48 protein-coding genes (2 of these 48 only partly in view) are annotated in these 57,109 nt (G+C 69.1%); 26 read left to right on the top strand and 22 right to left on the bottom strand.

Features of this window, described 5'->3' with window-relative positions; genetic code table 11:
- Positions 1-741, bottom strand: partial view of a glycoside hydrolase family 15 protein gene (locus ACV22W_RS24060; protein ID WP_448022195.1) — the start only. It extends 1,089 nt beyond the left edge of the window; only the first 741 of its 1,830 coding nucleotides appear in the window; its start codon is at positions 739-741; the stop codon falls past the left edge of the window.
- Positions 742-906: 165 nt separating this feature from the next.
- Between ACV22W_RS24060 and ACV22W_RS24055 the strand changes: the two genes are divergently transcribed.
- Positions 907-2,154: a lactonase family protein gene (locus ACV22W_RS24055; RefSeq protein WP_448022194.1), complete on the top strand. Its 1,248-nt coding sequence runs from the start codon at positions 907-909 to the stop codon at positions 2,152-2,154.
- A gap of 103 nt (positions 2,155-2,257) precedes the next feature.
- On the opposite strand, the gene ACV22W_RS24050 is transcribed toward ACV22W_RS24055, so the two are convergent.
- On the bottom strand, positions 2,258-7,126 hold the full coding sequence (locus tag ACV22W_RS24050; RefSeq protein WP_448022193.1) for a DNA translocase FtsK: 4,869 nt from the start codon (positions 7,124-7,126) through the stop codon (positions 2,258-2,260).
- 180 nt (positions 7,127-7,306) lie between these two features.
- Positions 7,307-7,852: an META domain-containing protein gene (locus tag ACV22W_RS24045; protein ID WP_448022192.1), complete on the bottom strand. Its 546-nt coding sequence runs from the start codon at positions 7,850-7,852 to the stop codon at positions 7,307-7,309.
- A 216-nt stretch (positions 7,853-8,068) separates the two neighbouring features.
- Between ACV22W_RS24045 and purT the strand changes: the two genes are divergently transcribed.
- The 4 genes from purT to ACV22W_RS24025 all read left to right on the top strand — a co-directional run bounded on the left by purT (position 8,069) and on the right by ACV22W_RS24025 (position 11,931).
- Positions 8,069-9,283 carry a formate-dependent phosphoribosylglycinamide formyltransferase gene (gene purT / locus ACV22W_RS24040; RefSeq protein ID WP_448022191.1) on the top strand — a complete coding sequence of 405 codons (1,215 nt, stop codon included), beginning with the start codon at positions 8,069-8,071 and terminating at the stop codon, positions 9,281-9,283.
- Between the two features lie 18 nt (positions 9,284-9,301).
- A complete protein-coding gene (locus tag ACV22W_RS24035; protein WP_448022190.1) occupies positions 9,302-9,496 on the top strand; it encodes a DUF6726 family protein in 195 nt (64 codons plus the stop codon).
- 82 nt (positions 9,497-9,578) lie between these two features.
- Positions 9,579-9,962: an MliC family protein gene (locus tag ACV22W_RS24030; protein ID WP_448022189.1), complete on the top strand. Its 384-nt coding sequence runs from the start codon at positions 9,579-9,581 to the stop codon at positions 9,960-9,962.
- Between the two features lie 433 nt (positions 9,963-10,395).
- Positions 10,396-11,931, top strand: coding sequence for a DEAD/DEAH box helicase (locus ACV22W_RS24025; RefSeq protein ID WP_448022188.1), 1,536 nt, complete (start codon positions 10,396-10,398; stop codon positions 11,929-11,931).
- Between the two features lie 244 nt (positions 11,932-12,175).
- Here ACV22W_RS24025 and gluQRS read toward each other — a convergent pair whose 3' ends face one another.
- Together gluQRS and ACV22W_RS24015 are read right to left on the bottom strand one after the other, a co-directional pair.
- Positions 12,176-13,069 carry a tRNA glutamyl-Q(34) synthetase GluQRS gene (gluQRS, locus tag ACV22W_RS24020; protein WP_448022187.1) on the bottom strand — a complete coding sequence of 298 codons (894 nt, stop codon included), beginning with the start codon at positions 13,067-13,069 and terminating at the stop codon, positions 12,176-12,178.
- A gap of 22 nt (positions 13,070-13,091) precedes the next feature.
- Positions 13,092-13,946 carry a sulfurtransferase gene (locus ACV22W_RS24015; RefSeq protein ID WP_448022186.1) on the bottom strand — a complete coding sequence of 285 codons (855 nt, stop codon included), beginning with the start codon at positions 13,944-13,946 and terminating at the stop codon, positions 13,092-13,094.
- A 222-nt stretch (positions 13,947-14,168) separates the two neighbouring features.
- Here ACV22W_RS24015 and dnaE point away from each other — a divergent pair, with 222 nt between their 5' ends.
- The 3 genes from dnaE to ACV22W_RS24000 all read left to right on the top strand — a co-directional run bounded on the left by dnaE (position 14,169) and on the right by ACV22W_RS24000 (position 20,529).
- Positions 14,169-17,702 (top strand): DNA polymerase III subunit alpha, encoded by a 3,534-nt coding sequence (gene dnaE / locus ACV22W_RS24010; protein ID WP_448022185.1) that lies wholly within the window; start codon positions 14,169-14,171, stop codon positions 17,700-17,702.
- Between the two features lie 325 nt (positions 17,703-18,027).
- A complete protein-coding gene (locus ACV22W_RS24005) occupies positions 18,028-19,116 on the top strand; it encodes a glycosyltransferase family 9 protein (protein ID WP_448022184.1) in 1,089 nt (362 codons plus the stop codon).
- A gap of 234 nt (positions 19,117-19,350) precedes the next feature.
- Positions 19,351-20,529 carry a glycosyltransferase family 9 protein gene (locus ACV22W_RS24000; protein ID WP_448022183.1) on the top strand — a complete coding sequence of 393 codons (1,179 nt, stop codon included), beginning with the start codon at positions 19,351-19,353 and terminating at the stop codon, positions 20,527-20,529.
- A gap of 143 nt (positions 20,530-20,672) precedes the next feature.
- Here ACV22W_RS24000 and ACV22W_RS23995 read toward each other — a convergent pair whose 3' ends face one another.
- The 3 genes from ACV22W_RS23995 to ACV22W_RS23985 all read right to left on the bottom strand — a co-directional run bounded on the left by ACV22W_RS23995 (position 20,673) and on the right by ACV22W_RS23985 (position 23,810).
- Positions 20,673-21,953, bottom strand: coding sequence for an O-antigen ligase family protein (locus tag ACV22W_RS23995; protein ID WP_448022182.1), 1,281 nt, complete (start codon positions 21,951-21,953; stop codon positions 20,673-20,675).
- A gap of 134 nt (positions 21,954-22,087) precedes the next feature.
- Complete coding sequence (locus ACV22W_RS23990; protein WP_448022181.1) at positions 22,088-22,930, bottom strand: glycosyltransferase family 2 protein; 843 nt, start codon at positions 22,928-22,930, stop codon at positions 22,088-22,090.
- 127 nt (positions 22,931-23,057) lie between these two features.
- Positions 23,058-23,810 carry a glycosyltransferase family 2 protein gene (locus tag ACV22W_RS23985; protein ID WP_059527280.1) on the bottom strand — a complete coding sequence of 251 codons (753 nt, stop codon included), beginning with the start codon at positions 23,808-23,810 and terminating at the stop codon, positions 23,058-23,060.
- A gap of 223 nt (positions 23,811-24,033) precedes the next feature.
- On the opposite strand from ACV22W_RS23985, the gene msbA reads away from it, so the two are divergent.
- Both msbA and ACV22W_RS23975 read left to right on the top strand, forming a co-directional pair.
- Complete coding sequence (gene msbA, locus ACV22W_RS23980) at positions 24,034-25,785, top strand: lipid A export permease/ATP-binding protein MsbA (protein WP_448022203.1); 1,752 nt, start codon at positions 24,034-24,036, stop codon at positions 25,783-25,785.
- Positions 25,786-25,873: 88 nt separating this feature from the next.
- Positions 25,874-26,269 carry an RcnB family protein gene (locus tag ACV22W_RS23975; protein ID WP_448022180.1) on the top strand — a complete coding sequence of 132 codons (396 nt, stop codon included), beginning with the start codon at positions 25,874-25,876 and terminating at the stop codon, positions 26,267-26,269.
- Between the two features lie 58 nt (positions 26,270-26,327).
- Here ACV22W_RS23975 and ACV22W_RS23970 read toward each other — a convergent pair whose 3' ends face one another.
- From ACV22W_RS23970 to upp, 13 genes are all read right to left on the bottom strand, one after another.
- Positions 26,328-26,906 carry an FUSC family protein gene (locus ACV22W_RS23970; RefSeq protein WP_448022179.1) on the bottom strand — a complete coding sequence of 193 codons (579 nt, stop codon included), beginning with the start codon at positions 26,904-26,906 and terminating at the stop codon, positions 26,328-26,330.
- A 31-nt stretch (positions 26,907-26,937) separates the two neighbouring features.
- Positions 26,938-28,197, bottom strand: coding sequence for an MFS transporter (locus ACV22W_RS23965; RefSeq protein WP_448022178.1), 1,260 nt, complete (start codon positions 28,195-28,197; stop codon positions 26,938-26,940).
- Positions 28,194-29,159 (bottom strand): PRC-barrel domain-containing protein, encoded by a 966-nt coding sequence (locus tag ACV22W_RS23960; protein ID WP_448022177.1) that lies wholly within the window; start codon positions 29,157-29,159, stop codon positions 28,194-28,196. Before ACV22W_RS23960 ends, ACV22W_RS23965 begins: the two co-directional genes overlap by 4 nt.
- 325 nt (positions 29,160-29,484) lie before the next feature.
- Complete coding sequence (locus tag ACV22W_RS23955; protein WP_448022176.1) at positions 29,485-29,820, bottom strand: YggL 50S ribosome-binding family protein; 336 nt, start codon at positions 29,818-29,820, stop codon at positions 29,485-29,487.
- Positions 29,821-29,941: 121 nt separating this feature from the next.
- The gene (gene rng / locus ACV22W_RS23950; RefSeq protein ID WP_059820640.1) at positions 29,942-31,411 is read right to left on the bottom strand and encodes a ribonuclease G; all 1,470 of its coding nucleotides are present in this window, start codon (positions 31,409-31,411) and stop codon (positions 29,942-29,944) included.
- A gap of 8 nt (positions 31,412-31,419) precedes the next feature.
- Positions 31,420-32,052, bottom strand: coding sequence for a Maf family protein (locus tag ACV22W_RS23945; RefSeq protein WP_448022175.1), 633 nt, complete (start codon positions 32,050-32,052; stop codon positions 31,420-31,422).
- 51 nt (positions 32,053-32,103) lie between these two features.
- Positions 32,104-32,574 (bottom strand): 23S rRNA (pseudouridine(1915)-N(3))-methyltransferase RlmH, encoded by a 471-nt coding sequence (rlmH, locus tag ACV22W_RS23940; protein WP_044844705.1) that lies wholly within the window; start codon positions 32,572-32,574, stop codon positions 32,104-32,106.
- 19 nt (positions 32,575-32,593) lie between these two features.
- Positions 32,594-33,040 carry a ribosome silencing factor gene (rsfS, locus tag ACV22W_RS23935; RefSeq protein ID WP_448022173.1) on the bottom strand — a complete coding sequence of 149 codons (447 nt, stop codon included), beginning with the start codon at positions 33,038-33,040 and terminating at the stop codon, positions 32,594-32,596.
- Between the two features lie 4 nt (positions 33,041-33,044).
- Positions 33,045-33,803: a nicotinate-nucleotide adenylyltransferase gene (locus ACV22W_RS23930; protein ID WP_448022202.1), complete on the bottom strand. Its 759-nt coding sequence runs from the start codon at positions 33,801-33,803 to the stop codon at positions 33,045-33,047.
- On the bottom strand, positions 33,800-34,720 hold the full coding sequence (gene hemF / locus ACV22W_RS23925) for an oxygen-dependent coproporphyrinogen oxidase (protein ID WP_448022171.1): 921 nt from the start codon (positions 34,718-34,720) through the stop codon (positions 33,800-33,802). Before hemF ends, ACV22W_RS23930 begins: the two co-directional genes overlap by 4 nt.
- Positions 34,721-34,838: 118 nt before the next feature.
- Positions 34,839-36,119, bottom strand: coding sequence for a phosphoribosylamine--glycine ligase (purD, locus tag ACV22W_RS23920; protein ID WP_448022169.1), 1,281 nt, complete (start codon positions 36,117-36,119; stop codon positions 34,839-34,841).
- Positions 36,120-36,224: 105 nt separating this feature from the next.
- Positions 36,225-36,953: a YebC/PmpR family DNA-binding transcriptional regulator gene (locus ACV22W_RS23915; protein WP_044844700.1), complete on the bottom strand. Its 729-nt coding sequence runs from the start codon at positions 36,951-36,953 to the stop codon at positions 36,225-36,227.
- Positions 36,954-37,170: 217 nt separating this feature from the next.
- Positions 37,171-37,821, bottom strand: coding sequence for a uracil phosphoribosyltransferase (gene upp / locus ACV22W_RS23910; RefSeq protein ID WP_006478229.1), 651 nt, complete (start codon positions 37,819-37,821; stop codon positions 37,171-37,173).
- A gap of 216 nt (positions 37,822-38,037) precedes the next feature.
- Here upp and ACV22W_RS23905 point away from each other — a divergent pair, with 216 nt between their 5' ends.
- From ACV22W_RS23905 to ACV22W_RS23830, 16 genes are all read left to right on the top strand, one after another.
- Positions 38,038-38,817 (top strand): SDR family oxidoreductase, encoded by a 780-nt coding sequence (locus tag ACV22W_RS23905; protein ID WP_448022167.1) that lies wholly within the window; start codon positions 38,038-38,040, stop codon positions 38,815-38,817.
- 55 nt (positions 38,818-38,872) lie between these two features.
- The gene (locus ACV22W_RS23900; RefSeq protein WP_059533273.1) at positions 38,873-39,265 is read left to right on the top strand and encodes a methylglyoxal synthase; all 393 of its coding nucleotides are present in this window, start codon (positions 38,873-38,875) and stop codon (positions 39,263-39,265) included.
- Positions 39,266-39,437: 172 nt separating this feature from the next.
- Positions 39,438-40,412 (top strand): quinone oxidoreductase family protein, encoded by a 975-nt coding sequence (locus ACV22W_RS23895; protein ID WP_448022165.1) that lies wholly within the window; start codon positions 39,438-39,440, stop codon positions 40,410-40,412.
- A gap of 308 nt (positions 40,413-40,720) precedes the next feature.
- Positions 40,721-40,813, top strand: coding sequence for a K(+)-transporting ATPase subunit F (gene kdpF, locus ACV22W_RS23890; RefSeq protein ID WP_006752209.1), 93 nt, complete (start codon positions 40,721-40,723; stop codon positions 40,811-40,813).
- Entirely contained in the window at positions 40,810-42,615 is a 1,806-nt protein-coding gene (gene kdpA / locus ACV22W_RS23885; RefSeq protein ID WP_448022163.1) for a potassium-transporting ATPase subunit KdpA, read from the top strand. The genes kdpF and kdpA overlap by 4 nt, the downstream gene beginning before the upstream one ends.
- A gap of 54 nt (positions 42,616-42,669) precedes the next feature.
- Positions 42,670-44,754 (top strand): potassium-transporting ATPase subunit KdpB, encoded by a 2,085-nt coding sequence (gene kdpB, locus ACV22W_RS23880; protein ID WP_448022161.1) that lies wholly within the window; start codon positions 42,670-42,672, stop codon positions 44,752-44,754.
- Between the two features lie 27 nt (positions 44,755-44,781).
- A complete protein-coding gene (gene kdpC, locus ACV22W_RS23875; protein WP_059689394.1) occupies positions 44,782-45,363 on the top strand; it encodes a potassium-transporting ATPase subunit KdpC in 582 nt (193 codons plus the stop codon).
- A 147-nt stretch (positions 45,364-45,510) separates the two neighbouring features.
- Positions 45,511-48,354 (top strand): DUF4118 domain-containing protein, encoded by a 2,844-nt coding sequence (locus ACV22W_RS23870; protein ID WP_448022158.1) that lies wholly within the window; start codon positions 45,511-45,513, stop codon positions 48,352-48,354.
- Positions 48,347-49,045 carry a two-component system response regulator KdpE gene (kdpE, locus tag ACV22W_RS23865; protein ID WP_448022157.1) on the top strand — a complete coding sequence of 233 codons (699 nt, stop codon included), beginning with the start codon at positions 48,347-48,349 and terminating at the stop codon, positions 49,043-49,045. The genes ACV22W_RS23870 and kdpE overlap by 8 nt, the downstream gene beginning before the upstream one ends.
- Before the next feature lie 158 nt (positions 49,046-49,203).
- Positions 49,204-49,488, top strand: a complete 285-nt coding sequence (locus tag ACV22W_RS23860) for a putative hemolysin (RefSeq protein ID WP_448022155.1) — start codon at positions 49,204-49,206, stop codon at positions 49,486-49,488.
- Between the two features lie 180 nt (positions 49,489-49,668).
- Positions 49,669-49,989: a quaternary ammonium compound efflux SMR transporter SugE gene (sugE, locus tag ACV22W_RS23855; protein WP_059533257.1), complete on the top strand. Its 321-nt coding sequence runs from the start codon at positions 49,669-49,671 to the stop codon at positions 49,987-49,989.
- Positions 49,990-50,211: 222 nt separating this feature from the next.
- On the top strand, positions 50,212-50,829 hold the full coding sequence (locus ACV22W_RS23850; protein ID WP_040144699.1) for a DUF4126 domain-containing protein: 618 nt from the start codon (positions 50,212-50,214) through the stop codon (positions 50,827-50,829).
- 107 nt (positions 50,830-50,936) lie between these two features.
- Positions 50,937-53,441: an ABC transporter permease gene (locus ACV22W_RS23845; protein WP_448022201.1), complete on the top strand. Its 2,505-nt coding sequence runs from the start codon at positions 50,937-50,939 to the stop codon at positions 53,439-53,441.
- Between the two features lie 42 nt (positions 53,442-53,483).
- Positions 53,484-53,894 carry a group II truncated hemoglobin gene (locus ACV22W_RS23840; protein ID WP_059533253.1) on the top strand — a complete coding sequence of 137 codons (411 nt, stop codon included), beginning with the start codon at positions 53,484-53,486 and terminating at the stop codon, positions 53,892-53,894.
- A gap of 103 nt (positions 53,895-53,997) precedes the next feature.
- On the top strand, positions 53,998-54,729 hold the full coding sequence (locus ACV22W_RS23835; protein ID WP_448022153.1) for an alanyl-tRNA editing protein: 732 nt from the start codon (positions 53,998-54,000) through the stop codon (positions 54,727-54,729).
- Positions 54,726-55,343: a DUF924 family protein gene (locus ACV22W_RS23830; protein ID WP_448022151.1), complete on the top strand. Its 618-nt coding sequence runs from the start codon at positions 54,726-54,728 to the stop codon at positions 55,341-55,343. Before ACV22W_RS23835 ends, ACV22W_RS23830 begins: the two co-directional genes overlap by 4 nt.
- 100 nt (positions 55,344-55,443) lie before the next feature.
- Here the strand turns inward: ACV22W_RS23830 and ACV22W_RS23825 are convergent, their stop codons facing one another.
- Positions 55,444-57,109, bottom strand: the 3' portion of a protein-coding gene (locus tag ACV22W_RS23825) for an ArnT family glycosyltransferase (protein ID WP_448022149.1). The gene runs 230 nt beyond the window's last position; only the last 1,666 of its 1,896 coding nucleotides appear in the window; its start codon lies off the right edge, out of view; the stop codon is at positions 55,444-55,446.

Genomic DNA, 57,109 nt, shown 5'->3' with positions numbered 1-57,109 from the left:
GGTGGGCGCCGCGACGATCCCGCCGGTCGGCTCGTACGCGAGCGCCTTCAGCGTGATCAGCGAGCGGCGCACGGCGGCCGCGTAGCGCCCCTGCACCTGGCAGCGGCCCGACCATTCGAGCCAGTAGTTCTCGGTGCGGGCGAGCATCGACAGCGGATCGCGCGCAGGCGGCAGCCGCAGGTGCGACGCCGCGTAGCTGAGCGAAAACGGCACGCGTTCGTCGGCGCTCACCGTGAATTCCGCGAGCGTATGGAGGTTCTTGCCGGTGAGCGGCACGGGCGTGCGCAGCACGACGGTATCGGGGCCGGCGATTGCCTTCATGCCGTCCTCGCGCGTCAGTTGCGTGACCCACGGGATCGAGAAACCGTAGTCGAAGCGCAACACCAGTTCCATGCGCATCTTCATCGTGCCATGGCGGCCGACGACGATCCGCACCAGTTCGGACCAGCCGTTGCCGGGCGGCATGAAGTCGATCACGGTGACGGCGCCGTCGGCGCTTTCATAGTCGGTCTCGAGGATCAGCGTGTCGCCGCGATAGCGGCGCGTCGTGTGCGTGATCGCGGCGTCGGCGGCCGGCGCGAGCAGCCAGCGGCCGTGCTCGGGCGTGCCGACCAGCGCCGCGAAACAGGCGCCCGAATCGAAGCGGGGCCAGCACAGCCAGTCGACGGAGCCGTCTTTCGAGATCAGCGCGGCGGTGTGGCCGTCGCCGACGAGGGCGTAGTCTTCGATCAGGGCGGGCATGGGCAAGCGGTCCTTGGGTATTCGAGTTCACTATGCAGGCTGCGGCGCCCAGGCTTCACGCGCCGGCGTCGCGCCCCGTATACTCGGCCGGGCGGCGGAGCGCATGAACGGCCGGCGTTTCGTCCTATCTCAACACTTGAAGCGACTCGATGCAAGGAGGATTCAATGCCCAGCCGTTTACGCGAGCGTGACGCACGCGCTTCGACACGAGGGTTCCCGCTTAGGCTCGCTCACTGGATGAAAGGTTTCGCGATCGTGCTGTCCTTGTCCGCGACCCATGCCTTCGCTCAACAATCGCCGGCAACGGCCGACGGTGTCTACAACCTGCTCGTCGGCACCTATACGGGGCGCGGCAGCGACGGGATCTACGTTTACCGCTTCGATACGAAAACGGGCAGTGTCGCACCCGTGTCGTCGGCGAAGACCGTGAACCCGTCCTACCTGTTGCCGAGCCGCGACGGTCGCACCGTCTACGCGGTCAATGAACTGCCCGGCGACAACGGCCCGGCGACGCAGCGCGGCGGCATCAGCGCGTTCGGCTTCGATCCGAAGACGGGCGCGCTCACGTTCATCGACCGCGTGTCGTCCGAAGGGAACGATCCTTGCTATCTCGCGCTGTCGCCGGACGGCAAGTACCTCGTCACGGCCAACTACTCGGTCGCGGCCGATCCGGGCGGCAGCTTCGCCGTGTTCCCGGTCCGCGACGGCGGTGCGGTCGGCCCGGCCGCGCTGACGGTGCATCACGAAGGCACTGGGCCCGTGAAGGGGCGTCAGGACGGCGCGCACGTGCACTCGACGGTGTTCTCGCCCGACGGCCGTTACCTGTTCGTGCAGGATCTCGGCGCGGACAAGATCTACGGCTACCGCTACACGGTGGACGGCAGCCGCGGGCTGATCAGCCCGACCGACACGCGCTACACGCCCGTGAAGGCCGGCTCCGGCCCGCGTCACATGGTGTTCGGCGCCGACGGCCGGTTCGCGTACGTGACGAGCGAGCTCAACGCGGCGGTCGAGGTGTTCGGCCACCACGACGGCAGGCTGACGCCCGTCGAGACGCTGCCGATGACGGTGCCGGGCTTCAAGGGGAAGGTCGGTGGCGGTGCGATCCACTTGTCGCCGGACGGCCGCTTCCTGTACGCGAGCAACCGGGGCGACGTGAACGAGATCGTGATCTACGCGGTGAACAAGGCCGATGGCCGGCTGAAGACCGTCGGGCGCCAGTCGAGCCTCGGCAAGACGCCGCGCGAATTCCTGATCGATCCGACCGGCAAGTGGCTGATCGTCGGCAACCAGGACAGCGACACGTTCTACGTATTCAGTCGCGACGTCGAAACGGGGCAGCTCGGCCCGAATCCGCAGAAGGTGGCGGTCGGCAGCCCGGTCGACTTCAAGCTGGTGCCGGTGGCGCAGTAAATGGAGAAAGGGCGCTGCCTCGGCAGCGCCCTTTTTTCGTTCGGGCGGCCGCTTGCGCGGGGCGCCCGTATCGCGGTTGTCGCCGGCCGCGCGGCCGCAGTTCTCAGTCGGCCGCGGCCGGCACGAGCACCTCGCGGCTGCCGTTGATGCCCATCGGCGACACGAGCCCGGCCGCCTCCATCTGCTCGACGAGGCGCGCGGCGCGGTTGTAGCCGATGCGCAACTGGCGCTGCACCGACGAAATCGACGCACGCCGCGTGCGCACGACGAAAGCGACCGCTTCGTCGTACAGCGGATCGGCTTCGGCATCCGGCGCGTCGCCGAACAGGTCCTGCGTCGCACCATCGGCCGCCGGGCCATCGAGAATCCCTTCCTCGTACTGCGGCTCGCCGAACTGCTTCAGGTATTCGACGATCCGATGCACTTCCTCGTCCGCGACGAACGCGCCGTGCACGCGCTGCGGGTAGCCCGTGCCCGGCGGCAGGAACAGCATGTCGCCCTGGCCGAGCAGCGATTCGGCGCCCATCTGGTCGAGGATCGTGCGCGAGTCGATCTTCGACGACACCTGGAACGCGACGCGCGTCGGGATGTTCGCCTTGATGAGGCCGGTGATCACGTCGACGGACGGGCGCTGCGTCGCGAGGATCAGGTGGATGCCGGCCGCGCGCGCCTTCTGCGCGAGGCGGGCAATCAGCTCCTCGATCTTCTTGCCGGCGACCATCATCAGGTCGGCCAGCTCGTCGATCACGACGACGATCAGCGGCAGCTTCGACAGCGGCTCGGGATCGTCGGGCGTCAGCGAGAACGGGTTGCCGATCTTCTTTTCCTTCGCCTCCGCGTCGCGGATCTTCTGGTTGAAGCCCGCGAGGTTGCGCACGCCGACGGCCGACATCAGGCGATAGCGCTTCTCCATTTCGCCGACGCACCAGTTCAGCGCGTTCGCCGCGAGCTTCATGTCGGTGACGACCGGCGCGAGCAGGTGCGGGATGCCTTCGTACACCGACAGCTCGAGCATCTTCGGGTCGATCATGATGAGCCGCACGTCCTCGGGCGTCGCCTTGTACAGCAGCGACAGGATCATCGCGTTGATCGCGACCGACTTGCCCGAACCCGTCGTGCCGGCGACCAGCATGTGCGGCGCCTTCGCGAGATCGGTGACGACCGGGTGGCCAGTGATGTCCTTGCCCATCGCGATCGTCAGCTGCGATACCGAATGCTGGTACTGGCGCGATTCGAGGATTTCCGACAGACGGATCATCTGGCGTTTCGCGTTCGGCAGCTCGAGGCCCATGCAGGTCTTGCCGGGAATCGTCTCGACGACACGGATCGACGTGAGGCCGAGGCCGCGCGACAGGTCCTTCATCAGGCCGACGATCTGGCTGCCGCGCACGCCGAGCGCGGGTTCGATCTCGAAGCGCGTGATTACCGGACCCGCTGATGCGCCGACCACGGTCACCGGCACCTTGAACTCCTGCAGGCGCTGCTCGATGACCTGGGCGGTCTGCGCGAGGTGTTCCTCGGTGATCGTTTCGACATCGTCGGAGGCGGGCTCGAGCAGGTCGAGCGTCGGCAGTTCGACGTTGAACGACGCGGGTGCGTGGAATTCGAACGCGTTCGGGCGTGGCTGGCGCGCGGGTGCGGCCGATGCGTCCGGGGTCGGGGCGCTCGATTCCGCCGGTGCAGGCGGCAGGGTGGCCTCGGACAGCGTCGTGTCCGGCGGCGGCGCGGTCGTGACGGCCGGGATGGCGATGCCGGTTGCCGCGGGCATCGTGCCGGTGCCGGGCATGGACCAGCTCGCCGATGCAGCAGCCGGGGCCAGCGGGGTGGTGAACGACTGGGCCTGCGGCGCCGGTGCGGGCGCGATGGGTTGTGCCAGGGTCGCCGTGTCGATGGATCCGCCCGGTGTGGAGAAGGTCGGCATTGCCGACACAGACGCGGTCGCGAAAGCCGGGGACGCGGCCGATGCCGTCGCGGGGGCGATCGTGGCGAAGGAGGCCGGCGCGCCCCCCGTTGCTGCAGGCTCGCCGCCGAACGCGGCGGGTGCAGCGGTGACGATCGTGCTCGTCGGGGCGAGTGCGCCGGAAGACGGCGCCGGGGTGACCGCAGCGGCGGCGGCAGGCGCGATGCCGGGTGCCGCCGCCGCTGCTCCGGGCGGCGTGGCCTGCGTGGCCTGCGTGGCCTGCGTGGCCTGCGTGCCGGTCGACCAGCCGTCAGGCGTGCGGTTCGTCGGTGCTGCCGAAGGCGTCGCCGATGCGGTCGACGTTGCGGTAAATGCGCTGCCGGACGGGGCGCCAGACGCGACGTCAGGCGACACCTGCGTGCTTTGCGCCGGATGCGATCCGGTTGCGCTGAAGGACGTGCCGGTCGATGCGGGTGCGGTCGCGGCTGCCACGGTCGGCGCGGTCGCGGCCGGCTGCAATGTGGCCGGACCGGAAGCATTCATTGCGGGCGTCGGGGCAGACGCCGCCGCCACGCCTGACGCGGCCGCAGACGGTTGTGTCGCGGTCACCCCGGAGGCTCCGGTCGCAACCGTCTGGGCAGACGTCACCACGGATGCGGACGGCCGCGCGGCGGGCAGGACGGCGGCACCGATCGAAGGCGTGTGGGCGGGTGCCGGCGTGACCGCGGCCGATGCCGCAGCCGGCACGTGACCGCTGGAACCGTGTGCGGCCTGCGTGGCGCCCACCGGCGCGTGCAGCTCAACCGATACAACGGGCGCCGCCGATGCGGAGGGTTGCGACGGCGACCGGGAGGCCGTGTTCGTCATGCCGGAGAACGAAGGCGTCGCGGCGGCCGGTGTGCTGTTCGACGTGTTCGCCGGTGCAGGTGCCGGGGCAGCGGAACCCGGTGTGGTCCCGGCGCGCGACGACGCGGAAGTTGCCGGGATCGTCTGCGCAACAGAGGAGGTTTCCGCGGACGACGGCTTCGACCACGGCGCGGACGCTGATTCGGCAATCGCGGAGGTCGACGCCGCCAATGCGGGCGGCATGACGCGTTGCGTGCCCGCAGGCGACGGTGTGGATTCTGCAGCGTGCTTTGCTGCTGCATGCCAGGCCGTTCCCGTCACGGCGCCGGCCGGTGCGGTGGACGACGTGTCCGAGGCCGCCGGCGTCGCTGCCACGACGGGCATGGCATCGGCAAGCGGCCACGTCGGCGTAGCCGCGATCGACGAAGCGGGGAGGGGAGTGGTCGGCGCGACCTGCTGGACAGGCTTCACGACGTCCTGAGTCGCGTGCGTGTCCGGTTTCGTGTCGACCGATACGGTGGTATCGGCCGGCGGTGTGGATCGCGACTGGACCTGACCGACCGCCCCTGCGGCCGTTGCCGCATCCTTCGCGTCGGCGGTGCGGCCCATGCCGCTTGCCGTCGACGTGACGGTGGCCGAATGCGAATTGACCGCCTCGCGCGTCGCCCCGGACTCATCCGCATCGGACAGCGGCGTGGCTATCGGGCTTTCATGCGACGCGCCGAGTCCGGAAACGAGCGGGCTGACGATGTCTTCCCACGGTGCGAAGTCGATCGGTGAATCGAATGCCGGCGCGGCGGGAGCATCGGCCTCGTGCCGATGCTCGCCTTCCGCATGACGCGTCGGTGCATCAGTCTCGACACCGGTATCCGGTGTGGCATGCCGTGCAGTTTCACCGAAGGCCGGAGTGCTCGTGCCAACATCGACAACGGGCATGCGCGCGCTCGGCTCGGCCGGCATGAATGCATCCAGCACGATCGGTGCGTCGTCGTATGCCGGCGTGGCTTCGTGCATGTCCGGAAGGCCTGCGTCGCTGGGCGCGGCCTGAAGCGCGCTCGCAACGACCCCGGCGGGTACGGCCGTCGATGCAGAGGCCGACGCCGCGACGCTCACTGCCGCCGCAACCGCGAAGGCCGTCGCCGGCGCCGCATCGGGCGCGCGCACATCGTCCAGCGTCGCCCACTGCGCGGTGCTGGCCTCGATCGAGCGCAGCGTGTCGTGAACGCTCGGCGCCGGCGTGATCGGCTCCGCGGGCTGCTGCACCCATGCGTAGAGCGGCGCGCGCGCGGGGACCGGTGGCGTGGGGCGGCGCCGTGCGGCGTCCGGCGACTGGCCAGCGGCGGCGGCGCCCGTCGCAGGGCGCGCGGGCGTGCGCGGCGGTGTCGCGGCGGCCGGGCGCGGCGTGGCCGGCTGCTTCATTGCGGCTGCGGCCGGTCGCGCGGTGGTCGGTTGCGGCCGAACGGGCTCGAACCCGGCCGGAAGCGGGGCCGGATTCGGGCGCGGCACCTGTGCATTCGCTGCCGCTCGCGCGAGGCTGGCGGTGCTGCCGGTCGTCGGCGGCGGCATGGCGCTCGTCGTGCCCGGTGCGGGCGGCGGGGGCATGCGGCGAGCCGACGTCGGCTTCAGCCAGCCCGACGGCGCGACCGGCTCCGCGAGCGGACGCGGCGCTGCGTGGCCGCGCGGCTTCGGCCGTGCCTGCGGATCGGGTTTCCACAGCGTTGGGCGCGAATAGCGGCCGTTCTGCCGCGGCGCCATCGAGTTGACGGTGTGTGCGGTGGTCGGCTGCACGATGTCGTCGTCGCGATGCAGCGCGCTGCGCGGCAGGTCGGCGACGCCGCGCACGTCGTCGTCGTCGACGTCGCGCGCGAGCTTGACGCCGAACGACGTGTCGACCCACGCGGCGAACTGCCGCCAGCCGATGCCGGTCAGCCACGGCAGGCCCGCGAAGAAGAGCACGACCATCGCGACCGGCGTGCCGATCGGCCCGAGCACATGCGCGAAGCCGTTCGAGAGCGCGTGGCCGAGCGCATTCGTGTCGGGGCCCGACAGCGGGCTCGTCAGCGCGCAGCTCGCGACGAACACGGCCGCGAAGCCGAGCCACAGGCGAATCGAGCCGCGGCCGGCGAGTCCGCCGCCGCCGGGCAGCATCGCCTGAACGAGACGCCAGATGAGAAGGAGGAACCAGACGGCGGAGATGCCGAACCAGCCGAAGACAACCGTGTGCATGCTTTGATGAAACAGGAAGAGGGCGGGGAGCGCGGTGCGCGACCCGCCGAGTTTAACCGGCCGGCGAACAGGACTCTAAGGCAGCATGAAGGCGCCGACGCGCTTCCAGGCCGCGGGACGTATGCGTCCGGGATTCGCGCGTGGCGAAGGCGGCCGGTCGGCCTTCGCCCGCGCGCGGCATCAGGGGCTCCGGCGCGTGAAGGTCAGCGTCGCGCCGGCTTCGGTCACGATCTGCAATTGCTGCGGCTCGCGCATCTGCACGCCGGTCTTCTCGATATGTGCGAGTGCATCGAGGTACGCGTGTTCGAGCTGGCCGCCAAGTGCGTTCGGGCATGCCATGCGCGTGCCGGCCAGCGGGCCGAAGCTCAGCAGGCCGTTCTTGATCGCGTAGGTGCCCATGTAGCGGTTGCAGCCGGAGAAGCCGCTGGCGCGCCGGACGCCCGATTCGGTGGACAGCGCGAGCTTGATCGGCTCGCCGTTGTCGCCGTGCGGAATCGCGCGCGGCGTGCCGTCGGCGTTCACCCAGCTCGTGAGCTCCCAGCTCGTGTCGTCGAGCAACTGGACGGCGGCGGGGTTGTACGGGTCGGGTGCGGGGGCGGCGGAATCGGAGTGGGTCGGCATCGCGCAGGCGGCGAGAAGCGTGGCAAGCGTCAACGCGCAGAGCGGCGCGCGCAACGGGCGAAGCAGGCCGGTGCGTGCGCGTGCGGCGGCGGACAGGTGGGACATGAGCCTCGTTCCTCTTCGGATTCTGATCAAGGCGTAAGAGTAACGCACCCGCCCCGCGCGAGGCGAGCCGACACTTCGCGCGTGAAAACGTTCGCAACCCGCCCACGGGCCTCGCGCGGCGACGCGGGGACGCGGCGAAACCGGCCGGACCGGCGCGGGTGCGCGTGTTAACATCGAAGCCGTTTTCGTCCTCCAACAGAACCAGCGGGAAATCACATGCAGATCGGTCAGCGGCTCGGTACGCCGCTTTCACCCTCGGCCACGCGCGTCATGCTGCTCGGCGCGGGCGAACTCGGCAAGGAAGTCGTCATCGCATTGCAGCGTCTCGGCGTCGAAGTCGTCGCGGTCGACCGTTATCCTGATGCGCCGGGCCATCAGGTCGCGCATCGCGCGCACGTGATCGACATGACCGACGCCGCCGCGCTGCGCGCGGTCGTCGAGGCCGAGCGCCCGCACCTGATCGTGCCGGAGATCGAAGCGATCGCGACCGATGCGCTCGCGGCGATCGAGGCGGCCGGCCTGGCCGAGGTGATCCCGACCGCGCGCGCGACGCAGCTCACAATGAATCGCGAAGGCATCCGCCGCCTCGCGGCCGAGGAGCTCGGGCTGGCGACTTCGCCGTATGCGTTCGCCGAGTCGTTCGACGCGTTCAGCGCGGCCGTCGCGAAGATCGGCATGCCGTGCGTCGTGAAGCCGGTGATGTCGTCGTCGGGCAAGGGGCAGTCGGTCGTGCGGACCGAGGCCGACGTGAAGCCCGCCTGGGATTACGCGATGGCGGGCGGCCGCGTGAACCACGGCCGCGTGATCGTCGAGGGCTTCATCGAATTCGACTACGAGATCACGCAGCTGACCGTGCGCGCGATCGATCCGGCGACGCTCGAGACGCGCACCTACTTCTGCGAGCCGGTCGGGCACGTGCAGGTGGCGGGCGATTACGTCGAATCGTGGCAGCCGCAGCCGATGAGCGCCGTCGCGCTGGAGAAGTCGCGCGAGATCGCGCACAAGGTGACCGAGGCACTCGGCGGGCGCGGGCTGTTCGGCGTCGAGCTGTTCGTGCGCGGGGACGAAGTCTGGTTCTCCGAGGTGAGCCCGCGGCCGCACGACACCGGTCTCGTCACGCTCGCGTCGCAGCGTCAGTCGGAGTTCGAACTGCACGCGCGCGCGATCCTTGGGCTGCCGGTCGATCCGACGCTCGGCTCGCCGGCCGCGTCGGCGGTGATTTATGGCGGGCTCGACGAGCGCGGCATCGCGTTCGAAGGCGTGCGCGACGCACTGGCCGTGCCGGGCGCCGACCTGCGCCTGTTCGGCAAACCGGAAAGCTTCGCGAAGCGGCGCATGGGCGTCGCCCTCGCGACCGGCGCGACCGTGGACGAAGCCCGCGAACGCGCGAAGCGTGCGGCGGCGGCCGTGCGGCCCGTGTCCGCGCGCTGACCGGATCAGGAGAGCGCGATGGCCTCGACAGGGCGGCGGATCGGACGTATCGGCAAGGTGGGCGCCGCGCTGGCGCTGGTCGCGAGCCTCGCGGGGTGCGGCCTCGCGGCCGCGCCGTGCCGGGTCGCATCGGCCGGGCTGAAGATCGTGCCGGTCGTCGGCCATGTCGCGGCCGCGCCGACCGATGCGTGCGCCGACGTCATCGATCCCTGAGCGACGAACGCTCAATCCATGACCAACGATAACCGCGCGTCCCGCGAGGGCGTGCTTCCACCCGTCTCGTGAGAGGACCTGCATGATTCGCCAAACCTTCGCCGCGCTCGCGCTGGCCGGCGCCGCCGTTTCCGTCGCGCATGCCGCGCAACTGACCGTCGAGGAGATCGACGCCGATTCGCGCCAGCAGGCCCTCTATCAGTGCGCGAACCAGAAGCAGCCGGTGCGCGTGTCGTACTGGCGCGCGGGCAACGGCCAGAGTTTCGCGCTGGTGCCGGTCAACGGGCAGCAACTGCTGTTCGTCGATACCGTTTCGGCGTCGGGTGTGCGCTACCAGGCCGGACGCTATACGTGGTGGACGAAGGGCAAGGAAGGGACGCTGCGCGACGAGATCGCCGACCAGAATGCGGCACCGCTGCTGGGTGACTGCGTGCAGGTCGAGAAGAAGAAAAAGAAGAAGGGCTGAGCGCCGCGCGCGATCGGATAGGGCGTGCCGGCGTGTCGATTGCCGCGTTCGATGCGGGCAGCCTCGTTCGACCTCCAGCCGGGTCGCGGGGCATGCGGCCCTCGGGCTCGTCGGCCGCTTGCCGATTTCCCGAGGCATACGCCTGTAATTCGACCCCTATTTATGTCGATCAGCCGATCGGGGATGGCCCGGTCGCTCGACGCATGCCCCCGCGCACGGCCTGCGGGAGCTCGCCGCGAACCGCCACCGTGGGCATTCGCGGCGTTGTCACGGACAGATTGCTGCGCAGTGCTACAATACGGCCCTTTCCGCCGGCATTCGCGCCGAACGGAGTCCGCACGGCCTGTGGCGCCCGATGTTCGAAATGAACCGGTCCCAAGCGCCAGAGCGGCGCCGCGCGGCGCGCCGCGGCTCCGTCTACTTCCGAATTGTGATGAGCGCAGGCCCGGCCGGCCTGACGCACGATGTCCCCGCCGCGCCTTTTGAGCGAAACGCCACCATGTCCGATTCTGTCGCCAAGCCAGTCGACGCAACCTTCGATCAATTCGGCCTTGCCGCCGATATCCTGAAAGCCATTGCGGAGCAGGGTTATACGACGCCGACGCCGATCCAGGCGCAGGCCATTCCGGTCGTGCTCGCCGGCCGCGACGTCATGGGCGCCGCGCAAACGGGCACCGGCAAGACCGCGAGCTTCTCGCTGCCGATCCTCCAGCGGCTGCTGCCGCAGGCCAACACGAGCGCATCGCCCGCGCGCCACCCGGTGCGCGCGCTGATCCTCACGCCGACCCGCGAGCTCGCCGACCAGGTCGCCGCGAACGTTCATGCGTACGGGAAGCACACGCCGCTGCGCAGCGCGGTGGTGTTCGGCGGCGTCGACATGAACCCGCAGATGGCCGAGCTGCGCCGCGGCGTCGAGATCCTGATCGCGACGCCCGGCCGCCTGCTCGACCACGTGCAGCAGAAGACGGCAAACCTCGGGCAGGTGCAGATGCTCGTGCTCGACGAGGCCGACCGGATGCTCGACATGGGCTTCCTGCCGGACCTGCAGCGCATCCTGAACCTGCTGCCGAAGGAGCGCCAGACGCTGCTGTTCTCGGCCACCTTCTCGCCGGAAATCAAGAAGCTCGCATCGACCTACCTGCGCAACCCGCAGACGATCGAGGTCGCGCGCAGCAACTCGACCAACGCGAACGTCACGCAGATCGTCTACGACGTCGCCGAAGGCGACAAGCAGGCCGCCGTCGTGCAGCTGCTGCGCGATCGCGGGCTCAAGCAGGTGATCGTGTTCTGCAACAGCAAGATTGGCGCAAGCCGGCTGGCCCGCAACCTCGAGCGCGACGGCGTGGTCGCGTCGGCGATCCACGGCGACAAGACGCAGATCGAGCGGATGCAGGCCCTCGACGCGTTCAAGCGCGGCGAAATCGAGGCGCTGGTCGCAACCGACGTGGCCGCGCGCGGTCTGGACATCGCCGAACTGCCGGCAGTGATCAACTTCGACCTGCCGTTCAACGCGGAAGACTACGTGCACCGGATCGGCCGCACGGGCCGCGCGGGCGCGACGGGCGATGCGCTGTCGCTCTGCAGCCCGAACGAGCGCAAGCAGCTCGCCGATATCGAGAAGCTGATCAAGCGTCCGCTCGACGTGCAGACGCTCGCGCTCGACAAGCCGGCGCGCCATCGTCACGACGAGCGTGGCGGCGATCGCGGGGGTGAACGCGGCGGCCGCCGCGAGCGCGACGAGCATCGCGGTGCGTCGGGGCGTCGTTCGGGCGGTTCCGAGCGTGGCGGCCACCACCGTCGTCACGAGGCGCCGATCGACGATTTCTTCCTGAAGCCATACGAACCGTCGGCGCCGGCGAAACAGCCGGAAGAGACGAAGTCCGCGCAGCAGCCCGAGAAGAAGGGGCCGAAGCGTCAGGTCGCCGCGCTGCTCGGCGGCTTCGGAATGCCGCGCAAACCGTCGGCGTAAGCGGGCGGTTCAGACAGTCGGCGCGGCGCGCGAGCGCGGCCATGGAAACGGGTGCATGCGATGAGCATGTGCCCGTTTTTCATTGGGCGAGACGATTCGTGACGAGGCAGCCGGGAGGAGGGATGACTGATCGCGTGGGCGGGGGCTTCGGTGCGGTGTCGTCAGCGCGCGTGCAGTTTCTCGTCGATTCAGCGCTGACGGACGCCGGAACGCGGTCGATACGAACCGGGATTCCGCGAGCGGCTCAGCCGGCGCGTGGCCCGAAGCGACGCGCCCACCCATCGGTCGCGGCCGCGTAGAACGCATCCATCGTATCGCCCGATGCATCGCCATCGGCGGCAAGGCCGAGATGTGCGGCGGCGGCCCGCAGCGCCGGCAGCGGATCCTCGCGCTGGAGCGCGATCGCGCCGGTCTGCTTGCTGAGCTTTTCGCCGTTCGCGTCGACGACGACGGGCACGTGCAGGTATTGGGGCGTCGGCACGCCGAGACAACGCTGCAGGTAGATCTGGCGCGCGGTCGAATCGAGCAGGTCGGCGCCGCGCACGACGTGCGTGATGCCCGCGTCGGCATCGTCGACCACGACCGCGAGCTGATACGCCCATTGACCGTCCGCGCGCTTCAGCACGAAATCGCCGACGTCGGTCGCGAGGTTCTGCGCTTGCATGTGCTGCCAGCGGTCGTCGAACGTGACGATCGCATCGTCGCCGTCCGGCACGCGCAACCGCCACGCGCGCGCGGGCTTGCCGTGCAGGCCGGAGCGGCAGGTGCCCGGGTACGCGAGCGTCGTGTGGCGCTCGTGCGCGGCACGTAGCGAATCGGCGATTTCCTTGCGCGTGCAGCCGCACGGGTAGACGAGCCCCGCGTCGACGAGCCGGTCGAGCGCGGCCGCATAGTTGGCCTCGCGCGTGCTTTGCCACACGGGCGGTTCGTCGGGCGTCATGCCGAAATGCGCGAGCGTCGCGAGGATGTCGTCGGCGGCGCCGGGCACCGTGCGCGGGCCGTCGATATCTTCGATCCGCACGAGCCACGCGCCGCCGTGCGCCCGTGCGTCGAGCCAGCTCGCGAGCGCACCGACCAGCGAGCCGAAATGCAGCGGGCCGGTGGGCGACGGCGCGAAGCGGCCGCGGTAGCCGTTCATCGGGGTGCGGTGCGACGCGCGCTTACGCGGCGCTGGCGGCCTGCGCGCAGGCCGGGCACGACTGGCCTGCCACGTAGCTCGGCGATTGCTGGGCTTCCGGCGTGACGACCGCGCGGCACGCGAAGCACGTGACGTTTTCGGTCGGCTGCAGTTGCGGGTTCAGCGCGGTGCGGTAGTCGAACACGAAGCAGTCGCCGTGATAGTGCGCGCCGCCGACTTCCTCGAAGTACTTCAGGATCCCGCCCTCGAGCTGGTACACGTTCTCGATGCCGATTTCCTTCATGTGGATCGCCGCCTTTTCGCAGCGGATGCCGCCCGTGCAGAACGACACGACCGTCTTGCCCTCGAGATCGGCGCGGTTCGCGTCGATCACTTCCGGGAACTCGCTGAACTTGTCGATCCGGTAGTCGAGCGCGTCGTCGAACGTGCCGACGTCCACTTCGAACGCGTTGCGCGTGTCGAGCATCACGACCGGGCGACCGGCATCGTCGTGGCCGCGGTCGAGCCACGCCTTCAGCGTGCGCGCGTCGACCGACGGCGCGCGGCCAAGCTCCGGCTTGATCGCGGGCTTCTTCATCGTGATGATCTCGCGCTTCAGGCGCACGAGCATTCGGCGGAACGGCTGCGAGTCGGACAGGCTCTCCTTGAACTGCAGTGTCGCGAACTTGCCTTCGAACAGCGGATCGTGGCGGATGTAGTCGATGAACGCGTCGGTCGCTTCGCGAGCGCCGGCGATGAACAGGTTGATGCCTTCCGGCGCGAGCAGGATCGTGCCGCGCAGGCCGAGTTCGTTGCAGCGGGCGGTGACGAGCGGGCGCCATTGCTCGGTCGCGTCGAGCGACACGAAGTGGTAGGCGGCAAGGTTGACGATGGTCATGGTGGTCCGACGGGAAAACGGCCGCGGCCGTGCGGCGGGCGCACGGCGGCCCCGCAAAAAAGGGTGCGAAGCCGGGGCGATGATTCGAAAACCCGTATTATCCCGCAAACTGCGCATGCGCCGGCACCCGGCCGTTCGGCCAACGTCGCGCGCATCGGCCGAACGGCCGGGCGCGGGGATTTTTTGGGCAGCCTTCACGACGACGCGGCTACAATATCGCCCATGTCAGATCCCCGCTTCGTCCATCTCCGCGTTCACTCCGAATTCTCGATTGCCGACGGCATCGTGCGTCTCGACGACATCGTCAAGGCGGCGGCCGCGGACGGTCAGGGCGCGCTCGCCCTCACCGATCTCGGCAACGCGTTCGGCCTCGTCCGTTTCTACCAGGAAGCCCGCGGCAAGGGCATCAAGCCGATCGCCGGCTGCGACGTCTGGATCACCAATCCGGACGATCGCGACAAACCGTCGCGCCTGCTGCTGCTGGTGAAGGACAAGGTCGGCTACCTGAACCTGTGTGAGCTGCTGTCGAAGGCGTGGCTCACGAATCAGTATCGCGGCCGCGCGGAACTCGACGCGAGCTGGCTCGAAGGCGAGCTTTCGCATGGGCTGCTCGCGCTGTCGGGTGCGCAGCAGGGCGATATCGGGCTCGCGTTCGCGGCCGGTAACGAGGAAGCCGCGCGCCGGCATGCCGAGCGCTGGGCGAAGGTGTTCCCGGGCGGCTTCTACATCGAACTGCAGCGTTACGGCCAGCCGGGCGCCGAGGCGTACATCCAGCAGGCCGCGACGCTCGCCGCGTCGCTGAAGCTGCCGGTCGTCGCGACGCATCCGACGCAGTTCATGACCGACGACGATTTCACCGCGCACGAGGCGCGCGTGTGCATCTCGGAAGGCGACATGCTCGCGAATCCGCGACGCCAGAAGCGCTTCACGACCGATCAATATTTCCGCACGCAGGACGAGATGGCCGCGCTGTTCGCCGACTTGCCGTCGGCGGTCGCGAACACGGTCGAGATCGCGAAGCGCTGCAACCTGAAGCTCGAGCTCGGCAAGCCGAAGCTGCCGCTGTTTCCGACACCGGACGGCATGTCGCTCGATGACTACCTTGTCCAGCTGTCGAAGGAAGGGCTCGAGAAGCGCCTCGAACAGCTGTATCCGGATGCGGCGGAGCGCGAAGCGCAGCGTGACACCTACTACAAGCGGCTCGAGTTCGAGTGCGGGACCATCACGAAGATGGGCTTCCCCGGCTACTTCCTGATCGTTGCGGACTTCATCAACTGGGCGAAGAACAACGGTGTGCCGGTCGGCCCGGGCCGCGGCTCGGGCGCCGGTTCGCTGGTCGCGTACGCGCTCGGCATTACCGATCTGGACCCGCTGCGTTACAACCTGCTGTTCGAGCGATTCCTGAATCCGGAACGCGTGTCGATGCCCGACTTCGACATCGACTTCTGCCAGCACGGCCGCGATCGCGTGATCCAGTACGTGAAGGAAAAATACGGCGCGGACGCCGTGTCGCAGATCGCAACCTTCGGCACGATGGCCGCGAAGGCGGCCGTGCGCGACATCGGCCGCGTGCTCGACCTCGGCTACATGTTCACCGACGGCGTCGCGAAGCTGATCCCGTTCAAGCCCGGCAAGCACGTGACCATCGCCGACGCGATGAAGGAAGAGCCGCAACTGCAGGAGCGCTACGACCACGAGGACGAAGTGCACCAGCTGCTCGATCTCGCGCAGCGCGTCGAGGGCCTGACGCGTAACGTCGGGATGCACGCGGGCGGCGTGCTGATCGCGCCCGGCAAGCTGACCGACTTCTGCCCGCTGTACACGCAGGGCGACGACGGCGGTGTCGTCAGCCAGTACGACAAGGACGACGTCGAAGCCGTCGGCCTCGTGAAGTTCGACTTTCTGGGCCTCACGACGCTGACGATCCTCGACTGGGCCGAGCGCTACATCCGCCGTCTCGATGCGTCGAAGGCCGACTGGTCGCTCGCGCAGGTGCCGCTCGACGATCCGGCATCGTTCCAGATCCTGAAGAAGGCCAACACGGTCGCCGTGTTCCAGCTGGAAAGCCGCGGGATGCAGGGCATGCTGAAGGACGCGCAGCCCGACCGTTTCGAGGACATCATCGCGCTCGTGTCGTTGTACCGTCCGGGCCCGATGGACCTGATCCCGAGCTTCTGCGCACGGAAGCACGGCCGCGAGAAGGTCGACTATCCGGATCCGCGCGTCGAACCCGTCCTGAAAGAGACCTACGGCATCATGGTCTATCAGGAGCAGGTGATGCAGATGGCGCAGATCATCGGCGGCTACTCGCTCGGCGGCGCCGACCTGCTGCGTCGCGCGATGGGCAAGAAGAAGCCCGAGGAGATGGTCAAGCACCGCGAGATCTTCGCCGAGGGTGCGGCGAAGAACGGCCTCACGCGCGAGAAGTCCGACGAGATCTTCGACCTGATGGAGAAGTTCGCGGGTTACGGCTTCAACAAGTCGCACGCGGCGGCCTACGCGCTGCTCGCGTATTACACCGCGTGGCTGAAGGCGCACCATCCGGCCGAATTCATGGCGGCCAACATGACGCTCGCGATGGACGACACCGACAAGGTGAAGATCCTGTTCGACGACTGCGTCGTCAATAATCTCGCCGTGCTGCCGCCGGACATCAACCAGTCGCATTACCGGTTCGAGCCGGTCGCGGAAGCCGACGGCAAGCGCTCGCGCACGATACGCTACGGTCTCGGCGCGGTGAAGGGCAGCGGCCAGAACGCGATCGAGGAGATCCTGCGCGCGCGCGAGGAGAAGCCGTTCACCGACCTGTTCGATTTCTGCGAGCGGATCGACCGGCGTGTCGTCAACCGTCGCACGGTCGAGGCGCTGATCCGTGCCGGCGCGTTCGATTCGCTGAACGCGAATCGCGCGCAGATGCTCGCGTCGGTGCCGCTCGCGATGGAAGCGGCCGACCAGGCCGCGGCGAACGCGATGCAGGCGGGCCTGTTCGACATGGGGGCCGAGTCGCCGCACGCGCATGCGCTCGTCGACGAACCCGCGTGGGACGACAAGCGCCGCCTGCAGGAAGAGAAGGGCGCGCTCGGCTTCTACTTGTCCGGCCACCTGTTCGATGCGTATCGCGACGAGGTGCGTCGGTTCGTGCGGCAGAAGGTTGGCGACCTGAAGGAAGGGCGCGACAAGCTCGTCGCGGGCATCATCGCATCGCTGCGCACGCAGATGACCCAGCGCGGCAAGATGCTGATCGCGTTGCTCGACGACGGTTCGGGCCAGTGCGAGATCACGATCTTCAACGAACAGTTCGAGGCGAACAAGGCGCTGTTCAAGGAAGACGAACTGCTGATCGTGCAGGGGCAGGCGCGCAACGATGCGTTCACCGGCGGCATCCGTTTCACGGCCGACACGGTGATGGATCTCGAGCGTGCGCGCAGCCGCTACGCGCAGGCAGTGCGGCTCACGATGAACGGCAATGCGGATGCGGCGGCGCTGCGCCGCGTGCTCGAGCCGCACGTGTCGAAGGACGATCCGGCGGCCGCGCAGGCGGTCGAGGCGCCTGCGCCGCGCGGCGGCGGGCGCGACGGCGGCCGTCGCCCGCAGGCGCCGCTGCCGAACGGGCTCGCGGTCCAGGTTCACTACAGCAACGCGCGCGCGCAGGGTGAAATGCGTCTCGGCGACGCGTGGCGCGTCAAACCGAGCGACACGCTGCTCGCGGAGTTGCGCGCGACGTTCGACGGCAGCATCGTCGAAATCGCGTACTGAGCGGTCTCCGCCTGACGGTTGCGGTCTGCGCGGCCCGTCGCATCGCCATCGTGCGGTGCGGCGGGCCGTTTTCATTTCGGCGGGTGCTTGGGGCCGTCATCCGGACGCTATACAATCCGTCGCGCGCGCGACGCAAATGCGGCGCCGGCCGCGGCATGTCCGCCGGCCGGGGCGATATTGCGCGCGTGAAAACGGGGGCGGTTCGGCGCGGCACGCGATGCGGCGCGGTGCCGCGAGCGAACATGCGACGAGGCCGGCACGGGGAAGAGCGCCAGGATGCCGGTCGGTACGCGACGATAAAAACACCGACAGCACGACCACAACAATGGCCAACGGGAAACCGGCGAGGCGGATCCTCGTGATCCGGATTGACTTTCTAGGCGACATGCTGTGCACGACCGCTTTCCTCGGCGCGCTGAAACAGCGCTGGCCCGGTGCGGAACTGCACGTGGTCGCGAACCGCTACAACGCGGCCGCGCTGGCCGGCAACCCGGACGTGCACGCGGTCCACACCTACGTGTACAGCCGTCAGTGCGAGCGCAACGACCGCCCGGGACGAATGCGCGCGCTCTTCGACAGGCTGCGGCTCGTGCGCCGGCTGCGTCGCTTGCGGTTCGACCTCGTGGTCGTGCCGAACGGCGGCATGCATCGCAGCAGCATCCAGTTCGCGCGGCAGCTCGGCGTGAAGGACTGCCGCTGGCACGATGCCGATTCAGAATTCGACGATCGCAAGCCCGAACACGTCGCGTCGCGGCCGATGTGCCATGAGGCGCTGTCGGGGTTCCGGCTCGTGCCCGAACTGGGCCGCACCGGGCTCGACGGTCTCGAGCTGTCCGTGCATCCGAACCGCGCGCTGCAGGAAACGTGGTGTCGGCTGCTCGGGCCGCGCACGAAGCCGCGCGTCGGGCTCTTCGTGTCGAACAAGGCGGCCGAGCGGCGCTGGCCGGCCGATCGATGGCGCGACCTCGGCCGGCGGCTCGCACCGCTCGCCGACGTGATCGTGTTCCGCGATCCCGCCGTGTCGGCTGCGGCCGACCACGACATGTGGCGAGACGTGGACGCCCGGCATGTCGCGCCGTCGTCGGTCGCCGAACTGATGGCCGCCGCGAGCCTGCTCGACACGATCGTGTCGGCCGACAGCGCGCCCGTGCATCTCGCGTCGGCGCTCCGCGTGCCGGTCGCCGCGCTGTTCGAGGACCGTCCCGAGAAATACCGGCGCTGGCATCCGCTCGGCGTGCCGCACGTGATCCTGCGGGCCGGGGCAACGGTCGACGCGATCGGCGTCGACGCGCTCGAGCGCGCGGTGCTTCATCTGCTGACGGAGGCCGAACAGTCCGACGACGCGATGGACGGCGCGGTGCCGCTCCCGGCCGCCACGTTCGAGGAACCTGGCCTCGACGCAATCGTTTCGTAGCTTCGGAAAGGCCGGCAGCGGGCACTGTCACCGAACGCGCAAACGGGCGCCAGGCGGCGCGATGGCCGCAGGCCGCGTGGTGCGCGGCGCGTCGTCGTCTGCGCCGATGCCGGACGGGCGCCCCCAAATTCCGACCGCGACGCGTTGCCGACGCCTGCGTCCGACGCCACGCCACCGGCCGCAAAATCCTGTACATTGCGAGCCTTGTCCAGCCAGCTAGACGGAATGATCGCCGTGGCCCTGTTTTCTTCCGCCCGCACGCCCAGAACCATCCTCGTCGCAGCCCCGCGCCGTATCGGCGACGTGCTGCTGACGACGCCGCTCGTGCGTTCGCTGAAGGCACGCTGGCCCGACGCGCAGATCGACATGCTGGTGTTTCGCGGCACCGAGGGCGTGCTGGAGCACAACCCCGACGTGCGGCGCGTGATCGTCGTCGCGCAGCGTGCGGGATTCCGGGAGCGTTTGCGCGATGCGCTGTCGATGTGGCGCCGCTACGATCTCGCGTGCGCGGCGCTGAGCTCCGACCGGCCGCGTTTCTACAGCTGGTTCGCCGGCCGCAAGCGCGTCGGCCTCGTCGATCCGAACCGCGTCACGTGGCTGACGCGAATGATGCTGAACGGCATCGCGATCAATCATCACGAATCCGCGCATACGGTCGTCAGCACGCTCGCGCTCGCACCGGTGATCGGCATCGAGCCGGTATCCGAGGTCGTCGCGCCGGGCATCGGCGACGATCCCGCGCGGCGCGCGCGATTCGACGCGTGGCTGGCCGAATCGCCGGCGATCCGCGACGGCAAGCCGCTCGTTGTGCTGCATCCATATCCGATGTTCCGCTACAAGCAATGGCGGCTCGAAGGCTGGGTCGAGATGATCGCATGGCTGCGCGCGCAGGGATTTGCGATCGCGCTTTCGGGCGGCCCCGCCGATCGCGAGCGCGAGTACGCGGAGCAGGTCGCGGCCGAGGCGGGCGGCGACGTGCTGAATCTGGTCGGCCGCCTGACGTTCGGCGAAAGTGCGGAACTGGTGCGGCGCGCGCGGCTCTTCATCGGGCCCGATACGGGCGCGACGCACGTCGCGGCCGCGACGGGCACCGACACGATCGCGCTGTTCGGTCCGTCCGATCCGGTGCGCTGGGGGCCGTGGCCGCAGCATTGGCCGGCGACCGAGAATCCGTGGGCGCTGCGCGGCTCCGCGCGGCACGGCAACGTGTGGCTGCTGCAGGGCGAGGGCGATTGCGTACCGTGCCGGCATGAAGGCTGCGAGCGCCATGTCGACAGCCGCAGCGACTGCCTCGTCAATCTCGGCACGCAGCGTGTGAAGGCGGCGGCGGCCGAGATGCTCGGGCTGAATCCGCCGGGCGCCGCCGACGCGGTCATCGACACGTCGCGCTTGCATCGCGCGCGTTCCGACTGACGCGTAAGGCCTTGCATTTCCTGATTTGAACGGTAGGGGAGCGGCGACGCGTCGACGGCGCGTGTGCGCCGCCATTGAAGCCTGAGAGGTCGAACCTGCGGCGGGCGGCAACGCGGATCGCGTGCCGCCCGCCGCATGATGCGTTACGCGCTGCGCCGGATCGCCGACGTCTCGCGGGGCAGTGCTTCGGTGCGCGCGCCGCAGCCGAGCAGAATGCCGGCGAGCAGCACCAGCAGGTGACCTTCGGCGAAATCGAGCAGCAGCGAATTCGCGAGGCTGCCGATCGCAAAGATCGCGAGCCATGCGAGCAGCAGTTGCCGCGAACGCGGATCGAGCGCGCGGCTGCCGCGCGCGATCTGCACGATCAGGTTCAGGAACAGCAAGACGCCGAGCGTGCCGAGCTGCACGGCCATCAGCAGGTATTCGTTATGCGGATTCGACGTGAGCTGCCCTTCGGCGGCCGTCTTGCCGGCCGTGAGCTTCTCGAACTCGAATTCGAGGCCGCCCGCACCGTAGCCGATCAGGGGACGCATGCGATACAGCTCGAGCCCCTTCTTGTACCATTCGAGACGCAGCCCGGTCGACGTGACCGCGTCGGTCTGCCGATACTGCTGCACTTCCGACACGACCTTCAGAAGCCGGCCGTTGTGCACCGTGCACGCGGCGACGACGAGCGCGACGCCCGCCAGGACCAGCGCTCCGGCGGCGAGCCCCGCGCGCAGCGCCGACTGGCGGCGCATCAACAGCACGAAACGCACCGCGACGACGAGGATCAGCAGCAGCGCGATGACCTGCCCGGTGCGCCCCTGCAGCATCACGAACACGTTGATCAGCGACCACGCGGCGACGCCGGCATACGCGGCTCGCGACAGCGCTGTGCGGGCCGACAGCGCGAGGTCGGCCGCCTGATAAAACAGCAATGCGCCGAACATGCCGGCCGCGATGTGGTTCTTGAACACCCAGGCACGCGACAGCGGCAGTTCGGTCGCATGCGCGGGCCCGATCGCGGTCAGCCCGAGATAGTTGGTGGTCGACAGCAGCAGGATCACGCACAGCGTGCCGAACCACGCTCGTCGCACGATCGGCGCCCAGTTCGAGTGGCGGAAGGCGAGCACGGCAAACGGCAGCAGCAGCAGCTTGTCGTACTTGGCGACCCAGTTCCACGCCTTCGGGTGCGGCGCGACCGTATAGGTGACGCTCGCGGTCAGCGCCGCGAGGATCAGGAGCGCCGCGAGCGACGCCGGTTCCGTGACGAACGTGCGCAGGTCGCGCCAGAATTCGGGGGAGATGACGAGCGCGGCCGCGAACAGGCCGCAGAACACGTTGGTCAGTGCGGTCGAGACGGGCACCATGCACAGCGCGATGACGGCGAAGGCGCGGGCGGCGGTCAGGCGCCGCGTGGCGGGAGCGGAAAACGAAAGCATCGGAACCTGTCGAATGGACGAATGCGGGATGCGGGCACCGTGCCGCATGCCGCGCGTCCCGGCGGCACTGCGCGGGACGAAGCGCGCAGTATACGCGAAGCGACGGGCGTTTCCTTGCCGTTTCCGGGGTCGGATCAGCTGAATGCGCGCTTGATTCGCGAGCGCAACAGTGCGCGCTTCAGGCGTCCTTCGACGGCCGGCGTGTCGAGCGCGAGTTGCGAGCCTGCCGGTTCGCCGCGATGCAGGTAATAGCGGTCGAACGTGGCCTGCGTCATTCCCCATTTGTTGAGGAACTGGCGGCGGCCGTCGTTCTTGACGATCTTGCCCGTGCTTTTCTGCTGGAAGTGATAGACGAGGCTGTCGCCGACGCCGAGGAAGATCCGGCAGCCGGCGTCCCAGAATTTCATCGAGAAGTCGTTGTCGCTGCTCATCCCCGGCGACAGCTCGCTGCTGTAGCCGCCGATGCGGTTCCACCAGTCGCGGTGCACGAGCGTCGGCGGCCAGGTCGAACCGAGCCAGTCCGCGCGCGCGAGCCGCGGCGTGGCCGCGACGAGGCCGGCCGCGTCAAACTGTTCGGCGTCGCGGCCGAAATTGCTGACGACGACGCACGGGTTGCGCGTGTCGACCGGCTCGACCATCGTGCCGGACAGCATGAACAGGTCGGTCGGCATCTGCTCGATGCGCCGCACGAGCGCCGCGTCCCAGCCGGGGCAACAGTACATGTCGTCGTTCATGTAGACGACGTAGTCGCGCGTCGCGCGCGCGGCGGCCAGGTTCACGGCGTGGCAGATGCCGATGTTGGCCGGCGACGCGGTGTGCTCGATGCCTTCGCTGCGCACCCAGTCGAGCGTGCCGTCCGAGCCGTCGTTCACGTGCACGATGATCTGGTGGTCGTACGCCGAATGACGGCGCAGGCTGTCGACGACGAGCTTGAGGTACGGCAGGTTGTTCCAGGTCGGGATGATGATGGAGAACATGGCGGTCGGATTCGGTGGTCGTCGTGTCGGCGGCGCGTGGCATGGCGCCGCGCTCGGGCAGCCCGGCATTGTAACGCCGGGCCGGCCGCATGCCGGCGGCGTCAGGGTCGGGGCAGGGGGCGCGCGCTCAGCGGGCCGGCTCGTGGCCGAGCTTCAGGAACCGGTAATACACCGTTTCCGCGTTGAACACGGCGATCATGAAACCCGCTCGGCCGTCGAGAAACCCGCGCCGCAGCACGTAGGTCCGAACGAACGCCCATGCGCCGCGCGCGAGCGCCTTGCCGAAGCCGCCGCGCTGGCCGGCCGCGCGGCGCTGGCGCGCGCCGGCCGTCGAATACGCATCGAGCTTGCGCACGACGGTCTCGAAATCCTCGTACGAATAGTGCATCAGCTTGCCCGGCAGCCGCTGTGCGGGCGTGTCGAACACCAGCCGTTCGTGCACCAGGTCGTCGGAGAAGCGGGCGGTGCCGCGCCGGAACAGGCGCGGCACCCAGTCCGGATACCAGCCGCTGTGGCGGATCCATTGGCCGCAGAAGCTCGACAGCCGGTCGAGCGCATAGACCTGCGCGGCCGGCGCGCGGATGGCCGCGCGGATCGACTGCGCGAGCTCCGGGCTGACCACCTCGTCGGTGTCGAGCGACAGGATCCAGTCGGTGTCGAGGGCGTCGAGCGCGCGGTTCTTCTGCGGGCCGAAGCCCGGCCAGTCGCGCTCGACGATCACGCGGGCGCCGTGCGCGCGGGCGATCGCGACGGTATCGTCGGTGCTGCCGCCGTCGATCACGACGACGTCGTCGGCGAAGGTCAGCGCGTCGAGGCACTGCGCGAGCCGCGCGGCCGCGTTGAGGGCGATGAGGGCGACGCCGAGGGTGGGTTCTGCCATGAAATCGTCGAAAAGGCGGAGAAAACGGTGAGCGGCAGTATACCCGCGCGCCGGCCGGCGGCCGCTTCGGCGACGGCCATGCCGGCACGGGCGGTACAGCTATAATGTTGGGCCTTTTTCGGCACCCGCCGGACGGGGTGAATTCCGGGCAGTCACGCCCCGGGCGCCGCGTCGCGGCTCAAGAAGGATTGCCTTGGAAACCCAGAACACTCTTCGCAAACCGATGGACGGCACCGGTACGTCGCCGGTCACGGTCCTCAAGCGCCTGTGGCCGTACATCCGGCCGCTCATCGGCATCGTGCTGCTCGCCGTGATGACGATGGGCGTCGTCGCGGCCACGGAAGCCGGGATCCCGGCACTGCTCAAGCCGCTGCTCGACCACGGCTTCGGCTCGCACGGCAGCGACCGCGCGAAATGGTATGTGCCGATCGCGGTGATCGGCCTCGCGCTCGTGCGCGGCGTGTCGCAGTACACGTCCAACTACCTGCTCAACTACGTGTCGAACCGCATCCTGCTGCAGCTGCGGCTCGAGATGTTCCAGCGGATGATCCACACGGGCGCGTCATTCTTCCAGCGCGAGACTGCGAGCACCGTGATCAACGCGATCGTGTTCGAGGTCAACCAGATCCTGTCGGTGCTGACCGGCGTGATGGTCACGCTCGTGCGCGACTCGCTGACCGTGGTGTTCCTGCTCGGCTACCTGTTCTACCTGAACTGGCGGCTCACGCTGATCGTCGCGGTGATCCTGCCGGGCATCGGCTGGCTCGTCAGCAAGATCAACCGTCGCCTGCGCCGCCTGAACCGCGAGCATCAGACGCTGACCAACGAGCTGTCGTACATCGTCGAGGAGACGGTCGGCGGCTACAAGGTCGTGAAGGTGCACAACGGCGAAGCGTACGAGATGGAGCGCTTCACGACGATGAGCAAGCGCCTGCGCGGCTACGCGATGCGCATGACGATCTCGGGCGGGCTCGCGCAGCCGCTGACGCAGTTCCTCGCGTCGATCGCGCTCGCGGTCGTGATCACGATCGCGGTCGTGCAGTCGACCAACGACCAGACGACGGTCGGCGGCTTCGTCGCGTTCGTCACGTCGATGCTGCTGGTGATTTCGCCGCTCAAGCACCTGATCGACGTCAACCAGCCGCTGCAGCGCGGGATGACGGCCGCCGAGCTGATCTTCGGGCTGATCGACGAGCCGGCCGAGCCGCAGGGCGGCGGCCGTGCGCTGCCGCACGCTCGCGGCGAGATCGAATTCCGCGACGTGTCGTTCGACTACGGCGCCTCCGAGCGGCCGACGCTCGACCGCATTTCGTTCAAGGTCGCGCCGGGCGAGATGATCGCGCTCGCGGGGCCGTCGGGCAGCGGCAAGACGACCCTCGTCAACCTTCTGCCACGTTTCTTCGATCCGACGGGCGGCGCGATCCTGGTCGACGGCGTGCCGGTGGCCGACTACGACCTTCACGCGCTGCGTGGCCAGATGGCGATGGTCAGCCAGGACGTCGTGCTGTTCAACGACACGATCGCCGCGAACGTCGCGTACGGGCAGACGCCCGACCGCGCCCGCGTGCAGGCGGCGCTCGAGGCGGCGAACCTCGCCGACGCGGTCGCCGCGATGCCCGACGGGCTTGACACGCTGGTCGGCGGCAACGGGATGCGTCTGTCGGGCGGCCAACGGCAGCGGCTCGCGATCGCGCGCGCGATCTACAAGGATGCGCCGATCCTGATCCTCGACGAGGCGACCTCGGCGCTCGATTCGGAATCCGAGCGTCACGTGCAGGCCGCGCTCGAGCGGCTGATGGAAGGGCGCACGACGCTCGTGATCGCGCACCGGCTGTCGACGATCGAGCGTGCGGACCGGATCCTCGTGCTCGAAGCCGGCAAGATCGTTGAAACGGGCAGCCACGACGAGCTGCTGCGCCATGGCGGGCTGTACGCGCACCTCCACCGGATCCAGTACCAGCAGCAGGCGGCGTGACGTCGGTTCGCACCCGTGTGCTAGTCTTCATCGGGCAGGTCCGGTTTCGTTGTTTCCGGTTCGACGTGACAACACGGAGGGAAGGGCAATGAAGAAGATGCACGGGATGATGCTGGCCGCGCTGGTCGCGGCCGGTTTCGCAGCGCCGGTCGCGATGGCGCAGGATCACGGCAACTACGACAACAAGCATGGAGACCACGGCGGCCCGGGCATGCGGCACGGCCACGGCCCGAAGCACATGCCGCCGGGCCAGGCGATGCATCGCGAAGACGACGTGCCGCCGCGCTGGGCCGACCAGCCGCGCCGTGAGTGGCACAAGGGCGATCGTCTCCCGGACGAATTCCGCGATCGCCAGTACGTGGTCGACGACTGGCGCGGTTATCGCCTGAGCCCGCCGCCGCGTGGCTATCACTGGGTGGGCGTCGGCGGCGACTACTTGCTCGTGCAGATCGGCTCGGGCATCGTGCTGCGGGTCGGTCCGTAACACCCGCCGCCGATCGTCGATTCATCCGGCTGCCGGGGCGTGTGCTCCGGCAGCCGCGTCACTTGTCCTTACTCTTGTCCGCCGCCCGGCGGAACCAGCGCCGCTCGACCCGCGACATCGCCCAGCACACGGCCAGCGCGCAGACGGTGCCGAGCGCCACTTCCCCGAGCCGCATCAGCGGAATGTCCCATAGCGGGCCGTTGCCCGGAAACAGCAGCACGATCGTCGCGGTCACGCCACCGAGCCGCGCCGCGCTGCCGACGTTCAGGCACCAGCAGCTGACGATCGTGACCGCGACCGCGATCGCATAGGCGAGGAGGCGGTCGCCGCCGAGCGCGGCACCCGCGAAGCCGACCAGGCCGCCGATCATCGCGCCGATGAACTGGTCGCGCGACAGCGACATCGTGTCCGAATAGTTGTGCTGCGTGACGGCGATCGCGGTGACCGCCGCCCACACGGCCTGCTCGGTGTGCAGTGCGCGGCCGATCGTGTACGCAAGGCACGCGCCGCAGACGGCTTGCAACGCCATCAGCGTGCCTTGCGTGAGCCGCTCGCCGAAAGTCAGCCCCTTGAACAGATCGAAGATCGACTGCTGGATCTGCTGGCGAGCTTCGTTGAGTGTCCTGATCGTATCCATCGTGTCGGGCCGGGAAGCGGGGGCGAGCGCGTCAGTGCGCCTGTTCCGGCGATGCGGCGGCCGGCTCGCCGGTAGTCGCGTCGCCGTTCTCGACGCGCGTTTCCGGCATCGCGAGCCAGACCAGCAGCACCGCGAGCGCGCCGGCGGCGGCGAGCCCGAAGAAGCTGACCGCATTGCCGAAGTGATCGGCGACAAAGCCGGCCACGGCGGTGCTGAGCGTCGCGCCGATTCCGGCCGCGAGCCCGAACAGCCCGATGCACAGGTTGTAGCGGCCCTTGCCGCCCGCGACATCGGCCGCGATCAGCGGCAGCATCACGCCGAACACGGCCGCGCTGATGCCGTCGAGCATCTGCACCGGCACCAGCAGGTAGGGGCTGCTCACGCCGGCGAACAGCAGCGCGCGCACCGGCAGCGCCGAGAAGCCGAGCAGCAGGATCGGCCGGCGCCCCCAGCGTTGCGCGGAGCGGCCGACCCACGGCGACAGCATCGCGACGATCGCCTGCGGCACGATGATGCACGCGGCGATCACGAGCTGCACGTTCTCGCCCATCCCGGCCGTCACTTCGCCGGCCGCGAGGTTGAGCATCGCCGCGTTCGACAGATGGAACAGCACGACGCATGCCGCGAAGATCAGCATCCGGCGATCGCGCAGCAGCTCGAGCAGCGTCTCGCGCTCCTCGCCTTCGTCGCGGTCGTCGGGTTTCGACGCATGCGGGATCACTTCATGTGTCGGCTGGATCATCGCGAGCGCGAACAGCGCGGGCAACGCCAGCACGGCGGTCAGCCAGAACACCGCGCGCGCGGAGAAATATTCGCCGGTGAGCCCCATCAGGCCCGCGGCGACCGCGCTGCCGATCGATGCCCAGCGCGCGTTGCGGCCGAGCCGGTCGCCGAGGTCGGCGCGGCCGACCAGCGAGAACGAGATCGCGGCCATCGCGGGCACGAGCATGCAGCTCGCGAAGCCGTGGAACACTTCGGCCGCGATCACCGGCACGATCGTCGGGCTCGACGCGAGCAGCACCGCGGACAGGATGATGGCCGCGATCGCCCATGCCGCTGCGCCTTTCTTGTTCTTCAGCGCGTCGACGGCGGCGCCGCCCGGCACCTGGCTGACCATCGCGCTGATCGTGCCGATCGACAGCACCATGCCGATCTCGCCCTGCGTCCACTTGTGCGACGCGAGGTAGGACGCGATGAACGGACCGAACCCGGTTTGAACGTTTGCAACGAAAAAGTTGAGCCAGTCGAGGGCCCGGAGACTGCGAACGCTGACGGAATGCTTGATCGTCATCGGGCGGCACTCGCAGGCGAAGCCGGCGCGGCGGCAGTGACTGGCGGCGAGACCACGACGATCGGCTTGTCGGCCGCGTAGGGCGGCGACGCCTTGATCTGCGCGTCATTCAGGTCGAGTTGCGGACGCAGCGCCTTGTCGCGCGTGACGAAGCGCAGCGCGCCCCAGCTCGCGGCGATCGAGCGGCGGTCGGTATTGACGAGCCCGCCGAGGTCGAGCACGACGGCCTGCGGTTGCGCGCCGCGGTCGATCAGCACGTCGACGACCCGGCCGATCTTCGTGCCGTTCGGGCGTTCGACGTCGCTGTCGAGCAGCGGCAGACGCGTCGTGGGCGACGCCGCGGCCGAGCCCGACAGCGGCACGGCCTTGGGCCGGGCGGCCGGCGGCAGGTCGCCCGACGGCACGTCGAGGACGATCGGCTCCTGTTTGCCGCCCGGCGTGAAGCGGAACACGTTCCACGGGAAGACGACCTTGCGGTCGCCGACACCCATGAACCCCTGCAGGTTGACGATCATCTCGCGTGGTTTGCCGCTTGCGTCGGTCACCATGTCGACCGCGCGGCCGATCACCTTGCCGTTGCGGCGCGCGACCTCGCTGTCGAGCAGCGCATGGATCTGGGTGCGGTCGAGCGGGCGTGTCGCGACGAGCGGCGGCGGGGGCGGCGGAGGCGGCGTCGGCGATTCGGGGCGCTGCACCGGCTTCGGCTTCGTCGCTTCACGGTGCGGCTTCTTCGGCGCTTCCGGTTCCTCCGGCTGGACGAGCGGCGGCACGGGCGGCATCGTCAGCGGTTCGCCGGCGGTTTCCTCGACGGGCTCGACGAGCGCCTCGCTGATCGGTGCGGGCGGATTCTGGGTCGGCAGCAGCCCGCAGCCGGACAGCAGCGCGGCGGCCGCGAGAACGAGGAAAACCGTCGAGGACGGGAACGACATGCGGGATGCGGGAAACGGGAGTCCGCCGCTCATTGACACTCACTCCATGGGTCGGGGGCGGGCCCGGGGGCTCGCGGCTGGCGATGGATGGCGGGTGCGGGCGGCGCACCACGCGAGGTGAGAGTTTAACGTGTCTTCCTTTCAGGACTGATTTATGCGAAGAATCGGGCGCGGGATGACCGGGAAATGGCGGGGGGCGATCGTCGCAAGGGCGGCATTGGGGGGCACAACGAGCGCGGCGCCCGACCGTCGACGACAGGACGGGCGCCGCACGGGCTTCCGACGTGGCGTTACTTGACCAGCGCGCCGAGCGTCGTAGTCACCGGGGCGCCGTGCGAGGCGCGGAGCAACCGGAACGTCAGGCGTCCGGATACCACGCGTCGGTGAATTCGCTGACCTTGACGTCGGTCAGCTCCGGACGTGCGGCCAGCCACGCACGGACGTTCTCGCGGTCGGCATCGGTGGTCGTGCCGCGCGGCGCGCCGGAGATCACGTAGGCGCCGATCCCTTCGTCGGCGGATGCGACGGTCAGCAGCCCGTTCGCTTCGACGAAATCGATGAACGCGTCGATGAGCTGGCCGCGCTCGAGGTCGGACAGCTCGTTGCGGTATTGCGCAGTCGCGTTGAACGCGAGTTCCTGGAACTCGGCGATGTGGAGTTTCTTGCGCTGGCGGCGGTTGTGGCGTTGGCTCATGGTGTGTGATGAACGGGAAGAGGAAAAATGCAGCGACGGCGGGCGCGGGTGTGACATGCGCGAGCGGCCGGCGCCGCGTTGGATCGCCGCGCGGCATAGCCGGCGGCGGGCAGAGGGAACGTCACATCAGCACGATATCGTACTGCTCCTGGCTCAGGTTCGACTCGACCTGCAGCGATACCGGCTTGCCGATGAAGTCGATCAGCATCGCGAGATGCTGCGACTCCTCGTCGAGGAACAGGTCGATCACCTGCTGCGCGGCGATCACGCGGAATTCGCGCGGGTTGAACTGGCGCGACTCGCGCAGGATCTCGCGCAGGATGTCGTAGCACACGGTGCGCGACGTCTTAACCTGGCCCTTGCCCTGGCAGGTCGGGCACGGCTCGCACAGCACGTGCGCGAGCGATTCGCGCGTGCGCTTGCGCGTCATCTCGACGAGCCCGAGCTGCGAGAAGCCGTTGACCGTCACGCGCGTGCGATCGCGCGACAGCGCCTTCTTCAGCTCGGACAGCACCGCGTCGCGATGCTCGGCGTTCTCCATGTCGATGAAATCGATGATGATGATCCCGCCGAGGTTGCGCAGACGCAGCTGCCGCGCGATCGTATGCGCGGCCTCGAGGTTGGTCTTGAAGATCGTGTCGTCGAAGTTGCGCGCACCGACGTAGCCGCCGGTGTTCACGTCGATCGTCGTCATCGCCTCGGTCTGGTCGATCATCAGGTAGCCGCCCGACTTCAGGTCGACGCGGCGCGACAGCGCGCGCTGGATCTCCGTCTCGATGTTGTACAGGTCGAACAGCGGCCGCTCGCCGGTGTAGTGATGCAGCTTCGGGCTCACCGCCGGCGTGAACTCGCCCGCGAATTCCGCGAGGCGCTGGTAGGTCTCGCGCGAATCGACCTGGATGCGCGTCGTGTCGTCGTTCGCGAAATCGCGCAACACGCGCTGCGCGAGATCGAGATCCTGGTACAGCAGGCTCGTCGCCGGCAGCCGCTGCGCTTGCGCGACGATCGTCGCCCAGGTCTTGCGCAGATACGTGACGTCGCCCGCCAGTTCGTCGGAGGTCGCGTCCTCGGCGATCGTGCGCACGATGTAGCCGCCTTTCTCGTCCGGCGGGATCACGGCGGTCAGCCGTGCGCGCACGGCCTCGCGCTCGGCCTCGCTCTCGATCTTCTGCGAGATGCCGATGTGCGGCTCCTGCGGCAGGTACACGAGCGTGCGGCCCGCGATGCTGACCTGCGTCGACAGTCGCGCGCCCTTCGTTCCGATCGGATCCTTGATCACCTGGACCATCAGCGTCTGGCCTTCGAAGACGGTCTTCTCGATGGGCTGGTGCGGCGTGCCCGACTGCGGCTCGCCCGCGAGGCGCGGATGCCAGATGTCCGCGACGTGCAGAAACGCCGCGCGCTCGAGGCCAATGTCGATGAATGCCGACTGCATGCCGGGCAGCACGCGCACGACCTTGCCGAGGTAGATGTTGCCGACTCGCCCGCGCGACAGCGTGCGCTCGACGTGAAGCTCCTGCACCGCGCCTTGCTGGACGAGTGCGACCCGCGTTTCCTGCGGCGTGAGGTTGATCAGGATTTCTTCGTTCATGGTGGGATTCAGAAGTCGACGCGCGCGGCGCGCAGCAGTGCCGCGGTCTCAAAGAGGGGCAGACCCATGATACCCGAATGGGAGCCTTCGATTCGCTCGATGAATTCGGCCGCGCGCCCCTGGATCGCGTAGGCGCCGGCCTTGCCGAACGGTTCTCGGGTGTCGACGTAACGTTCGAACGCCTCGCGCGGCGTGGCCGCGAAGCGCACCGACGAGCGCGACAGCGCGGGCGGCAGCAGTTCGCCGTCGGCACCGATCACCGCGACCGCGGTCAGCACCTCGTGTTCGCGGCCCGCGAGGCGGGTCAGCATCGCGAGCGCGTCGGCGGCATCGGCCGGCTTGCCGAGGATCGCGCCGTCGATCGTCACGGTGGTGTCCGCAACCAGCACCGGCGCGGCCGGCTTGCCGCTCGCGACGAGGCGCGCACGCGCGGCCTCGGCCTTCGCGACGGTCACGCGCCGGACGTACGCATCGGCGGCTTCGCCGGGCAGTTCGGCTTCGAGCGCCTCGGCGTCCTCGTCGGGGCGCGGCAGCAGCAATTCGAAGCGCACGCCGATCTGCTGCAGCAGCTCCTGGCGGCGCGGGCTTTGCGAAGCGAGGTAAAGGGTCGGAAAAAGGGCGGGGGGCGTGCTGGACGGCATGGTGTCGTTATCTCGTTGAGCGCGCGCGCCGCGCGTCCCGAGGACGACGCGTCATGCGCGGTGGTAGGGGTGATTCTGCGTGATGCTCCACGCCCGGTAAAGCTGTTCGGCGAGCAGCACGCGCACCATCCCGTGCGGCAGCGTCATGCTCGAAATGCGCAGCAGCAGGTCGGCGCGCGCCTTGAGTTCCGGATCGAGCCCGTCGGCGCCGCCGATCACGAACGCGACGTCACGGCCGTCCTGCTGCCAGCCGGGCAGCGCCTGCGCGAGCTGCATGGTGGTCCAGTCGCGGCCGCGCTCGTCGAGCGCGACGATGCGCGCGCCCTTCGGCAACGCGGCCTCGATCTTCTGCCGCTCGGCCGCCATCACGCTTTCCGCGCTGCGGCCGCCCGAACGCAGTTCGGGCTTGATCTCGCGCAGCTCGATGCGCAGCTCGGGCGGCATGCGCTTCGTGTATTCGTCGAAGCCGGACGCGATCCAGCCGGGCATCTTGTGGCCGACCGCGAGGATGAAAAGCTTCATCGGGACGATTCGCTGCGGGTCAGCGGCGGCGGGCCGCCGTCTTGCGCGCCGGGCGTGCGGGCGCTTCTTCCTCGTCGTCCTCGTTTTCGCCGGCCGTCGCGACGCCGTTCGGGCCCTTGCCGCCGCCGAGCTTCATCCGCACGGGCTTGTCGCCCCAGATTTCCTCGAGGTTGTAGTACTGGCGCAGCGCCGGTTGCAGGATGTGGACGACGGCGTCGCCGCAATCGACCAGCACCCATTCGCCCGTGTCTTCGCCCTCGGAGCTGACGATGTCGCCGCCGGCTTCCTTGACCTTGTCGCGCACGCTCGACGCGAGCGCCTTGGTCTGGCGGTTCGACGTGCCCGACGCGACGATCACGCGGTCGAACAGTTCGGTCAGGTGGCTGGTGTTGAACACCTTGATGTCTTGCGCCTTGATGTCTTCGAGAGCGTCGACGATCACGCGCTGCAGTTTGCGGATATCCATGGAATCAGGAATGGTAGAGACGATGTTGAAGAATATAGGCCCAGACGGCGGCCGGCACATGCTCGGCCGACGCATCGGGCATTTGCGCGTGACGCGCGATGCATTCGCGCAGGTGCGCACGGATGTCGGTTGCGGCGATATCGAACGCCAGCGTCGTGTCGATCAGCAGATGGCCGGCCGGTGTCGCTTTCAGCACGTCGGCGCCGGCCTGCCGCCGCGCGATTTCCTGCGCGACGGCCGGCGGCGCCGTGCCGAGGTCGAAGCCCGGGCGCGTCGACGCGCACACGTGCGCGTAGTCGAACAGCTTGCGCCAGTCGCGCCACGTGTCGAGCCGCACCAGCTGGTCCGCGCCGATCAGCAGCGACAGCGAAGCGTCGGGGCCGATCCGCTCGCGCCAGCGCGCGAGCGTCTCGACCGTATAGGTCGGCCCCGCGTGCTCGATCTCGTCGGTCGCGACGGTGATCGTCACGCCGGGCAGGGACAGCGAGCCGGCAGCGGCGCGCGTCATCGCGAGCCGATGCTCGGCGGCCGACACGTCGCGCTTCTGATAAGGCTGCCCGGCGGGCAGCAGCACGAGCTCGGTCAGGCCGAGCACGTCGGCGAACCGGCGCGCGAGCGCGAGGTGGCCGTCGTGGATCGGATCGAACGTGCCGCCCAGCAGGCCGATGCGACGTGACGGCGTTCGCGGCTGCGGGGCGGGGCGGGCGGTGGTGTTCAGAAAAACGTGTCCTGTTCTTGGGGCGGCGGGGCGCGGCGGGCTCAGACCCAGTCGCGCGGCACGAGGAACTCGCTCAGGCGCGCTTCGGGCGAGCCCGGCTCGGGTTGCCAGTTGTAGCGCCAGTTCGCGACCGGCGGCATCGACATCAGGATCGATTCGGTTCGGCCGCCGCTTTGCAGGCCGAACAGCGTGCCGCGGTCGAACACGAGGTTGAATTCCACATAGCGGCCGCGCCGGTAAGCCTGGAAGTCGCGTTCGCGCTCGCCGTACGGCAGCGCGACGCGGCGTTCGACGATCGGCAGATACGCATTCAGGAACGCGTCGCCGACGCTCTGCATCATCTCGAACGAGCGTTCGAATCCGGGTTCGGAGAAGTCGTCGAAGAAGATCCCGCCGACGCCGCGCGTCTCGTTGCGGTGCTTCAGGAAGAAATACTCGTCGCACCACGTCTTGAAACGCGGGTAGAGCTCGGCGCCGAACGGATCGAGCGCGTCCTTGCAGGTCTGGTGGAAATGGCGCGCGTCGTCCTCGAACGGATAAACCGGTGTCAGATCCATCCCGCCGCCGAACCAGAAGATCGGCGCCTCGCCGGGCTTCGTCGCGATCAGCATCCGCACGTTCATGTGCACCGTCGGGCAGTACGGGTTGCGCGGGTGCAGGACGAGCGACACGCCGAGCGCCTCGAAGCCGCGGCCGGCCAGCTGCGGGCGCGCGGCGCTCGCCGACGGCGGCAGCGCGTCGCCCGCGACGTCGGAAAAACCGATCCCCGCGCGCTCGAACACGCGGCCGCCTTCGAGAATCCGCGTGCAGCCGCCGCCGCGCAGGCGCTCTTCCGGCCCGCGCTGCCACGCATCGGTCGCGAGCGGCGTGCCGTCGAGCGCGCCGAGCGCGTCGGCGATGCGTGTCTGCAGGCCCTGGAGGTACGTGCGCACGCGCGCCACGTCGTAGGTCGAATCGGTCATGTCTGAACTGGGTGCCTCCGCGCGAAGCGGGGGCCGTAAAAAAGGCATCTGCCGGGCATTCTATCGAACCCCGGCAGAGGAGGCCGCCGCTTGCGACGGCAAGGCGGCGGTCAGGGCGTCACGCGCTCTTGCGGTTCAGCGCGCGAAAGCCGATGTCGCGGCGGTACTGCATGCCTTCGAAATTGATCTGGTTGATCGTGTCGTACGCATGCTGCTGCGCTTCACGCACCGAATCGGCGAGACCGACCACGCACAGCACGCGGCCGCCCGACGTGACGAGCTTGTCGCCTTCGGCGAGCGTCGTGCCCGCATGGAACGTCACGGCCTGTTCGGTCTCGGCCGGGATCCCGTTGATGCGGTCGCCCTTGCGCGGCGCGTCCGGATAGCCGTGCGCGGCCAGCACGACGCCGAGCGCGGTGCGGCGGTCCCAGTCGAGCTCGACCGTGTCGAGCGTGCCCGCGATCGCCTGTTCGACGACCTTCGAGAAATCGCTCTTCAGGCGCGCCATGATCGGCTGCGTCTCGGGGTCGCCCATCCGGCAGTTGAACTCGAGCGTGCGCGGATTGCCTTCCTTGTCGATCATCAGGCCCGCATACAGGAAGCCCGTGAAGCGGATGCCGTCCTTCTCCATCCCGCGCACCGTCGGCATGATGATTTCGCGCATCACGCGTGCGTGCATCTGCGGCGTGACGATCGGCGCGGGCGAGTAGGCGCCCATGCCGCCCGTGTTCGGGCCGCGGTCCTCGTCGAGCAGGCGCTTGTGGTCCTGGCTGGAAGCCAGCGCCAGCGCATGCTTGCCGTCGACCATCACGATGAAGCTCGCTTCCTCGCCGTCGAGGAATTCCTCGATCACGACGCGCGCGCCGGCGTCGCCGAGCTTGTTGCCCGACAGCATCATGTCGACCGCGGCATGCGCTTCTTCCAGCGACATCGCGACGACGACACCCTTGCCGGCCGCGAGGCCGTCGGCCTTCACGACGATCGGCGCACCCTTCGCGTCGATGTACGCGTGCGCGGCGGCGACGTCGGAGAAGGTTTCGTAGTCGGCGGTCGGGATGCCGTGGCGCTTCATGAACGCCTTCGCGAAATCCTTCGAGCTTTCGAGCTGCGCGGCTTCGCGGGTCGGGCCGAACACCTTCAGGCCGCGTGCGCGGAACAGGTTGACGATGCCGGCCGCGAGCGGCGCTTCCGGGCCGACGAGCGTGAACGCGACGCCTTCGCTTTCCGCGAAATCGGCCAATGCTTCGAGCGACGTGATGTCGACGTTCTTCAGACGCTCGTCCTGCGCCGTGCCGCCATTGCCGGGCGCGACGTAGACCATCTGGACACGCGGCGACTGCGCGAGCTTCCACGCCAGCGCATGTTCGCGGCCGCCGGAACCGACGACGAGTAGTTTCATGGGATTCCCCGCAGACTAGAAAACAGGGCGGCCGGCACGCTCAGGCGCGCCGGCCGCGAAATCGGTCGGGCCGCCGTCGCGACGATGCGCACGGCGGCCGGCATCTCATTCCTCGACGATGACGGCGTTCGTATACACCTCCTGCACGTCGTCGAGGTTCTCGAGCGCGTCCAGGAGCTTCTGCATCTTCGCCGCATCGTCGCCGGTGAATTCGACTTCGTTCTGCGGCTTCATCGTCACTTCGGCGAGTTCGGCCTTGAAGCCCGCGGCTTCGAGCGCGTCCTTCACCGCCGAGAAGGCCTGCCAGTCGCACAGCACTTCGATCGAGCCGTCGTCGTTCGTGCTGACGTCGTCCGCGCCGGCTTCGAGCGCCGCTTCCATCAGCGCGTCTTCCGACGTGCCGGGCGCGAACAGGAACTGGCCGACGTGATCGAACATGAACGCGACCGAACCGTCGGTGCCCATGTTGCCGCCGAACTTCGAGAATGCATGACGGACTTCCGCGACCGTGCGGGTGCGGTTGTCGGTCAGCGTGTCGACGATGATCGCCGCGCCGCTGATGCCGTAGCCTTCGTAACGGATTTCTTCGTAGTTCGCGCCGTCCGCGCCGCCGACGCCGCGGTCGATCGCGCGCTTGACGTTGTCCTTCGGCATGTTCGCGTCGGCTGCCTTGTCGACCGCGAGACGCAGACGCGGGTTCGAGCTGGCGTCGCCGCCGCCGAGCCGGGCCGCGACCTGGATTTCCTTGATCAGGCGGGTCCAGATCTTGCCGCGCTTCGCGTCGGCCGCTGCCTTCTTATGCTTGATGTTGGCCCATTTCGAATGACCAGCCATACCTTTCTCCGTGCCCGGGCGCGCTGCGCGGGCGATTGTGCCAATGTGTCGTTGAATCGGCGGCCGTCTGGGCGGGCGTGATGCCGCGGGGCCGCGCGTGTCGAGTGGAACGTGATTTTATCACGCGGCGACCGTCGCTTCGGGGCCGCCGTGCATGGCCGAACGGCCGGGCGGGCCGCTCGGCGTGCCGGGCCGTGCGACCCGGTGGCGGCGTGCGTCAGTTCTTGGTGCCGAACAGGCGGTCGCCCGCGTCGCCCAAGCCCGGCACGATGTACGCGTGCTCGTTCAGGTGCGAGTCGAGCGACGCGACGAACAGCTTCACGTCCGGGTGCGCGTCCTGGAACACCTGCACGCCCTCGGGCGCGGCGACCAGCGCGACGAACATGATGTTCGCGGCCGGCACGTTACGGCGCTTGAGCACGTCGACTGCGTGCACGGCAGAATAACCGGTCGCGACCATCGGGTCGCACAGGATGAAGATGCGATCCTCGAGATCGGGCAGGCGCACCAGATATTCGACCGGGCGATGATCCTCGGCGCGGTAGACGCCGATGTGGCCGACGCGCGCGGACGGCACCAGGTCGAGCAGGCCGTCCGACATCCCGATGCCGGCGCGCAGCACGGGCACGATCGCAAGCTTCTTGCCCGCGATCACCGGCGCGTCGACCGCCACGAGCGGGGTTTCGACCCGCTTGGTCGTGATCGGCAGGTTACGGGTGATCTCGTAGCCCATCAGCAGCGTGATCTCGCGCAGCAGTTCGCGGAACGTGCGCGTCGACGTGTCCTTGTCGCGCATGTGGGTCAGCTTGTGCTGGATCAGCGGGTGATCGGTGATGAAGAGATTCGGGAAACGGCTGTCCTGTTTCATGACGGGGTGCCTTGGCGGCAAAAGGGGATCGGGGCGGCGATGGCGCCATGCCGGCCGCCGCTTATGGCCGCAATTTTACCAAGGCGCGCCGCGTGATCCGGATATTATCGACGTCTCAGGACAATCCGCGCGCCGTGTTCGGCCGTTCGCGCCCGTTCGCCCGTCCGGCGATGCGGCCGGGCCGCGCCGGCGCGCGTCGCCATAAGGGAATCGACGATGGATCTCGGCATCGCAGGAAAGACCGCGCTCGTGTGCGCGGCGAGCAAGGGGCTCGGACGCGGCTGCGCGGAAGCGCTGGCCGCCGAGGGCGTGAATCTCGTGATCGTCGCGCGCACGCGCGACACGCTGGAGGAAACCGCGGAGCAGATCCGCGCCGCGTCGAACGTGTCGATCACCGCCGTCGCCTGCGACATCACGACGCCCGACGGCCGCGTGGCCGCGCTCGCCGCCTGCCCGCAGCCGGACATTCTCGTGACGAATGCCGGCGGTCCGCCGCCCGGCGACTTCCGCGATTTCTCGCACGACGACTGGATCCGCGCGCTGGAGTCGAACATGCTGACGCCGATCGAGCTGATCCGCGCGACCGTCGACGGGATGATCGGGCGCGGTTTCGGCCGGATCGTCAACATCACGAGTTCGGCCGTGAAGGCGCCGATCGACGTGCTCGCGCTGTCGAACGGCGCGCGCTCGGGGCTGACCGGCTTCGTCGCGGGGCTGTCGCGCAAGGTCGCCGGGCAGGGCGTGACGATCAATAATCTGCTGCCCGGGCTGTTCGACACCGACCGGATCGCGACGACGCTCGCGGCGTCGGCGAAGGCGCAGGGCGTGACGGTCGACGAGATGCGCGCGCGGCGCGCGAAGGAAATCCCGGCCGGGCGCCTCGGCACGCGTACCGAATTCGGCGCGGCGTGCGCGTTCCTCTGCAGCGTGCATGCCGGCTACATCACCGGCCAGAACTGGCTGCTCGACGGCGGCGCGTATCCGGGCACGTTCTGACCCGCGCACCGCCATTCAGACATACGACAACAATCGAACCACGAAGGAAATGGAGATGAGCAAACCCCGCATCGCATTGATCGCGCACGACGCGAAGAAGGACGAGATCGTCGCGCTCGCGGGCCAGTACCGCGAGACGCTCGCGCAATGCAGGCTGGTCGGAACGGGCACGACGGGCGGCCGCATCGCCGCCGCGCACGGGCTCGAGGTCGAGCGCAAGCTGTCGGGGCCGCTCGGCGGCGACCTGCAGATCGGGGCGGAACTGGCCGAAGGCCGCGTCGACATCGTCGTGTTCCTGCGCGACCCGATGACCGCGCAGCCGCACGATCCGGACATCACCGCGCTGGTGCGCGCGTGCGACGTGCACGACGTGCCGGTCGCGACGAACGTGGCGACCGCGCGGATGCTGCTCGACGATCTGGCGCGCAACATGCAGGACGTTTGCTAGTCGGCCGCCGGCCTGATTGCCCTTGCTGACGGCAGGGCCATGCACGCCCGGCCGTGACGCGCGAGAATCGGGCGTCGCGACGCGCACCGCCGCCGGTCCCGTACCGATCGGCACCGGCCCGCGTCGGCGACCCGAACATCCCCTGACCGATTCAGAAACGAGGAGCGAAACGATGCCGAAAGCAATCCGATACGACCAGCCGGGCGGCCCGGACGTGATGAAGTGGGTCGATGTCGAGGTCGGCGAGCCGAAGGCGGGCGAAGTCCGTATCCGGCAGCATGCGGTCGGGCTCAACTATATCGACGTGTATTTCCGCACCGGCCTCTATCCGCAGCCGCTGCCCGGCGGCCTCGGGATGGAGGCGGCGGGCGAGGTGACGGCCGTCGGCGACGGCGTGACCGCGCTCAAGGCGGGCGATCGCGTCGCCTACGTCGGGCAGCCGCCGGGCGCGTATGCGCAGGAACGCGTGATGCCGGCCGAGCGGCTCGTGAAACTGCCCGACGGGATCAGCTACGACGACGCGGCATCGGTGATGCTGCAGGGGCTGACCGCACATTACCTGCTGCGCCGCACGTACCCGGTCAAGGCCGGTGACACGATCCTGATCCACGCGGCGGCCGGCGGTGTCGGCCTGCTCGTGTGCCAATGGGCGAAGGCGCTCGGCGCGACCGTGATCGGGACGGTCGGCTCCGACGAGAAGGCCGCGCTCGCGAAGGCGCACGGCTGCGATCATCCGATCGTCTATACGCGCGAGAACTTCACGCAGCGCGTGAAGGAAATCACGAACGGCGCGGGTGTGCCGGTCGTCTATGACTCGATCGGCAAGGACACCTACATCGGTTCGCTCGACTGCCTCGCGCCGCTCGGGTTTTTCGTCAGCTTCGGCAATGCATCGGGCCCGCTGCCGGCGATCGACTCGAAGGAGTTCTCGTCGCGCGGTTCGCTGTTCTTCACGCGGCCGACGCTGTTCTCGTACATCGCGAAGCGTGCGGATCTCGAATCCGCGGCGGCCGAGCTGTTCGACGTGATCCTGTCGGGCAAGGTGAAGACGAGCATCAACCAGCGCTATCCGCTCGCGGAAGTCGGCCGCGCGCATGCCGACCTCGAGTCGCGCAAGACGACCGGCTCGACGATCCTCGTTCCCTGACCCATCCCTTCGTGCCGGCGCCACGCCGGCACGCACCCCGACGGGCGGCGCTGGCCGCCGCCCGCTCCGTCTTCGTCCCGCCCGCCGGTTTCCGCCGCACGCGTTTACGGGCTTTTTATACCGGCCCGATCAGCTTTGACCCGACCTTTACGCGCGTTCCCATAAGGTTCTAGTCGTCCGATTTCGACGACGGAGAACACAAAAATGGATGGGGTTTTCATCGGCGCACTGGTGTTGTTCACCGCGCTGATCCTCGGTTTGCTTGCCGGTTGCGAGAAGCTCGTGCAATACGGTCGCGGGGGGCGCGCATGACCTGGATGCTTTGGCTCGCGGGTGCCTCGACGGCCCTGCTGTTCGCGTATCTCGTCTTTGCGCTGCTGCGCGCGGAGGACATCGAATGAACGCGAACAACCTGTTGCAGATACTGCTGTTCATCGTCGTGCTGCTCGCGGCGGCCGTGCCGGTCGCGCGCTACCTCACGGGCGTGATGGACGGCAGTTCGCGTGTCGTGCGCGTGTTCGGGCCGCTCGAGCGCGCGCTGTACCGCATCGCCGGCGTCGACGCCGGCACCGAAATGAACTGGAAGCAGTATGCGATCGCCACGATCGCGTTCAACGCGCTCGGCGCGCTGTTCCTGTACGGCCTGCTGCGCCTGCAGGGCTTCCTGCCCGGCAATCCGCAGCAGTTCGGCGCGATGACGGCCGACGGTGCGTTCAACACGGCCGTCAGCTTCGTCACCAACACCAACTGGCAGGACTACACGCCCGAGCAGACCGTCAGCTACCTGACGCAGATGCTCGGCCTGACCGTGCAGAACTTCCTGTCGGCGGCAACGGGCATCGTGGTCGTGATCGCACTGATCCGCGGCTTCGCGCGTCATACCGCGCAGACGATCGGCAACTTCTGGGTCGACCTCACGCGCGTGACGCTGTACGTGCTCGTGCCGATGGCCGCGCTCGTCGCCGCGCTGCTGATGAGCCAGGGCGTGATCCAGAACATGAAGGCGTACCAGGACGTGCCGGTGCTGCAGGCGAGCACCTACGCGGCGCCGAAGCTCGACGCGCAGGGCAATCCGGTCAAGGACGACAAGGGCAACCCGGTGACGGTGCCCACGCCGCTCGTGAAGCAGACGCTCGCGATGGGCCCGGTCGCGTCGCAGGAAGCGATCAAGATGCTCGGCACCAACGGCGGCGGCTTCTTCAACGCGAACTCCGCGCACCCGTACGAGAACCCGACGCCGTTCGCGAACTTCCTGCAGATCTTCTCGATCCTGATCATCCCGGCCGCGCTGGCCCTCGTGTTCGGCCGGATGATCGGCGACCGCCGGCAGGGCATCGCGGTGCTCGCGGCGATGACGGTCGCGTTCGCGATCGCGATCGGCGTCGAGGTGAGCGCCGAGCAGGCCGGCAACCCGACGCTCGCCGCGCTGCACGTCGACCAGTCGACGAGCGCGCTGCAACCGGGCGGCAACATGGAAGGCAAGGAAACGCGCTTCGGCATCGCGCAGACCGGCATCTTCACGGTCGCGACGACGGCCGCGTCGTGCGGCGCGGTCGACACGATGCACGATTCGCTGACGCCGCTCGGCGGTCTCGTGCCGATGTTGCTGATGCAGCTCGGCGAGGTGATCTACGGCGGCGTCGGCTCCGGCCTCTACGGGATGCTCGTGTTCGCGCTGCTCGCGGTGTTCGTCGCGGGCCTGATGATCGGCCGCACGCCGGAATACGTCGGCAAGAAGATCGAGTCGTACGAGATGAAGATGGTGTCGATCGTCGTGCTGCTCACGCCGCTGCTCGTGCTGGTCGGCACGTCGATCGCGGTGCTCGCCGATGCGGGCCGTGCCGGCATCGCGAACCCGGGGCCGCACGGCTTCTCGGAAATCCTGTACGCGTTCAGCTCGGCCGCGAACAACAACGGCAGCGCGTTCGCGGGCCTGACGGTCGGCACGCCGTTCTACAACTGGATGACCGCGATCGCGATGTGGTTCGGCCGCTTCGGCACGATCGTGCCGGTGCTGGCGATCGCCGGCTCGCTTGCCGCGAAGAAGCGCATCGCCGTGACGAGCGGCACGCTGCCGACGCACGGCCCGCTGTTCGTCGTGCTGCTGCTCGGCACCGTGATGCTGGTGGGCGCGCTGACCTACGTGCCGGCGCTCGCGCTCGGCCCGGGCGTCGAGCATCTGATGATGTGGCTGGGCGCGTGATGCGCGCCCGCATGGCGACACCTTGCAAAGACTGAAGAGATTGAAGAGATCGCAATGACTCAACATTCCGCAACACGGTCCATGTTCGATCCGGCGCTGCTGCGTCCGGCGATCGTGGATTCGTTCAAGAAACTCACGCCGCGCACGCAGTTCCGCAACCCGGTGATGTTCTGCGTGTACGTCGGCAGCATCCTGACCACGATCCTGTGGATCGCGGCGCTCGTCGGCCAGGCCGAGGCGCCGGCGGGCTTCATCCTCGCGATCGCGCTGTGGCTGTGGTTCACGGTGCTGTTCGCGAACTTCGCCGAAGCGCTCGCCGAAGGGCGCTCGAAGGCGCAGGCCGCATCGCTGCGCAGCGCGAAGAAGGATGTGATGGCGAAGAAGCTCAACGAGCCGCATCCGAAGTCGCCGATCCGCATCACGACCGCGTCCGACCTGCGCAAGGGCGATGTCGTGCTGGTCGAGGCCGGCGACGTGATCCCGGCCGACGGCGAAGTCGTCGAGGGCGTCGCATCGGTCGACGAATCGGCGATCACCGGCGAATCCGCGCCGGTGATCCGCGAATCCGGCGGCGACTTCTCGTCGGTGACGGGCGGCACGCGCGTGCTGTCCGACTGGATCGTCGTGAAGGTCACGGCGAACCCGGGCGAGGCGTTCCTCGACCGGATGATCGCGATGGTCGAAGGCGCGAAGCGCAAGAAGACGCCGAACGAGGTCGCGCTGACGATCCTGCTCGTCGCGCTGACGATCGTGATGTTGCTCGCGACGGCGACGCTGCTGCCGTTCTCGATGTTCGCGGTCGACGCGATGAAGGCCGGCCACGTGGTGACGATCACCGTGCTCGTCGCGCTGCTCGTGTGCCTGATCCCGACGACGATCGGCGGGCTGCTGTCCGCGATCGGCGTGGCCGGGATGAGCCGGATGATGCAGGCGAACGTGATCGCGACGTCGGGCCGCGCGGTGGAAGCGGCCGGCGACGTCGACGTGCTGCTGCTCGACAAGACCGGCACGATCACGCTCGGCAACCGCCAGGCGTCGATGTTCGTGCCCGCGCCGGGCGTGACCGAGGAAGCGCTGGCCGACGCCGCGCAGCTGTCGTCGCTCGCCGACGAAACGCCGGAGGGCCGCAGCATCGTCGTGCTCGCGAAGGAACGCTTCAACATCCGCCAGCGCGACATGGCGCAACTGCATGCGACGTTCCTCGGCTTCTCCGCGCAGACGCGGATGAGCGGCGTCGATCTGCCCGGCCGTGAAATCCGCAAGGGCGCGGCCGATGCGATCCGCCGCTACGTCGAGACGCACGGCAGCCGCTTTCCGGACGAAGTGCGCCGTGCGGTCGACGACGTCGCGCGCCGCGGCAGCACGCCGCTCGTCGTGGCCGACCTGCATGACGGCGCGGCGCGCGTGCTCGGCGTGATCGAGCTGAAGGACATCGTGAAGGGCGGCATCAAGGAGCGCTTCGCGGAACTGCGCAAGATGGGCATCAAGACCGTGATGGTGACGGGCGACAACCGGCTCACCGCCGCGGCGATCGCGGCGGAAGCGGGCGTCGACGATTTCCTCGCGGAAGCGACGCCGGAAACCAAGCTCGCGACGATCCGCGAACACCAGGCGGCGGGGCGCCTCGTCGCGATGACGGGCGACGGCACCAACGACGCGCCGGCGCTCGCGCAGGCCGACGTGGCGGTGGCGATGAATACCGGCACGCAGGCGGCGAAGGAAGCCGGCAACATGGTCGACCTCGACTCGAACCCGACGAAGCTGATCGAGATCGTCGAGATCGGCAAGCAGATGCTGATGACGCGCGGCTCGCTGACGACGTTCTCGATCGCGAACGACATCGCGAAGTACTTCGCGATCATCCCGGCCGCGTTCGTGACGACGTACCCGCAGCTGCGCGTGCTCGACATCATGCATTTGACGTCGCCGGCGTCGGCGATCCTGTCGGCGGTGATCTTCAACGCGCTGATCATCGTCGCGCTGATCCCGCTCGCGCTGAAGGGCGTCACCTACCGGCCGCTCGGCGCCGCGTCGTTGCTGCGCCGCAACCTGCTGGTGTACGGCCTCGGCGGCGTGCTGCTGCCGTTCCCGTTCATCAAGCTGATCGACATGACGCTCGCCGCGCTCGGCTGGGCCTGATGCGCCGTACCTGAAGGAACAACCATCATGAAATCGTTGATTCGCCCGCTCGTCGTGATCTTCGTCGTACTGACCGTCGTGACGGGGCTCGCCTACCCGGCCGTGATGACCGTGTTCGGCCAGGCCGTGTTCCCGTCGCAGGCGAACGGCAGCCTGATCGAGAAGGACGGCAAGGCGGTCGGCTCCGCGCTGATCGGCCAGCCGTTCGATGCTCCGAAGTATTTCTGGGGCCGGCTGTCGGCCACGTCGCCGATGCCGTACAACGCGACGGGCTCCGGCGGCTCGAACCTCGGCCCGCTGAACCCGTCGCTCGCCGACCAGGTGAAGGCGCGCATCGCCGCGCTGCGCGACGCGGGCACCGACATGTCGAAGCCCGTGCCCGTCGACCTCGTGACGGCGTCGGCGAGCGGCCTCGATCCGGAGATCACGCCGGCCGCCGCCGCGTACCAGATCGAGCGCGTCGCGAAGGCGCGCAACCTGACGGCCGATGCGGTCGCGCAGCTCGTCGCCGCGAACACGGCCGGCCGCCAGTTCGGCGTGCTCGGCGAGCCGCGCGTGAACGTGCTGAAGCTGAACCTCGCGCTCGACGCGGCGCAGGCCGCGCACTGAGCGTGTGCGACAACCGGCGTCCGGCGCGGCCCGATCCGCGCCGGACGCGCCTTTCCGACGGCGCATGCGCCGTCTTTGCCTTTTGCGGCGATTTGGAACAACAATGACGGTACTCGTTCGCCATCCCGCGCTTCGCCTTCCCGACGCATGAACCGCCCCGATCCCGACCAACTCCTCGACAAGCTGCAGCGCGACGAAGAAAAGCAGCGGCGCGGCCAGCTCAAGATCTTCTTCGGCGCGTCCGCCGGCGTCGGCAAGACCTACGCGATGCTGCAGGCCGCGCGCCAGCGCAAGCAGGATGGCGTCGACGTCGTCGTCGGCATTGTCGAGACCCACGGCCGCAGCGAAACCGCCGCGCTGCTCGACGGCCTCGACGTGCTGCCGCTCGCGCGCATCGACTATCGCGGCCGCACGCTCGCCGAATTCGATCTCGACGGCGCGCTCGCGCGTGCGCCGCAACTGATCCTCGTCGACGAGCTTGCGCATTCGAACGTGCAGGGCGCACGTCACCTGAAGCGCTGGCAGGACGTCTACGAACTGCTCGACGCCGGCATCGACGTGTACACCACCGTCAACGTCCAGCATCTCGAAAGCCTGAACGACGTGGTCGGCGCGATCACCGGCATCCGCGTGTGGGAGACCGTGCCCGACCGCGTGTTCGACGCGGCCGACGAGGTCACGCTGGTCGACCTGCCGGCCGAGGAACTGCTCGCGCGGATGCGCGACGGCAAGGTCTATCTCGCGCAGCAGGCCGAGCGCGCGGTGCGCAACTTCTTCCGCAAGGGCAACCTGATCGCGCTGCGCGAACTGGCGCTGCGGCGCACGGCCGACCGCGTCGACGCGCAGATGCGCGAATACCGCGCCGACCGTTCGATTCAGCGTATCTGGCAGGCGCGCGAGCGGTTGCTCGTGTGCGTCGGGCCCGGCCCCGAGGCGCCGACGCTCGTGCGGGCGGCCGCGCGGCTCGCCGCGAGCCTGAAGGCCGACTGGATCGCCGTCTATGTGGAGACACCGCGCCTGCAGCGGCTGCCCGACGCGCGGCGGCAGCGCACGCTCGACGCGCTGAAGCTCGCGGCCGAGCTCGGCGCGGAGACGGCCACGCTCGCCGGCGACGACGCGGTCGCCGCGCTGATCGGCTACGCGAAGGTGCGCAACGTGTCGAAGCTCGTCGCGGGCGGCTCGCCGAAGGTCGGGCTCGCGCGCCGCTTCGCGCGGCCGTTCGGCGAAAAGCTCGCCGAACGCGCGGGTGACGTCGACCTGATGCTGATCCGTGCGTCGGCGAGCGACGAAGTGCGCGCGACGCCGCTCGACGCGCGCGCACGCGACTGGCGCGACGCGTTCGCGCAATTCGGCATGCGGCGTTCGCCGCCGCGTCACTACCTGTACGCGGCCGCGATCTGCGCGGCGATCACCGGCGTCGCGAGCATCGTGTCCGAGCGGCTCGACCTGACGAACCTCGTGATGCTGTACCTGCTCGGCGTCGTATTCTCCGCCGTGCGGCTCGGGCGCGGCCCGGGCGTGCTGCAGTCGTTCCTGTCGGTCGCCGCGTTCGATTTCTTCTTCGTGCCGCCGCGCATGTCGTTCTCGGTCAGCGACACGCAGTACCTGCTGACCTTCTTCGGGATGCTGCTGACGTCGCTCGTGATCAGTCACCTGACGTCGACGCTGACGCGCCAGGCGAGCATCGCGCAGCGTCGCGAGCGCCGCACCGGCGCGATCTACGCGATGGCGCGCGAACTCGGCGCGGCGTTGACGACCGAGCAGATCGTCGAGATCGGCAGCCGCCACGTGGGCGAGGTGTTCCGCGCGCGCGTGGCGTTCCTGCTGCCCGACAGCGCGGACCAGGTGCGGCAGAAGATCGAGGAGCCCGATGCGGTCGTCACGCTGACGGGCGCGGATCTCGACAGCGACGTCGGCCAGTGGGTGTACGACCAGCAGAAGCCGGCCGGCCGCGGCACCGACACGCTGCCCGCGACCGCCGCGCTGTACCTGCCGCTGAAGGCGCCGATGCGCACGCGCGGCGTGCTCGCGGTCGCGTCGCGCGACCCGCGGGAGCTCGAGGTGCCCGAGCAGCTGCGGATGCTCGATGCGTTCGCCGCGCAGATCGCGCTCGCGCTCGAGCGCGTGCACTACGTCGAGATCGCGCGCGACGCGCTCGTCAACATGGAGTCCGAGCGGCTGCGCAACTCGCTGCTGTCGGCGATCTCGCACGACCTGCGCACGCCGCTCACGACGATCGTCGGTTTTTCGTCGATGCTCGCGAACGGGCGTGCGGCCGCACAGGACGGCGACGCCGCGGCGGCCGAACGCTTCGCGCAGCGCGAGGGCGAGCTGGTCGACGCGATCCACGACGAGGCGCTGCGGATGACGGGCATCGTCACGAACCTGCTCGACATGGCGCGGCTGCAGGCCGGCAGCCTGCAGCTCAAGCGCCAGTGGTCGCTGCTCGAGGAAACCGTCGGCGCCGCGCTCGCCGCATGCAAGCGCGTGCTCGCGCGGCATCCCGCGCGCGTGTCGCTGCCGGCCGACCTGCCGCTCCTGCAGATGGACGCGGTGCTGATGGAGCGGCTGTTCGCCAACCTGTTCGAGAACGCGGCGAAGTACACGCCGCCCGATACGTCGATCGAGATCGGCGCCGAGCGCGTGACCGACGACGGCCAGCCGTTCGTGCGCGTGCACGTCGACGATCACGGCCCGGGCCTGCCGGCCGGCATGGAAACGCGGATCTTCGACAAGTTCACGCGCGGCGAGAAGGAATCGGCGACGCCGGGCATCGGGCTCGGCCTCGCGATCTGCCGCGCGATCGTCGAGGCGCACGGCGGTAAAATCGGCGCGCTCAACCGTACCGCGCCCGACGGCCGCGTGACGGGCGCGCGCTTCTGGTTCACGCTGCCGGTCGACACGCCGCCGGCCGTGCCTGCCGTACCCGACGACGAAATCGACGTGCCCGGCGCATCGTCCCCCTCCGAGCCATTGCCAGACCATGAGTGAACCGAGCCTGACCGTCGTCCTGATCGAGGACGAGAAACAGATCCGCCGCTTCGTGCGCGCCGCGCTCGAAGAGGAGGACATCGCCGTGTTCGAGGCGGAGACGGGCAAGCAGGGGCTGATCGACGCGGCGACCCGCAAGCCCGATCTCGTGATCGTCGATCTCGGCCTGCCCGACACCGACGGCCTCGACGTGATCCGCGAGTTGCGCGGCTGGTCCGAGGTGCCGGTGATCGTGCTGTCCGCGCGCACGCAGGAAGAGGAGAAGGTCGCCGCGCTCGACGCGGGCGCCGACGACTACCTCACCAAGCCGTTCGGCGTGTCCGAGCTGCGCGCGCGGATCCGTGCGCAACTGCGCCGACGCAACCAGGGCGGCGCGAACGAATCGCCGAAGGTGGGCTTCGGCGACGTGACCGTCGATCTCGCGCTGCGCCAGGTGTGGCGCGACGGCGAGATCGTGCACCTGACGCCGCTCGAATACCGGCTGCTCGCGACGCTCGTGCGGCATGCGGGGCGCGTGCTCACGCACCGTCAACTGTTGCGCGACGTGTGGGGGCCGTCGCACGTCGAGAGCCATCACTATCTGCGCATCTACATGGCGCATCTTCGCCAGAAGCTCGAGCGCGATCCCGCGCAACCCGAGCACATCGTCACCGAAACGGGTGTCGGCTACCGGCTCGTCGGCGCTGCGTGACGGTCGCGGCATGCCGCGTGACGTGGTCTGAATGCAAGGCCGTCGCGCCGATGAAGTTGCATCGGCGCGACATTGCCGCCGCATGCGCCGGCCGTGCACACCAGCCACGGATTCCCCGCTATGCTGACCGTTCCGCGAACGAAACCGAGGAGCGTGCCATGTCCGTCCGTCTCGTCGTCATCAGTGCGCTGGCGCTTGCCGCGCCCGGCGCGTTCGCGCAGCCGCTGCCGCCCGGGCAGCAGCCTTCGGCGCCGCAGCAGGCGCTCGCCAATCCCGCGTCGGTCAATTGCGAAAAGCTCGGCGGCCGCCACGTGATCCGCAACCTGCCGAGCGGGCAGGTCGGCACGTGCGTGTTCAAGGACGGCCGCGTGTGCGACGAATGGGCGTTGTACCGCGACGACCGCTGCATCGGCGGCGGCGGCGCCAAGCGCGTGTCGAACTGAGGCTGGACGCCGCAGGGCGGGTGTGGCTGCGCCGGGCGTCGGCCCGATCCCCCGTTCGTCCCCCGGACCGGGGCATCCGGCATGCCCGTAAGCGCCTTGTTATACTCGGCGCCGCCTGGGGACGACCTCGGGTCATTCGCTTCAACGGGGACGGCCCCATCCGATCCGGAGTACGTCGAGATGGCGTGGGTATTGTTGTTGATTGCCGGTTTGCTGGAAGTGGCCTGGGCCGCCGGCATGAAATCGTCCGAGGGTTTCACGAAGCTCGGACCGTCGGTGTTTACGATCGTGACGGCGCTCGCCAGCTTCGGGCTGCTCGCGGTCGCGATGCGCCAGTTGCCGCTCGGCACCGCGTATGCGGTGTGGACGGGCATCGGCGCGGTCGGCGCGTTCGTGTTCGGGATCGTGATGATGGGCGAGGCGCTCACCGCCGCCCGCGTCGCGAGCGCGTCGCTGATCGTGCTCGGACTGGTCGGCCTCAAGCTGTCGTCGGCCGCCTGACGCCGCCGCGCCGGGCGCCGGCCGGCGCCGGTGCCCGGCCGTGACGCACTGCGGAATTGCGCCGGCCCTCGTGCCAGCCTGTCTATAATGGAACGCATTCGGGCCTGAATGTCGCCGCGCCGCGCTCGGCAGCGGCGCCGGTCGCCACGCGCCGCGCGGCCGGTCGTACCGGCTCGATCCGATCAATCGGCAAAGCGCACGGAAAGGTGCAAGGAGAGGGCCATGATCGAAGCCATTTCGCTCGGCGCGGGGCTCGCATGGGCGAGCGGACTGCGGCTTTACCTGACGGTGCTGATCGCCGGCGTGCTCGCGCGGGTCGGCTGGCTCCATCTGCCGGACACGCTCGCGGTCCTGACGTCGCCGTGGGTCATCGGCGCCGCCGCCGTGCTCGCCGTCACCGAATTCCTTGCCGACAAGATTCCCGCGTTCGACTCGCTGTGGGACGCGGTGCACACCTTCATCCGCATTCCGGCCGGCGCGGTGCTGGCCGCCGGTGCGCTCGGCCATGCCGACCCGACCGTGCTCGCGGTCGCCGGGCTGGCCGGCGGTTCGCTCGCCGGTGCCGCCCACGTCGCGAAGGCCGGCACGCGCGCGCTGATCAACCTGTCTCCCGAGCCGATCTCGAACTGGGTCGCGTCGTCCACCGAGGACGGCCTCGTGTTCGGCGGCCTCGCACTCGCGTTCTTCGTTCCGCTCGCGTTCCTCGTCCTGCTCGCGGCGTTCATCGCGGCGTCAGCCTGGGCGCTGCCGCGCCTGTGGCGCGGCGTGTCGGGCGGCTTTCGCGGGATGGCGAACCACATGGTGTCGCGGCTCAACTCGATCGGGGGCAAGCGCGATTGAAGGCGCCGTTCCCCGTCGAGCGACAGCACACTGACCCGTCGCCGGCCGGGCGGCCCGGCCATGCCGGCCGCTTCGGCTGGCACGACCTGATCCACCAGGCCGCGCGGATGACCGCGCGCGACTGGCGCGCCGGCGAACTGACGCTGCTCGTGCTGGCGCTGGTGCTCGCGGTCGCCGCGCTGACGAGCGTCGGCTTCCTCGCCGACCGGCTGCGCCAGGGGCTCGAGCGCGACGCGCGCCAGATGCTCGGCGCCGATTTCGTCGTGCGTGCCGACCATCCCGTCGATTCGTCGTTCGACCGCGAGGCGCGCGCACTCGGGCTGCGTACCGCGACGACCGCGATCTTCCCGAGCATGATCGCATCGGCCGCCGGCGGGCAGGCGAGCGACGCGGCGCCCGCGCGCCTCGCGGCCGTGAAGGCCGTTTCGCCCGGGTATCCGCTGCGCGGCGCAGTCGAGATCGTGCCGGCCGGCGCGAGCGCCGCGCACAAGGCGGCCGCGATCCCCGCGCCCGGTACCGTGTGGGCCGATCCCGCGCTGCTCGACGCATTGCATCTGAAGGCGGGGGACACCGTGCGCGTCGGGCTGCGCACGTTCACGGTCGCCGCGGCGATCTCCCGCGAGCTCGATCGCGGTTTCTCGTTCGTCAATTTCTCGCCGCGGCTGATGATGCGCGCGGACGAGCTCCCCGCGACGGGGCTCACCGGTTACGGCAGCCGCGTCACGTACCGGCTGCTCGTGGCCGGCGACACACCGGCCGTCGCGCGCTTCGAGGCCTACGCGCACGGGCGCGTCGACGGCGGCAAGCTGCGCGGCGTCGGTCTCGAATCGTTGCAGGAAGGCCAGCCGCAGGTGCGCCAGACGCTCGATCGCGCGCGCCATTTCCTGACGCTCGTCGCGCTCCTGACCGCGCTGCTCGCGGCGGTCGCGATCGCGATGGCCGCGCAGCGCTACATGCGGCGCCATCTGGACGGCTGCGCGACGATGCGCTGCCTCGGCGTGAGCCGTCGCACGCTCGGCGCGCTGTTCGCGCTCGAATTCGCCGGCATCGGCATCGTCTCGGGCGTCGCCGGCGCGGTGCTCGGCTACGGCGGCCACTGGGCGCTTCTCGCGGCGCTCGGCAGCCTGATCGACGTCGTGCTGCCGCCGCCCACGCCTTGGCCCGCGCTCGTCGGGATCGGCGCCGCGCTCGTGCTGCTGCTCGGCTTCGCGCTGCCGCCGCTTGCGCCACTCACCCGCGTGCCGCCGGTGCGCGTGCTGCGGCGCGACTGGGGCGACGCGTCGCGCACGGCCTGGGCCTTGTACGCGCTCGGCGTCGTGCTGTTCGCGGGGCTGTTGATCGTCGCGGCGGGCAATCTGAAGCTCGGGCTGATCGTCGCGGGCGGCTTCGCGGGCGCCCTGGTCGGTTTCTCGCTGATCGCACGGCTCGCGCTGTACGCGGGGGCGCGCGCGGTGCGCGATGCGCGCGTGGCCGCAGGCGTCGGTTGGCGCTATGCGCTCGCGTCGCTGCACCGGCGCGGCACGGCCAGCGCACTGCAGATCACCGCGCTCGCGCTGGGCCTGATGTGCCTGCTGCTGATCGCGATCACGCGCAACGACCTCGTCGCCGGCTGGCGGCAGTCGACGCCGCCCGATGCGCCGAACCAGTTCCTGATCGACATCCAGCCCGACCAGCGCGACGACGTCGCGGCATGGCTCGCCGCGCACGGCGTACGCGACGCGGTACCCGCGCCGATGGTGCGCGGCCGGCTCGTCGCGATCAACGGCAAGCCGGTGAACCCGGACGCGTACCCGTCGGACGAGGCGCGCCGGCTCGTCGACCGCGAGTTCAACCTGTCGTATACGACCGAGCTGCCGTCCGACAACCGGATCGTCGAAGGCGACTGGTTCGGCCGCTCGGCCAGCCCGCAGATCTCGATCGAGGCCGGGCTCGCGAAGACACTGAACGTGAAGCCGGGCGACACGCTGCGCTTCGACGTGACGGGGCTGACGGTCGATGCGCCGATCACCAGCGTGCGCAAGCTCGACTGGGGCTCGTTCCGCGTCAACTTTTTCGTGCTGATGCCGCCGCCCGTGCTGAAGGATTTCCCGGCCGTCTACCTGACGAGTTTCCACCTGCCGGCCGAGCAGGCGGCGCTGCTCGATCCGCTGATCGCGCGCTACCCGAACCTGACCGCGATCGACGTTGCACCGATCCTCGCCCAGTTGCAGCGGATGATGCTGCAGGTGGTCGGCGCGGTGCAGTTCCTGTTTGCGTTCACGCTCGCGGCGGGCGTGCTGGTGCTGTACACGGCGCTCGCCGGCTCGCGCGACGAGCGCGTGCGCGAGGCCGCGCTGCTGCGCGCGCTCGGCGCGTCGCGCGCGCAAATCAATGCGGTGCAGCGCGCGGAATTCATCGTCGTCGGCGCGCTGGCCGGCGCGCTGGCGTCGGCCGGTGCGATCGCGGTCGGCTGGGTGCTCGCGTCGCGCGTGTTCGACTTCCAGCTCGCCGTCGATCCGTGGCTCGTGCCGGCCGGCATCGCGGCCGGCGTCGCGTGTGCCGGTGCGGCCGGCTGGCTGAGCCTGCATAATGTGTTGCGGCGCCCGGCGCTGCAGTCGCTGCGCGACGCCTGAGCGTCGCCGGCGGCCCCGACTATCCCGTTTCCGATTATTCGTATGACCGATGTGAATGATGAGGCGCCGTCGCAACCGACGGCGTTCGAGCTCGTGGGCGGCGAAGCCCGCGTGCGTGAAATGGTGGATCGCTTTTACGACCTGATGGACCTCGAGCCCGAGTTCGCGGAGATTCGCGCACTGCATCCGGCGTCGCTCGACGGCTCGCGCGACAAGTTGTTCTGGTTCCTGTGCGGCTGGCTCGGCGGCCCGGATCACTACATCAGCCGGTTCGGCCACCCGCGGCTGCGCGCGCGGCACCTGCCGTTCCCGATCGCGTCGGTCGAGCGCGATCAGTGGCTGCGCTGCATGGCGTGGGCGATGGAGGACATCGGGTTGGCCGAGCCGCTGCGTGAACGGCTCATGCATTCGTTCTACGACACGGCCGACTGGATGCGCAACCGGCCCGGTTGATCGACCGGTACGCCGCTGTCCGTACGCCGGACGATCTGCGTCTGGGCGCCTGGCCGGCGCGGCGCGACACTGTCCGCTTCCCCAACGATACGAGGCTCGCCCGATGACGACCCACGCACTGTTTCGCGAAGATGCCTATCTGACGCAATGCGATGCCGTCGTCGCGGCCATTGGCGATGACGGCATCCGGCTCGACCGCACCGTGTTCTATCCGCTTGGCGGCGGGCAGGCCGGCGACAGCGGCACGCTGACGCTGCCTGACGGCAGCGCGATCACGATCGCCGACACGCGCAAGGCGAAGTTCGACGGCGCAACGCCCGACGACGCCGTGCACGTGCCCGCGACGGGCCAGGAAGCGCGCGTCGCGGCGCTCGCACCCGGAGCGCGCGTGATCGCGGACATCGACTGGCCGCGCCGCTACCGGCACATGCGGCTGCATACGGCCGCGCACCTGATGTGCGCGGTGCTGCCGTATCCGGTCGACGGCTGCAGCGTGACAGCCGACTACGTACGGCTCGATTTCGCGACGTCGGACGCGATCGATCGCGTCGACGTCGAGCGCCGTCTCGCGGCGCTGATCCACGGCGCGCATGCGGTCACGACCGAATGGATCACCGACGCCGAGATGGCCGAGCGGCCCGACCTCGTGCGCACGATGAGCGTGAAGCCGCCAATGGGGCTGGGCCGCGTGCGGCTGCTGCGCATCGAAGGCGTCGATCTGCAGCCGTGCGGCGGCACGCATGTGCGCAATACGTCGGAAATCGGCGACCTGCGGGTCGCCAAACTTGAAAAGAAGAGCGCGCGGACACGGCGCCTCGTACTGGAGTTTGCATGACGGTCGACAACCTGACGGACAGTGCCGCGGCGCTCGATCCGCAAGCGCGCGAGATTCTCGATTTCTGGTTCGGCGAGCCGGGTTCGGTCGAGTTCGGCCACGCGCGCAAGGTGTGGTTCAACGGCGGTGCGGCGTTCGACGACGTGCTGCGGACGCGCTACGGCGCGTTGCTCGACGCCGCGTGCGACGGCGCCCACGATCGCTGGGCCGACACGCCGCTCGGCGCGCTCGCGCTGATCGTGGTGCTCGACCAGTTCTCGCGCAACATTCATCGCGGCACGCCGCGTGCGTTCGCCGCCGATCCGAAGGCGCTGGCGCTCGCGCGGCGCGTCGTCGCGGCCGGATGGGACGCGCAATTGCCGAGCGGCCATCACCGCGCGTTTGCGTACCTGCCGTTCGAGCATGACGAGTCGGACGAGAGCCAGCGCGAGGCCGTGCGCCTGTGCGCGGGCATTCGCGGCGAGGCCGGGTGCGAGAGCTATCACGACTTCGCGTTGCGTCATGCGGCCGTGGTCGAGCGCTTCGGCCGTTTTCCGCACCGGAACGCGATTCTCGGCCGTACGTCGACCGATGCGGAGACGGCATTCCTGCGCGAGCCGGGCTCATCGTTCTGACGTGCGGGGCGGTGGGGCCGCGCGCGTGAAGGCGCGCTCGAGCGCCGCTTGCCTGGCCTTCCGGAAATGACGACGGCGCCGTTTCGCGGCGCGCCTTGCATCAGTGCGTTTCGTGTTCTTCGGGGGTGCGCACGTAGACGCGCAGCAGTTCCACGTCGTCGCCCGGGCGAGCGCCGGTCCAGAACAGTTTCCATTCGCTGCCGGGCGCCGGATCGACCGCCCGCACGCCCTGGACGATCATCCACGTGCAGCGTGTCGTCTTCGCGTCGTCGATCGGCGTGTGCTGGATACCGGAGAAGTAGTACAGCATCGGCGCTTCCGATTCACCGAGCCCGTGCAGGCTCGCCATGCAGTCGCCGTCGCTCCATTCGAGCGCGAGATGCGCATTCAGGTCGTCGAACACCGACCGGTAACTCTTCGCGACGTCGAGCCACGGCAGCAACAGCGTATACACGAGCCCCCACGCGACCAGCGCGCCCGCGCCCCACGACAGCGCGCCGCGCCACAGGCCGGTCGTGCGCAGCTTCGGCAGCAGCCACAGCCAGCCGACCGTCAGCACGAGCGCGCCGATCACGAGCCCGGGCACGATCGGCATCGTCCAGTCGAGCGGCAGCCATCGGCCGAGCGGCGCGAGGTGGGCACGCGATGCGCCTGGATCGGCCATCACCGCCCAGATCCCCCACGCGAGCGCGACGACGGTGCCGAACAGCAGGCGGCTCAGGTAATCCCATGCGAGATGCAGCCCGCGCGGCAGGCGCTCGATCGCCTGCGCGGCAACCAGCGCGAGCGGCGCGAAGAACGGCAGGATGTAGAGCTGGCGCGAGGTCGCGGACACTTGCAGCACCGCGAGGCCAACCCCGGCGAACAGGACGGGCAGCGCGATGCGCGGCGTGCGCCAGTCGCGCCATGCGCCGCGTGCCAGCGCGGCGATCGCGAGCGGCGCGACCGGGAAGCCGAGCAGCACGAACGCACGCAGGATGAAGAACGGCTTGTCGTTTTCCGCGCCGAGTTCCGGCACCGAGAAACCGAAGAAGCGGCCGACGTTGTTGTCCCAGAACCAGGTCATGAACAGCGTTTCGGAACGCAGGAACAGCGCGGTCGGCCAGATGAGCGCGAACGGTGCGAACACGAGCGCGGCGACGCCGAGCGAGCGCGCGAACGCACGCGTACGGCAGGCGGGGTAGAGCAGGAGCGCGCCCGTGAGCGTGGCCGCGAACACGAGCGGCACGAACAGCCCCTTTGCCATCAGCGCGACGCCGACACCCGCGCCGAAGAGCGGTGCGGCCCAGCGGCCGGACGGCTGCACCGGCAGCCCGTGCCGCATCTGCCGCGCCTGCGCGACGTGCCGCATCACGAGCTCGAGCAGGCCGCAGAAGCCCATTGCGGTGCCCGCGAACAGCGCGACGTCCGTCATCATGTCGTGCACGTGCTTGACGACGACGAGCGTGCTCGCGCTCAGCACGACGGGGCCGATCACGCGCAGGTCGAGCCAGCTGTCGGCCCGGCTGGCACTGCGTGCCGCGCGTGCGATGAAGCCGAACGCGAACGCCGCGAACAGCGCGCTCGCGAGCCGTGCCGCGTCGTGCAGCGGCATCACCCGCTGCAGCACCCACGCGAGGCTCGTCGCGACCCACGCGTAGAGCGGCGGCTTTTCCATGAACGGCTGGCCGGCGTTGGTCGGCACGACGAAGTCCCCCGTCTCGAGCATGTGCTGGATGATGCCGAACGTGTAGGTTTCGTCCTGCTTCCACGGATCGTGGCCGAGC

This window comes from Burkholderia sp. AW49-1 (assembly GCF_053427845.1).
This window is presented reverse-complemented; position numbering and strand designations above follow the sequence as displayed.

What these genes read in the sequence shown, in the direction of transcription:
- ACV22W_RS24055 (WP_448022194.1), top strand. Translation starts at nt 907, where the DNA reads ATGCCCAGCCGTTTACGCGAGCGTGACGCACGCGCTTCGACACGAGGG.
- ACV22W_RS24050 (WP_448022193.1), bottom strand. Translation starts at nt 7,126, where the DNA reads ATGCACACGGTTGTCTTCGGCTGGTTCGGCATCTCCGCCGTCTGGTTC.
- ACV22W_RS24045 (WP_448022192.1), bottom strand. Translation starts at nt 7,852, where the DNA reads ATGTCCCACCTGTCCGCCGCCGCACGCGCACGCACCGGCCTGCTTCGC.
- purT (WP_448022191.1), top strand. Translation starts at nt 8,069, where the DNA reads ATGCAGATCGGTCAGCGGCTCGGTACGCCGCTTTCACCCTCGGCCACG.
- ACV22W_RS24035 (WP_448022190.1), top strand. Translation starts at nt 9,302, where the DNA reads ATGGCCTCGACAGGGCGGCGGATCGGACGTATCGGCAAGGTGGGCGCC.
- ACV22W_RS24030 (WP_448022189.1), top strand. Translation starts at nt 9,579, where the DNA reads ATGATTCGCCAAACCTTCGCCGCGCTCGCGCTGGCCGGCGCCGCCGTT.
- ACV22W_RS24025 (WP_448022188.1), top strand. Translation starts at nt 10,396, where the DNA reads ATGAGCGCAGGCCCGGCCGGCCTGACGCACGATGTCCCCGCCGCGCCT.
- gluQRS (WP_448022187.1), bottom strand. Translation starts at nt 13,069, where the DNA reads ATGAACGGCTACCGCGGCCGCTTCGCGCCGTCGCCCACCGGCCCGCTG.
- ACV22W_RS24015 (WP_448022186.1), bottom strand. Translation starts at nt 13,946, where the DNA reads ATGACCATCGTCAACCTTGCCGCCTACCACTTCGTGTCGCTCGACGCG.
- dnaE (WP_448022185.1), top strand. Translation starts at nt 14,169, where the DNA reads ATGTCAGATCCCCGCTTCGTCCATCTCCGCGTTCACTCCGAATTCTCG.
- ACV22W_RS24005 (WP_448022184.1), top strand. Translation starts at nt 18,028, where the DNA reads ATGGCCAACGGGAAACCGGCGAGGCGGATCCTCGTGATCCGGATTGAC.
- ACV22W_RS23995 (WP_448022182.1), bottom strand. Translation starts at nt 21,953, where the DNA reads ATGCTTTCGTTTTCCGCTCCCGCCACGCGGCGCCTGACCGCCGCCCGC.
- ACV22W_RS23990 (WP_448022181.1), bottom strand. Translation starts at nt 22,930, where the DNA reads ATGTTCTCCATCATCATCCCGACCTGGAACAACCTGCCGTACCTCAAG.
- ACV22W_RS23985 (WP_059527280.1), bottom strand. Translation starts at nt 23,810, where the DNA reads ATGGCAGAACCCACCCTCGGCGTCGCCCTCATCGCCCTCAACGCGGCC.
- msbA (WP_448022203.1), top strand. Translation starts at nt 24,034, where the DNA reads ATGGACGGCACCGGTACGTCGCCGGTCACGGTCCTCAAGCGCCTGTGG.
- ACV22W_RS23975 (WP_448022180.1), top strand. Translation starts at nt 25,874, where the DNA reads ATGAAGAAGATGCACGGGATGATGCTGGCCGCGCTGGTCGCGGCCGGT.
- ACV22W_RS23970 (WP_448022179.1), bottom strand. Translation starts at nt 26,906, where the DNA reads ATGGATACGATCAGGACACTCAACGAAGCTCGCCAGCAGATCCAGCAG.
- ACV22W_RS23965 (WP_448022178.1), bottom strand. Translation starts at nt 28,197, where the DNA reads ATGACGATCAAGCATTCCGTCAGCGTTCGCAGTCTCCGGGCCCTCGAC.
- ACV22W_RS23960 (WP_448022177.1), bottom strand. Translation starts at nt 29,159, where the DNA reads ATGAGCGGCGGACTCCCGTTTCCCGCATCCCGCATGTCGTTCCCGTCC.
- ACV22W_RS23955 (WP_448022176.1), bottom strand. Translation starts at nt 29,820, where the DNA reads ATGAGCCAACGCCACAACCGCCGCCAGCGCAAGAAACTCCACATCGCC.
- rng (WP_059820640.1), bottom strand. Translation starts at nt 31,411, where the DNA reads ATGAACGAAGAAATCCTGATCAACCTCACGCCGCAGGAAACGCGGGTC.
- ACV22W_RS23945 (WP_448022175.1), bottom strand. Translation starts at nt 32,052, where the DNA reads ATGCCGTCCAGCACGCCCCCCGCCCTTTTTCCGACCCTTTACCTCGCT.
- rlmH (WP_044844705.1), bottom strand. Translation starts at nt 32,574, where the DNA reads ATGAAGCTTTTCATCCTCGCGGTCGGCCACAAGATGCCCGGCTGGATC.
- rsfS (WP_448022173.1), bottom strand. Translation starts at nt 33,040, where the DNA reads ATGGATATCCGCAAACTGCAGCGCGTGATCGTCGACGCTCTCGAAGAC.
- hemF (WP_448022171.1), bottom strand. Translation starts at nt 34,720, where the DNA reads ATGACCGATTCGACCTACGACGTGGCGCGCGTGCGCACGTACCTCCAG.
- purD (WP_448022169.1), bottom strand. Translation starts at nt 36,119, where the DNA reads ATGAAACTACTCGTCGTCGGTTCCGGCGGCCGCGAACATGCGCTGGCG.
- ACV22W_RS23915 (WP_044844700.1), bottom strand. Translation starts at nt 36,953, where the DNA reads ATGGCTGGTCATTCGAAATGGGCCAACATCAAGCATAAGAAGGCAGCG.
- upp (WP_006478229.1), bottom strand. Translation starts at nt 37,821, where the DNA reads ATGAAACAGGACAGCCGTTTCCCGAATCTCTTCATCACCGATCACCCG.
- ACV22W_RS23905 (WP_448022167.1), top strand. Translation starts at nt 38,038, where the DNA reads ATGGATCTCGGCATCGCAGGAAAGACCGCGCTCGTGTGCGCGGCGAGC.
- ACV22W_RS23900 (WP_059533273.1), top strand. Translation starts at nt 38,873, where the DNA reads ATGAGCAAACCCCGCATCGCATTGATCGCGCACGACGCGAAGAAGGAC.
- ACV22W_RS23895 (WP_448022165.1), top strand. Translation starts at nt 39,438, where the DNA reads ATGCCGAAAGCAATCCGATACGACCAGCCGGGCGGCCCGGACGTGATG.
- kdpF (WP_006752209.1), top strand. Translation starts at nt 40,721, where the DNA reads ATGACCTGGATGCTTTGGCTCGCGGGTGCCTCGACGGCCCTGCTGTTC.
- kdpA (WP_448022163.1), top strand. Translation starts at nt 40,810, where the DNA reads ATGAACGCGAACAACCTGTTGCAGATACTGCTGTTCATCGTCGTGCTG.
- kdpB (WP_448022161.1), top strand. Translation starts at nt 42,670, where the DNA reads ATGACTCAACATTCCGCAACACGGTCCATGTTCGATCCGGCGCTGCTG.
- kdpC (WP_059689394.1), top strand. Translation starts at nt 44,782, where the DNA reads ATGAAATCGTTGATTCGCCCGCTCGTCGTGATCTTCGTCGTACTGACC.
- ACV22W_RS23870 (WP_448022158.1), top strand. Translation starts at nt 45,511, where the DNA reads ATGAACCGCCCCGATCCCGACCAACTCCTCGACAAGCTGCAGCGCGAC.
- kdpE (WP_448022157.1), top strand. Translation starts at nt 48,347, where the DNA reads ATGAGTGAACCGAGCCTGACCGTCGTCCTGATCGAGGACGAGAAACAG.
- ACV22W_RS23860 (WP_448022155.1), top strand. Translation starts at nt 49,204, where the DNA reads ATGTCCGTCCGTCTCGTCGTCATCAGTGCGCTGGCGCTTGCCGCGCCC.
- sugE (WP_059533257.1), top strand. Translation starts at nt 49,669, where the DNA reads ATGGCGTGGGTATTGTTGTTGATTGCCGGTTTGCTGGAAGTGGCCTGG.
- ACV22W_RS23850 (WP_040144699.1), top strand. Translation starts at nt 50,212, where the DNA reads ATGATCGAAGCCATTTCGCTCGGCGCGGGGCTCGCATGGGCGAGCGGA.
- ACV22W_RS23845 (WP_448022201.1), top strand. Translation starts at nt 50,937, where the DNA reads ATGACCGCGCGCGACTGGCGCGCCGGCGAACTGACGCTGCTCGTGCTG.
- ACV22W_RS23840 (WP_059533253.1), top strand. Translation starts at nt 53,484, where the DNA reads ATGACCGATGTGAATGATGAGGCGCCGTCGCAACCGACGGCGTTCGAG.
- ACV22W_RS23835 (WP_448022153.1), top strand. Translation starts at nt 53,998, where the DNA reads ATGACGACCCACGCACTGTTTCGCGAAGATGCCTATCTGACGCAATGC.
- ACV22W_RS23830 (WP_448022151.1), top strand. Translation starts at nt 54,726, where the DNA reads ATGACGGTCGACAACCTGACGGACAGTGCCGCGGCGCTCGATCCGCAA.